Origin of the sequence: Alitabrizicola rongguiensis, from assembly GCF_021491355.1 — a bacterium.
Taxonomy (GTDB): Bacteria; Pseudomonadota; Alphaproteobacteria; order Rhodobacterales; family Rhodobacteraceae; genus Aliitabrizicola; species Aliitabrizicola rongguiensis.
This window is the reverse complement of sequence record NZ_JAKENF010000003.1, coordinates 1-57,671: the sequence shown is the minus strand read 5'-3', so window position 1 is coordinate 57,671 and position 57,671 is coordinate 1. Positions and strand designations below refer to the sequence as shown.

The window sequence follows — 57,671 nt, the reverse complement described above, 5'->3', positions numbered from 1 at the left end:
CTCCTGCGGCTCTATCTCGCCGCAACCCATGCGCTCGGCCTGCGCGCCTGGAAGCATATCGAGAGCCGCCGCAAGCGCGGCAAGGAACACGCCGACCGCTGGCGCGAGAAAGGTGCCAATCAGATGGCGCCTCGTCCCGAAGGTCCGCTGATCTGGATGCACGCGGTCGGCCTCGGCGAGGTACTGGCGCTGCGGGGCCTGATCGAGGCTTTGGCCGAGGCGCGCCCGGACCTCCATTTCCTCGTGACATCCTCTGCGCGTGCTTCCGGAGAGGTCTTCGACCGCAACCGACCTCCGCGGACCATCCACCAGTACCTTCCGCTCGACGTGCCGGTGTTCCGCAAGCGGTTCCTGGATCACTGGCGGCCCGATCTGGCCGTCTGGGCCGAACAGGACCTGTGGCCCGGCTTCGTGGTCGAAACGGCGCGGCGCGGCATCCCTCTGGCGATGATCAACGCCCGCATGAACGCCCGTTCCTACGCCTCGCGCCGAAAGGCCCGCCCGCTTTACGCCGATCTCTACCGCCGCTTTGCCTATATTGCCGCGCAGGATGACGCCACCGCCGACCACCTGCGCGCACTCGCCCCGGGCCTTGTGGTTGCCGTGACCAGATCGCTCAAGGCCGCCTGCGCCCCTCTCGCCGATAGTCCGGACCGCCCGGTGGTCGAGGCCCAACTGACCGGCCGCCGCCCGTGGTGCGCCGCCTCGACCCATGCCGAGGACGAGCGCGTCGCCCTGGCCGTTCAGGCCCGCCGCTTCGCGGCCGATCCGGCCAGTCTGCTGATCCTCGCACCCCGCCTGCCCACCCGCGCCCGCGAAATCGCCCTTGATTGCGAGGCGCATGGCCTGACCTACGCCTTCCGCTCCGAGGGGCAGCTTCCCGCGCCCGCCACCGCCGTCTGGATCGCCGATACCTTCGGCGAGATGGGCCTGTGGTACCGGCTCTGCCCGGTTTCGCTGATCGGCGGCAGCTTCGGCCCGGTGCAGGGCCACAACCCGTGGGAAGCGGTGCGCCTTGGCTCCGCCGTCCTCCATGGCCCTGAGACTGCGAATTTCGCCGCCGATTATGCGCAGCTGGAAAGTGCCGGGGCGACGCGGCTGGTCACCGACGCCGCCACGCTCGAGACGGCGCTCGATGCTGCCGACCTGCGCGACATCGCGGCGCGGGCCTCGGCCTTGCAGGAAAGTGCCGCCGGGGGGATCATCACCCTCAGCGACCGCCTGCTGGACCTGATGCCGCGATGACCAAGGCCCCCTACCCGACCCTGCGCATTCGACTGTTCCTGCTGGGCTATGCGCTCCTGTGGGTCCTCGCCCTGCCCGCGATCCTGCTCTATATCCGCCGCCGCGCCCGCAAGGATGCCGACTATGGCACGCATCTTGGCGAACGCTTCGGCCGGTCCCACGGCCGCCTGCCGGACTCGGTCTGGATCCATGCCGTCTCGCTTGGCGAAATGCGCTCGGCCACGCCATTGATCCGGGCGCTGCTCGACCGCGGCGAGCGGGTCGTCACCACCCATTTCACCCCCGCCGGTCGGCGCGAGGCGGCGGCGGTCTTTGCGCGCGAGATCGCCGAGGGGCGGCTTGTCCCGGTCTGGGTGCCGTTCGAGTTTGACTTCGCCTACCGTCGCTTCTTCAACGCCTACCGCCCGCGTTACGGACTGGTCATGGAAATCGAGATCTGGCCGCGCATGATCGCCTCGGCCCATCGCCATGGCGTGCCGCTGTTCATGTGCAACGCGCAGTACCCGTCGAAAAGCCTCGCCCGCGACGCCCGCCATTTGCCGATCCGCGCGGCGATGATGACGGGCTTTGCCGGGGCGCTGGTGAAATCCGACCTCCAGCGCGCGCGGTTCGAAAGCGTCGGCGTCACCAACATCGCTGTCACCGGAGAACTACGCTTTGAACAGCCGGTGCCGCAGGCGCTGGTCGAGAAGGGCCTCGCGCTTCGCCGCTGGTTCCGGGCCGAGCATCGTCCGGTCTTCGCCTTCGCCAGCGTGGTCGAGGGCGAAGATGCGATCTTCCTCGCTGCGATCCACGCCGCCCGGGCAGAGCACCATGCTGCCGGTCTTCCGGCCCCTCTGGTCCTCTACATCCCTCGCGCGCCCGAACGCTTCGGCGCCGTGGCGGATCTGATCCGCGCCGACGGGCTGGCCTTTGCCCGACGCTCCGAGATCCTTGGCCCCGACCTGTCGGCCGAGGGCGTGCCGCCGACCATCGACGTGCTGCTCTGCGACTCGCTTGGCGAGATGTATGCATGGCTTGCCATGGCGGACCGGGTGTCGGTCGGCGGAGGCTTCACGCCCAAGGGCTCGCACAACATCTCCGAGCCGCTGACCTTGCGAAAACCGGTCATGGTCGGCCCCGACATCCACACCATCGAATACCCGGCCAAGGAGGCGATTGCAGCCGGCGTCTGCCGCCACCTCGCCTCGCCGGGCGAACTGTGCGAGGCGCTAGGCCCCCACGCCCCCCTGCCGAGCCGCGCCCAGATCGACCGCTTCCTGTCCGAGCACGGCGGTGGGGTGGACAAGACGCTGGCCGCCCTGCCAGAGCTTCTGGCGGCCGCGCGCTAACGGACCACCCCGATTCTTCTGCGAAGAATCGCACACTTGGCCCTGATTTTTCGCAGAGAAATCGCGCGGGGCCCGTCGATTACCAGGCGCTGAACCCGCCATCGACATTGACGAGTTGCCCGGTCATGTAGCCCGCCTGCGCAGAGCAGAGGAACAGCATGGCATCCGCGATCTCGTCGGGCTGCGCCATCCGTCCCGCCATGATGAGCTCGCTGACCCGGCGTTGGAACTCCTCCGAATGGCCATTGAACACCGCCCCCGGCGCGATGGTGTTGACGGTTGCCTTGCGCGGCGCCCAGTAGCCGGCGAGCCAGACGGTCAGCCCGTGGATGCCCGCCTTGGTCACGCCATAGGCCGAGAAGTTCTTGAACGGCATGCCCTCATAGATCGGATGATGCGCCCCGTTGAGCGCATACATTGAGGCCACATTGACCAGCGTCGCCGGCCATTTGCCGACGATGTCACGGTCCATCTGTCGGGCGATCATGAAGGCGCCGGTCAGGTTCGTGCGCAAGGTGCGCTCGAAATCGGCAACCGTCGTGTCGGCGAAATCCGGAAAGGGCTTGCCCGCCCCCATCAGCATCTCGCCCGTGATCGCGGCGTTGTTCAGAACCACATTCGGCTCCCAGCCGTCCTTGAGGATGCGCTGGAAGATTTCCACCACTTGCTCCTCGACGCCCACATCGAGATCGTAGAAGCGGAAGTCGGGATTGCCTGCGTGCCTTTCCTTCAGCGCCTCGGCCCGGTGGCCCGGCAGGTCGGAGGCCACGACCCGCGCCCCCTGCTCGAGCATCCGCCGCACATAGGTCGATCCCAGTACCCCACCCGATCCGGTGATGAAGATGGTTCGGCCCTTCAGTTGATCAGCCATGTGCGGCTCCTTCGATCCGTTCGCGCAAGAGAAACTCCACCCATTTGAAATCGAAGGGGGAATCGATGTCGACACAGCGCTCGGGCGGCATGAGATAAGGGATCACCCGCCCCTCCCACAGCCCCCTGGAGCGCTTGAGATAGTCCGGCGCGACCACATAGGTCGAGGCGGCGTGCTCGTAGACGACCGGCGCCTGCTGACGCGCCACGACCCCGCCCGGCAAGGGCTTCGACACATGGAGAGCGCCGGTGGCATCCGGCTCAACCAAGTTGAAATACGGGTTCTTCCGCGCTTCGCAGCAGGACATCACCATGTCCGGCCGCTCCTCGGCAAAGAGGACCAGTGCATTCTCGATATCCTCGGGCAGTCGCAGGGGCGAAGTGCAGTCAAGGTCGAGAAAGGCCGTCGCCGGCCCGGTGATCTTCTCACTCTCGTCCAGCGCGTGTTGCCAGACGCCCCATTTGCCGGCGGAGTCGGTCGCCAGATGGGCGGGCCGCAGGCCGATCTCCAGCGCGCCACGCCGCACCGCATGTTCGTAGATGCGCTCGTCGTCGGTCGAGACGACGACGGCATCCACGGTCGGGCTGTCGAAGAGCTGGTCCAGCGACCAGTCAATCAGCGGCTTGCCGCAGATCGGGCGGAAATTCTTGCCCGGCACGCCCTTGGATCCCTTCCGGGCCCCGATATGACCGATGATCATGTGTACTCCCCCGTGACTTGCCCGGTAAAGCGCCGCTCCCCCCAGGCCTTCGCGATGGCGCGGCAAGTCCCGGCGGCAAGGTCGAGGCGCGGCAGGTGTTCGACATCCGAGACCGGCTCTTCACGCACCAGATGAAGGAAATCTCGCAAAGCCGCAAGAAACATGTCATTTCTCTCGAACGGAAGATCGATTTCGCGTGCATTCCCAGCTTCATCCAGCCGATAGCGCCCCGCGATCAGGTCGAAATCCGCCACCAGTCCTGGCCCGCGCAACACGATCCGCCGAAAACTCACCGGCGACAGGTAGTCCATCGCCACGGCCCCGAGCAGCCCCGCACCTTCCAACCCGATCCTCGAGGCGAAATCCACCCCCGGGAACCGCGCATGGCCAAGACTCGCAACCCCGCCGATCCGCGCCTGCGGCAGAAGCGTCAGCGCCATGTCGAGCTCGTGGCAGAGGTCGAGCAGCACCCCGCCCCCTTCCGGCAGCGCCGCATAGCTCGCGGCGAAGGACCAGTTCTTGCGCCAGAGCCGCACGTCGTGGCCGATGCCGAAGGACGCATCGTAGACGCCCGACAGGTCGAGCCGTGCGAGCAACCGGAACGCCGGATGGTAGCGCATCATGAAGCCGACCATCGACCGGCGCGCCAACTGCCCCGCCTCGGCGAGGATCGCCTCGACCGTCGCCACATCATGCGAAAGTGGCTTTTCCACGTAGAAGGGCAGATCGCGCTCTGCCGCGAGCCGCACGAGTTCCAATCGCACCTGCGTCGCCGTGGCGATGACCACTGCATCGGCGCCATCAAGCTGCGCAGGGATAAAGGCCCGCCAGGGAAGCAGCGCCGTCCGCACTCCGAGCGCGGAGAGATTGTCATGGTGGCGCCGCCCGATCGACCCCGCCCCGATCACCGGTATGAACATCTACCCTCCAAGTGCGATGGTCACGACCACAAGGATGCTGCCAAGGATGGGGACGATCCAGACAAGATGCCGTATGTCACCCATAAGCCGGTCAAGCCGCCATCCGATGAGCGCGAGCATGAATAGCGCAACGCCATTCGAGATCCGCATCGCAAGGGGCAGATCATCGAATAGCAGGAATGGCAAGGTCGGCGGCAAGGTCGCAAGCGTGACAAGCACGAATACGGCAAGTGCTGCGCGCAAATCGTCTCCGGTGAGCTCGCGTTGGGGCGCCTGGCGCGGATGAGCGCGCATCATGGCCGCCATCTGGTCGATCTCCTCGGCGCTGAGCACGTTTCCAACCCCGTCAGGCAGCGCCTCGCGCAGCATTTCCCGCGCTTGCGCAGGCGAGGCGCTCCGGATCGCATCGCCCGTGGCACGCCGGCGGCCGCGGTCGGTATAGGAGGTCAGCACATAGACCATTGCATCGACGATGCCCCAGGCCAGATTGCACCCCAGGGCCGCGAGCAGCACATCGCGTACCTCGCCGCCCTCTCCCAGAGTCACACTCATCGTCCCGGTGAAGGTCAGCGCCATCAGCAGACCGAACCCGATCTCGGACAGCCGGTCTATCGGATCGAGCACCTCACGCTCGCCCCGCATCTCGGTCGGTGCCTGCGACATGCTCCATTCCCTTCCGAACCGGCCAGCGCGACCATGTCGTCCGGTTTAGCCTATTGGCGCCCGCAGGCAAGCGGTGCCACGTAGCTTGTTTGGCGCGCAGGTCTGCCCTTGCACCCCGCCGCAATTCCCGGCTACACAGCCGCACAAGGACAGATGGCCGAGTGGTCGAAGGCGCACGCCTGGAAAGTGTGTAGGCGGGGAACCGTCTCGAGGGTTCGAATCCCTCTCTGTCCGCCAGCAACCCCCGTCTCCTTCCATTATCTTGGTTTCGCCCGGTTTTTGTCTGGCGTTTCCGGGCGTTAGTGGAGGCTTTCCTTTGCGGAGACGCCTCGATCTGCTTCACATCCCGGCGCTTCGGCTCCGCGTCTCCGCGGCCTTTGGCGGCCGTTCGGTTTGCCTTGCTCGGGCCGGGATACAGGGAAATATCTGGGAATTTTCTGATTTTCGGGCTTTCAAGGGCGTTTCCGCCTTCGAATCCGCGGGCGATTTCCGTGCTTTACGGACAATTTCCCTGCTCGACGGGAACAGGGAATGTAATCCCGCGTATCAGGGTAAGAAATTCCGTCGAACAGGGAAGCCGCTGGGAATAACAGGGCGCGCGCCGTTTCGGGTCGTTCAGGGCGACATGTGGTCGCGCGACCTGGACGATAACGATCACCGAGGCGCGTCAGGCCAGCCCGAACATCCTTGCCTGCGCGTCCCAGTCCATCGGGATCCCGTCGCGCAGGAGCCGGGCGACGGAGAGCTCGACCGGTTGCCTGCCGTCGAGGAGGACAGCTTGCAGCCCGGGCGCAAGGAAGGCCAGGGGGATGCGGGTCCGGATATAGGGTTCGGAATGTCCGGTGGCCGCCGCGATCTCGCTAAGCGCTCGGCCTGCGCGCAGCGCTGCGGCCCAAGCATGTGCCTCGACCAGGGTGCGCTGCAAGACCGGGTCGGGGACGGGCACGCGATCGCCGGCGACAATCCGGGTTTCGACGCCGCGTCGGCGGAGCGCGAATGGGTGCGTGACGGCCAGCAGGCTGGACGAGAGCGTCGCGACCGGGGCGTTGATTGCGGCAGCCAATGTCGCCGGGGCGAGCTGCAGGCGCAGCTGACCAGGAGACACGACACCGGACGCGAGGATCCGCCCCAGAAGTGCCGGATCCGTCTCGACTTCATCTGCGTACGCCATGGCCCGTCCGGCGAGGTCTGCCGCCGTGCCGGCCTCTGGGTTGGACTGCACAGCATGGGCGGCCGCGGCTTTGCGCAGATGCCCGACGATGACCTGACGCAGGCACGTCTCCAGCGCGTCGGCCGGGAGACGCCATCCCGCAGGATCGACGCCCCCGGCGATCAGGCGATGCGAGACGTAATAGCTGAAGCGGCGTCCACGCCGTTGGGTATGGGTCGGGGTCAGAAGATCGCCGGTCTCGTCGTGGAGCTTGCCCGTCAGGAGGCGCGCGTCGATCGCCGCGACGGTGCGGCCACGGGGGCGCGCCTTGGCCGCGATCAGCCCGGCCTGGACCTTGCCCCAGAGATCGGGGGCGATGATCGCCGGATGCTGGCCGGGATAGGTCTGGTCCTTGTGGCGGATGCGTCCGATGTAGACCGGGTTGGTCAGCAGATAGTGCAGCTGCCCCCGGGTGAAGGGGTTAGCCCCCCGGATTTGGCCCGTGGGCGTGATCCCCGGTTTGGGCCGCAGGCCCAACCTGGCGGCTTCGCGCTCGACGAGGCGGAGATTGCCCAGGTTGGCGTAAATGTCGAAGAGCCGCTTGACGGTCTCGGCCTCGGTTGGGTTGACCACCAGCTCCCGGCGCTGCGGGTCGGATTGGCGATCATAGCCGAGCGGCACCATGCCGCCCATCCAGAGCCCCTTCTTCTTCGACGCCGCGATCTTGTCGCGGATCCGCTCGGCGGTCACTTCCCGCTCGAACTGGGCAAAGGACAGGAGCACGTTGAGGGTCAGGCGTCCCATCGACGTGGCGGTGTTGAAGGCCTGTGTCACCGAGACAAAAGAACACCCCCTGGCGTCGAGGCGTTCGACCAGCCGGCCAAAATCCGCGAGCGAGCGGGTCAGGCGGTCGATCTTGTAGACGACGACCATGCCAATGCGGCCGGCCTCGATCTCGGCCAGCAGGCGCTGCAGGGCCGGACGGTCGAGGGTGCCGCCGGACAGACCGCCATCATCGAAGCGGTCGGGCACCAGCTTCCAGCCTTCATGACGCTGGCTCGCAATGTATGCCGCGCAGGCCTCGTGCTGCGCGTCGAGGGAGTTGAAGGCCTGATCCAGGCCCTCGTCGCTCGACTTGCGGGTGTAGATCGCGCAGCGGATCGTGGGCTTTTGGGTCATGCGACCCGTTCCCGCTTGGATACGCGACGGGCAGGTGCGGTGCCGCGATCTTTCCGTGTGCGTCGCTCGCCGCCGGTCTTGCCCCGGTCGGCGACGGGCCCCGTCCCGGCTGAGGCAATCAGCCCGAAGAAGCGCGGCCCTGACCACCGGGCCCCGGTGATGGCGCGGGCGATGGCGGAGAGGGAACGGTAGCGTGTCCCGTTCCAAAGATAGCCGTCCGGCCGGACATCGACGACATGGGTGGTGCCGCACCACTCGCGGAGGAGACGCGCGCCGGGCTCAAGGCCGGGCGTGGGCGTGCGCGCCTTACCTTCGGCGAACCGCGCGAGCCGTGCCAGAAGCACCGGCGGCAAGCCTCCCCGATCGCGGACCTGCAGCTCGAAGGCCAGGAACCGGCGCTGCATGGGCTGGCTCATCTTCGGCGGAACAGAGGTACCGAACAGGTCGGACCAGAGAGCGGCCAGACCTGCCCGATCCATCGCGTCGAGATCGGCAAGAGAGATCATGTGTCCCTCCCGATCCGGGCGACATCGAGCGGCACGGATGCGGCCTCAGGATCGTTCGCCCGATCGACCGGCGCGGCAGCAGCGGTCTCGACAGCGACGGATGCCTCTCCGGAGGGCATTGGCAGCACTCGGTAAACCGCCTCGCCGTCGATCGTGTCGCGACGGAGGGTGAGCCCGCGCTTGCGCAGCCCACTGATCGCGGCGCGCATGGTATGGGCCTGCCAGCCCGTGGCGACCAGGAGCCGGGAGAGGCGGGCGCCGCCCGGAGCCTCCAGCATCGCACGCACCAGATCTGCCTTGGTTTGACGAGGGTCCGTCTGGACCGCCGTTACGGCGTCACCCGTTGCAGATTGGATGGCCTTCGGGTCCGACGCCGCGACTGAAGCGGCGGACAGAATCTCTATCCGGGGGGTGGGTCTTCTGGTCATGGTGCGTCTCCGGTTCCTAGAGGCGGGCCAAACGCCCGCCGCCGTACCGAGGCAAGCCCGGGCATCCCCGGGCGTGGAGAGAGCAACGCTCTGCTGCGAACAGAAGTCCAGTGGTTTGATCGGCGGTCCTGGAAACACCCGCGCCGCGCCAAAACACCACCTCGATCAGCTAGATGAAGCTGCATGCTGTGGCGGAACAGCAACATCTTGCGGCCCGCGTCTGGCCGAACGCGGACAAGCAGAGCGCGCTCGGATTGACATGTTCGCTCTTTGTTCCATTCTGGTATCGCGCGTGTGGGGACGCGCGACACGACCCAATCCGAGGCCGAACTGGCCCGACCATGAGGCTGCCAAGACAATGCAACAGATCGAACAGATTGCCCCGGCTGCGTTGCGGCCCTGGGCCCGCAATGCCCGCACCCATTCAAAGAAACAGCTGCGCCAAATCGCGGAGTCGATCCGGACCTTCGGCTTCACCAATCCGGTGCTGATCGACCAGACAGGGACGATCCTCGCGGGACACGGCCGGGTCGAGGCTGCCAAGTCGCTCGGGCTGGATACGGTCCCCTGCCTGCGCATCGAGCACATGACCGAGGCCGAGAAGCGCGCCTATGTGATCGCCGACAACAAGCTGGCCCTGAATGCCGGCTGGGACGAAGACCTCCTGGCGCAGGAACTGCAGGGCCTGCTCGCCACCGAGGATCTCGGCTTCGACATCGGCGTGATCGGCTTCGATGTGGCCGAGATCGACAGTCTCGTCGAGAGTCTGCAGCCAGAGGAGCCCGGCGATCCGGAGGAGGATGTGATCCCCGAGACCGCGCCGCGTCGGGTCCATCCGGGGGACGTGTGGCAACTCGGGTCGCACCGGCTTGCCTGCGGCGATGCCCTTGACGGCAAGGTGGTGACGCAGGTCATGGCGGACGAGCGCGCCCGGATGGTCTTCTCGGACCCACCTTACAACGTGAAGATCGACGGCCATGTGGGCGGCTCGGGCAAGGTGAAGCATCGCGAGTTTGCCATGGCGGCCGGCGAGATGACCGTGTCCGAGTTCACGACCTTCCTGACGCAGGCCTTCCGCAACATGGCCGACCACAGCCTCGACGGCTCGATCCACTTCCTCTGCATGGACTGGCGCCATATGGGCGAGATGCTGGCGGCCGGCGAGGCGGTCTATGACGAGATGAAGAACCTGATTGTCTGGGCGAAGGACAATGGCGGGATGGGGACCTTCTACCGCTCGCGCCATGAGTTGATCTTCGTGTTCAAGAAGGGCACGGCCCCTCACGTGAACAGCTTCGAACTGGGACAGCACGGGCGCTATCGCACCAATGTCTGGAACTACCGCGGCGTGAACACGATGCGGGCGGGCCGGATGGACGAGCTGCGGCTGCATCCGACGGTCAAGCCAGTGCAGATGATCGCGGATGCGATCAAGGATGTGTCGGCGCGCGGCGAGATCGTGCTCGACCTCTTTGGTGGGTCAGGCTCAACGCTGATCGCGGCCGAAAAGACCGGTCGCCGGGCGCGTCTCGTCGAGCTTGACCCGATCTACTGCGACCGCATCCTCGCCCGTTGGGAAGTCCAGGCAAAGGACCAGGCTGAGCAGCTCGTCTGCGGCTGGCCGCGCGCGGCAGAGGGGTCAGCGACGGGGATCCTGGAGGCTGCGGAATGACGGCGCCGCGCAAGCCCGGACCCGGCATGCCCGCCTCTGGCGCCGACGGTCTCGAGGCCATCCAGGCCAAGGCAACCAAACCCGGCAGGTCGAAGGCGCTGATTGCAGCCACGGATTACGAGGTGGGCTATGCCAGGCCGCCTCGGAACACCCAGTTCCAGAAGGGCAAGTCGGGCAATCCCCGCGGCCGGCCGAAGGGCGCAAGGAACCGGCTTCCGGCCTTGAACGAAGAGCGCATGAAGGCGATCATCCTCGAAGAGGCCTACCGGACCATCACCGTGCGGGACGGCCTGCGGAACGTGACTGTCCCCATAGCGCGCGCCGTGCTGCGCTCGCTGGCGGTCAACGCGGTCAAGGGGCAGCACCGGGCGCAGCGGCTCTTTGCCGAACTGCTTTCCGGGGTCGAGACTTCCAACAAGGCGCTGCACGATGCCTGGTTCTCAAGTGCGCTTGACTACAAGATCGCCTGGGAAGCGGAACTCGCACGGCGCGATCGCCGCGGCATCACCGATCTCGCGCCGCCCCTGCCCCACCCCGATCACATGGTCATCGATATGAACCGGGGCACCATCGTGATCTACGGGCCCAAGACGCGCGAAGAGAAAGAGCACTATGACCGCGCCTTTGCCGAATTGCGCCGACAGGTGATCCTCCGCGAGATCTGCCGTGAGGCGATGATGAGCGAGGACGATGCCGAGGAATGCGCCGATCTCGCGCGCCACATCGAGATTGCGAATGCGACCATCGCCAAATTCCGGACCGTCCTGCCGGAAGACCTCTACCCCGTGAAGATCGACCGATCGCTCAGGGCCGAAATGCGCGCCCTGCAGAAGAAATGGACGCCGCTGATCGCGGCGGAGATCATCGCAGAGGGCGGATTGGATGAGGACGAAGAAGAGGACGTGGAAAGTGGTCGAGATGATGGGGAGGGTGGGAGTGGCGAGAAAAACGCTGAGGGATAAAGCGATCGCCCATGGTGTTTTCAACCAGCCCAACCAGTTGTCATCATCAGCCAAGACTGAAGACTGAGCTTTGCTTAGGATCAGAACTCGTTCTTGTTTCATTGCCAGAACATGACGGTTGTGGCGAGAGCGACGGCGGAGAGGAAGACTTTGGGGCATCTGTCGTATCGGGTTGCGACGCGTCTCCAGTCCTTCAATCGTCCGAACATGATCTCGATCCTATTGCGGCGTTTGTAGCGCTTGATGGGCTTGCCGCGCGACTTCCGGCCCGGGATGCATGGCTTTATCCCCTTCTCTTTCAACGCATCTCGGAACCAGTCGGCGTCATAGCTCCAGTCTGCCAGCAGCCACTTCGCCCTTGGGAAGCTGCCCAGCAGAGCCGCTGCGCCCGTGTAATCGCCCACCTGGCCTGCGGTAATGTAGAAGCGGATGGGGCGACCCTCCGCGTCGGTGACGGCGTGCAACTTGGTGTTCATTCCGCCTTTGGTTCGGCCGATCAGACGGCCCCGTTAGTCGTCTGATCCCCCTTTTTCGACCGCAGGCTGCTCGCCGTGCGATGCGCCTTCAAGTAGGTCGCGTCGATCATCACTGTCTTCGGAACGGCCGCCTCGGAGGCCAGCCCCTCCATGATCCGAGCGAACACCCCCATGTCCCCCCACCACTTCCAGCGATTGCACAGGGTCTTCGACGGGCCATACTCCCTCGGTGCATCGCACTACCGCAAACTATTGCGATTTATGAAGATAATGCCGCTCAGAACAAGCCGGTCATCGACGCGCGGTCTGCCATGGCTTTTGGGAAAGAACGGTTCCAGCCGCGCCATCTGCGCGTCCGTCGGCCAAATGAAGTTGCTCATTGATCGGTCTCCTTGCGGAGGCTGAATCATTCTGCAAGCGCAAGTTCAATGGGTCCTGAGCCTAGGCACAGCGATGAAGCGCCCGGCAGATTGACGTTCTTGGCTTTGCGGTATTCTTCCTGGTGCCCGATGAATAAAACGGTGATCTGCAAATGATCCACCGCCAGATCCCTTGTCGCGCAGGAGTGTCAGAGTAGCGAGGAAGGCGTTCGGGTTCATTGCGTCGCCTGGATACTGGTCGCCAACGACCAGGTTAAGCCAACTGGCTCACCGTCTCCCAGGACGCATAGGTCAGGAATTACCCCTATTTCGGAAACAGATACGTGACGGCCAATCGCGCTCCCCAACCGTCAGGCCCGCCTTCGGCGGAATCAGCCCAATATCGTACTCCGCCAACCAATTGCACCGGCCTGCCGCCGATCTTTACAACCTGCGCCACCATCATATTGATCGGCACAGACCACTCCTCCGACTCCCAGTCATAGGTCGACTCGGTGTTGAGTGAAAAAGTCGTTGCCTTGGGTGTCGTGTAGGCGAGGAAGGGCTGAAGGAACGTCTTCGACGAGTTGCCGTACTGATCTGTCTTGCCGATGGACCAGATATGGTTGGCGAGCATTCCGACCGTCCATCCATTTTTTTGCTCCAATGCGACACCGGTGATCCCCGCGCCCCATTGGTTCGGTGCGATGCCATCCGTCGCTGTCGGGATCTGAAAAACAGGGCCTACGCCCCAAATCAGCCCACCTTGCGTCGGTTCCTTGGGCGAGAAGAAGAGACTTTGTGTGATATTGCCTAGGCCGGATCTCGAACCGAAGTCATCCGTGAAGTCGCTCTGATCCACCACGGGCAGGATGGTGCGCGAGATTACATTCCAGTTCTCGCTGATCGAGAACGGGATCACCGGTTGGATGTTGATGTAGGTCTGCTGGCCATCGCCATCGCCGATGCCATGATCGTAGTTCAGCTGAAACGGCACACTGACGAGGCTCGAGATTGGATTGGCGGTTTGCTTGGCAAGCTCCTCGGCAGACTGCGCGGTTGCCGTCTGCGGCAGCTCGGCAAGAGCCATCAGGAAGATGAATTTCCAATTCATTTGCTGTCCTCTCCTATGTGTGCCGCTGAGTTCTGGATAGATGGCCTGATATCTGTCACTCCGCTGCCCGGCACAGCGGTGAAGCATCAGGCAGAATAACCTTGTTTGCTTGAGCGTATTCGTTCCAATGCGCGATCATTTGCGCTGTGATTTCCGGCTGCTCTGCAGCAAGGTCCCGTGTCTCGGCAGGGTCTGCTTGAAGATTGTAGAGTTGCCAGTCTCCTGTGCCAAACGGCGTGCAGAGGGAAAGCAGCTTCCAGTCGCCCATGCGCACTGCCCTGTTCCCGAAGAGTTCCCAACCAATCCAGTCCGCTGGCGTCCGCACGGCTTCGCTCGTGTTGCTCAGCACCGGGGCAAGCGACTTGCCCTGGAGCGGTGCGATCGGGTGGCCGTCGAAGGTCTCGGGATAGGGAACACCGGCTGCGTCGAGAATGGTCGCCGGCACATCGGTGATGTGGCTGAAAGCCGCCGAAATGCGCCCGCTGCCCTCGACACCGCGGCCTGAGACGATCATCGGCACACGGATGCCGCCCTCGGACATGAAGCCCTTGAACATGCGGAAGGGTCCGGCGCTTACTTGCGCCCAGGCCGGGCCATACTGGATGAAGGTTCCCGCCTTGCCCCAGTCCTCGAGCCGGCTGTTGTCCCAGGGCGGACCCATGGTGGCAATGTTACCCTCGGGGCCGTTGTCCGAGAGGAAGATGATGAGGGTGTTGTCGTAGATCCCGGCCGTCTTCAGGTAGCCGATCAGGCGGCCGATATTCGCGTCCATGTGCTCGACCATCGCCGCGTAGAGCTCCATCCGCCGTGCCGACTCCTTGCGCTCCGCCTCGGTCAGGTCGGTCCAGGCGGCCACACTGCGCAGGCGGGGGAAGACGGTGGCCTCTGGTTCAAGGATGCCGAGAGCTTGCATCCTTTCGATCCGCTTAGCGCGGATAGCGTCGTAGCCCTGATCGTAGCGACCGCGGTAGCGGTCCCGCCAGTCGGCGGGAAGCTGGAACGGGTCGTGCGGGGCCTGGAGCGCGAGATAGGCGAAGAAAGGTTTCCCGTCGTTCCGGAACTCGGCGATGTTGTCGATGATGGCCGCTGTGTAGTCGACACTGGAATGGAAGCCCGGCCGCAGCGCCTTGATGGGCTCGCCATTGTAGGTGTAGAGCTGCCGCTCGCCCTTTGCTCCCCACATGTCGTCGAAATGGCTGCCCCCACCGGGGATCAGCGTCAGGTCTCGGAGGAAGCCGCGGGCGGCGGGAAACTGGTCGGGCTCTTCGCCCATGTGCCACTTGCCCGCCATGAAGGTGTCATAGCCCGCATCCTTCAGCAGCGCGGCGACCGGGGCGACCCGGTCGGTCAGATAGCCTTCATATCCTGGCTTGCCAGCCTGGTTGGAGGCCGTGAACTCGGCCATCGCGCCAAGTCCCGCGGAATGGTTGTCTGCCCCGCTGAGCAGCATCGACCGGGAGGGGGAACAGGTGGCGCCGGCGGTGAATTGCGTGAACCGCACACCGACCGCAGCAAGGGCATCGAGGTTCGGCGTTTCGATCTCGCCGCCGAAACTGCCAAGGTCTGCGTAGCCCGCATCGTCAGCCACGATCAGCAGGATGTTCGGCCGCGTGTCCTGCGCGCTTGCGACGCTTGCAAGGCCGAACACTATGCAGACTGCAGACTGCCCAGCCTTTCGCCACACCTTGTTGAATATCAAGGTAATCTCCTCGTTCACTTAGTGGCGGTCGCAAGCCTAGTCAGAAGCGGTAGCTGACCCCGAGGATCGGTCCCGAGAACTCCAGCGATGACTGGCCCTGGTCCGTATCCCATTCGGCTTTCATGTAGCGGTATCCACCCTGGAAGGCCCAGTTCTCGTTCAGCAAGTATCCCACGGTCGCAAGCGCCTGCCAGGTGTCGCTGTCGCCGGTTCCTCCCGCATCCACCATCGCCGTGCCGAACCACTTGTCGTTGAACGCCACCCGGACACGCGCGGCGACGATGGGGTCGACCCAGTCTCTCGTCTGGCCAAACGTCTCTGTTGGCGCGGCAGCACCGACAAACGTGGTGTCGACATCGGTCCAGAAGGCACGAAAGCCCGCTCCGAGATCGACCGCGACAGTCGCGTCTTCATGCACGCGGTAGGCGACGACCCCGCTCAGGACCGTGATCTGGCTTCCTGCAGCCACTTCCGAAAAGAGCCGGCCGTTCGGAGTGGGGCCATCGGCGGTCAGGTTGAAATAAAGCAAGTCTCCGATGATGCCCCATGGCCCGTTGCGGGCCTCGGCTGTCCCCATGAATGCGAAGTCCAGATCCTTTATCGCGTCGCTGAAGCTGAGTTCGGCCTGCACCTCGCCGCGCGGCGTGTCGGTCGTGACCGTCGTGTTGTTGAACCACAGGTTCATCGAGAGGTCATAGGTCCACTTGCTGTCCTGCGCGAGAGCCGGAAGCGTGGTGAAGGCTAGAAGACCGGCGAAGCCTGCCATGAAGCTGCGGGAATTTTTCAACAAGTTCATGTTCTTTCCCTTCAAGTCTGCGCCATCCGTCTGTAGGCGCGAGCAGCACTCGCACAACAATGCGCCGGCTGACCCTCGCGCCGAGAAATGACGATTGTTCCTTAAGTCGGTCATGCGAGCCGCAGCTACAACCGAAACCGTCAAGTTCTGTGGACAACGGAGTAGATTGTGTCGCCAAATGGCAAATCTCGCCATCTCGATCCCGTGCCGCCCATCACTTCCGGGCGCGTCGCGAGACCTCTTTGGGAGGAGCTCCGGTCCAGCGACGAACCGCGCGAGTAAACGACGACGGTTGTGTGTAGCCAAGGCGGATCGCCACCTCTGCAGCCAAAACCCCGTCCTCTGCGAGACTTGCAAGCGCGAGGTCGCGGCGCAAGGACTCCAATAAATCTGAGAACGTGCGCCCTTCCGCATGCAGTCTGCGCTGAATTGTGCGGATGCCCATCCCAGATGCGGCGGAAAGTCGTTCGATCGTCGGAACCCCGCTGGTCAACATGCCCGCGATGACAATCCTTGCCGAGTGGGTCAGCGTTCCGTCTCCTATAAGGGTGGGGCCTGTCGGAAGAAGTATGGATCCAGCCCCTTCCGTCTCATTGTGTGGAAGGCTCATATTCGCCACGCGCGCCGATACGAAGAGCTCGAGCGACTTGTCGGTCGAGGCCTTGACCGTCTCGCCTAACCAGGCACGAAGATGGGATATCCCGTATATCGGATGCGGTGTCAGCGCGAGCCGGTCGAACACCGGAGGGGGCGCACCGCCAATCGTGCAGAGGGAGTAGATTAGCGCGGCAAAGCATTGGTGCATGCAGTGCCGAGTCTCGTCGTCCAGCCGAAGGCCCGACCCCCGGCGCAGAAGCAGGCCACCCGCAGCCGGGAAGACCGAAATGGCCGTATGCGTAGCGTTGTAAGGTAGCACCGCCGCGGCGCGCGACAGAGCCTCGCCGATCGTGCGTGAGGCAAGCGCGACCTTTCCAATCATCCCCAGATCTTGAACACTGCACTGACCCATGACCCGAAAGGGGAGATCGGGGCCCTCGACGCGGCTCAGAGCACTCAAGAAGGCCAGTGCCGAGCCAAAGGGTATCGGCAGGTCGGGACCATTCTCCAGCACGTAACCGAGATCAACGTCGCGCAACCGGTCCTCGAAGGGCCGGCCGTTATCCTGCATCCAAGAGATCATGGGGAAGATCACCCCGGCACGTATCAATGGGATCATGGCGTGGACAAACTCGTCGTTTCCCGGACATGCACGCCAGCCTTAGCAAATCCGGGCGGAAAGAAAATCGGGCGGGGCGGCGCAGCCGGCAGCGTCGTAAACCGCTCACGCAGGAGCTGGATCGGGCTATTCTGATCTGCAAACAATCGACAGCAACCAGAAGATGTAGCGAGGCCCAAGTCCGCCTTCACCAGTGAACGAAGCCAAGTTAAGCGCACCGACTCCCTATCCAAAGCTACTCGCTTGTTACCACGAGGGGGAATTTTCCTGTCAAGATAATCGACCCAACCTGGAAGTTGCGGCAAGACCTCAAGCTTTCACATGGGAGGTGTCAGACGTCTTTGTTGCCCAAATCTACTGATGCCCGGAGTTCCCCTTTCCCTGGACAGAGTAATCCCGCGCGCTGCGTGAGTGGCGTCCCAAGGGCGGTAAAGCGGTTCAGGATTGCGGCTCTTATCTTAAGCGCAGCCACCCGGCGGTCGAAGTCGCGGGACATGACGCGCTCGCCCAGAAGCTTTAAGCAGCGCATCTTGGCCTCGGCAAGGCTTCGTCGGTGGTAGCCTGTCCAGCGGTTCCAGATGGCTCGACCGAGGCGACGGCAACTGCGAAGGGCATCGTTGCGCACGGCCGCCCCTGCGGTGTGCTCCTTCCATGGTTTGCCGTTCTTGCGGGGTGGAATGGCGGCCGCCGCCCCTTGCGCCGCGATGGCGGCATGACAGGCGCGGGTATTGTTGGCCCCGTCGGCGGTGACGATCCCCAAGGGCAGATCGGCAGGGATCTGATCCAGCAGGTCAGGCAGCACGGGCGCGTCGCCGATTCGGCTCCCTATGATCTCGACGGCCCGGATTTCGAGCGTCCCCGCATCGAACCCTGGGTGAACCTTGCGCCAATCGCGTGGTTTGGATGACCGGTGCTTCTTGGCCAGCCATTCGCCATCGCCCTCGGCCTTCACGCCCGGGCTGTCGATCAGCAGGTGCAGGGCGCTAGTGCTGGGGCGGCAGGGGATATGGGCCGTCATGGTCTTCTGGCGGCGGCATAGGGTGCTGAAGTCAGGCACCGGCCAGTCCAGCCCTGCCAACTCCAGCAGGCTAGCCATCATCCCGGTCGTTTGCCGAAGCGGCGGCCCGAAAAGCGCCTTCAGCGTCAGGCATCGCTGTATCGCGGCGTCGGTGAAGACAGGCTGACGCCCGCGCCTGTCGGTTGGTGGGTCCAGCCACTGCGTCTCCGGATCGAACCAGGTCGACAAGGAACCGCTCTTGGCTAGCGCCGCATTGTACTCATGCCTGTTCGTGGTCTGGTAGGTCGGGGGCTGCGGTCTGCTAATCCAGCCTGACTAACAGACTGGATTCGTGAGGTGAATCCTTCACGCCATTTGCGCAACAAAGCCCCATCAACCCCAAGTTAGTTCCCGACAATCCGGATCGGCACATTCACCAGCAATTCGGCCAGCCCCGGCGCCCGACCTCCGCCGATGTTGGGCGAAGCGTCCAACCCTCTCGAGATCAGCTGCACCACCTCGGGCGAACCGGAGAACTTGCCATGGCTACCCGCGGCGGAATCCTCAATCTGCGACAAGTCGATGACGGTGATCCCGAGACCGTACAGCGCTTCCGCATCCGTTGCGCCCACGCGCGGCACGCCGCCGGCGACGATCCGCGACGCGCGCAGTGCATAGTCGTCCTGCGACACCAGCACGTAGATCTTATCGCGGACGGCTCGCGGCAGAAGCTCGACCTGCGTGCGGAACAGGTCAATATCGATGTCGGGCGAGGCCAGGATCACGGTGTCGATCTTTCCGCGCGCTCTCAGCCGACCCGACAATTCCATATCCACCAGCCCTTCCATGGTCAGGAAGGTGCCCATCGAATGCGCCAGGATGTTCACCCGGTCGACCCTGGTCCGCAACAGGATGTCGTCCATTACTTTCAGCTTGGACCGCGCCACCAGCGCCGAGTTCAGGTCATAGACATAGCGCGAGGTCCTCGCCGCCGAAGCCCAGGTGAAGAGCACCGGTACACCAGTGAACCCGGTGTCCTTCACGAACTGCCCGAGCCGCAGGATCGCATCGCTGGTCGTCGTGTTATAGCCGTGAACGAACAGCAAAATCTCACGCTGTCCCGCTGGCCGCTTAAGCAGCTCAACATTCAGCTGCGAAATGAACGCCGCATCGTCCCGATAGATCAAGGGATCGACCACGGCGAACTCGGTCCGCGGATCGGGCGGCAGGCGCTTCGGCCGTTCGATCTTTCCGCTCACGTGGTTCGGCGGGATGCTCACCTCCACGGAGGCCAGCCCCAGTTCGGGCGCACGTTCGGCAGAAAACAGCGCACCGACAACCTCGGACGCCTCGCGCGTTGTCATGATGAATATCTTCTCGTGCGACGCCCCCTGCACCGAGGCAACGGGCACCTTCGCATTGTCCACGCCAACCAAGTCCGGAGGCCGCGAACAGCCTGTAGCGGCCAGCCCAAACACCACAATCGCGACGAGAAGCGGCATATGCATCTTCAGCTCCCGGAACACACGGCGACGTATCGGCACAGCAGACCGACACGATTCCTGAGTACATTCTCGACGATCGCGCGACTGAAGCGCAAGATGACCAATCAGCGCTGTCATGCATGGGCGACTCCGTTTGCGCAAGTGATGACCTGAAATCATGGTGATCCGTGCGGGGTGCAGTCATGCATCGGCTTTCTTAGGTCAGTCGGAAGATCCGGCAGATCGCAGGGCGCACGAAGCTTGTTGCGAAAATCCAACTCTGCAAACTGCAGCGATTTCAGATACAAGGTAATCGAAATGTCCGGCCGGACGTCGCGCACGATGCGCGCCCATTGGGCGGCGGCTTCGGTCCGGCTGTCAAGCTGCCAGAAAGCAACTGCTGCCGTCACCACGGGCCAATGGCTGGTCGCTGTGTGTGCCACTGGTCTTGACCCCATCTCTGGTCCGGGCTTTATGCGACCTTCCGGGATGGTTTCAGTTGCGCCGCATAGGTGCTCGGCGTCAAGTTCCCGAGCGCCGAATGCGGCCGTTCCTCGTTGTATTCGATCCTCCATTCGTCAATCCGGTGACGTGCGTCGGCCATCGACAGGAACCAGGAGGCGTTCAGGCATTCCTGACGTAGCCGGCTGTTGAACGCCTCGAAAAAGGCGTTATCGGTGGGCTTTCCGGGGCGGAGAAGTTGAGCTCGACCTTGTTGAGGTAGGCCACTGGTCGAGTAGCCGTCCCGCGAACTCAGGTCCGTTGTCGACCCGGATGCTGTGCGGTTTGCCCCTGGCCCTTGCGATCCGGTCAAGTTCTTCGACGACCTGATAGGCACGGAAGCTTGTCCTCGCAATGGTCGCGAAAGCCTCTCTCGTATGGCAGTCCACGATCGTCAGGATCCGGAATGGCCGACCGTCGAACAGCTTGTCCGACATGTTCGTCGGGAAAACGATCCACTGGATCGTTTTCTGATCCTCCTCACTCCATCGCCCAGACGTCGTTCATCCCTGTGGCGTCCGCCCGGCCGGATCGGTAGCGGCACGCGCGCCGACGCCTGGGGCTCCGGGTCCGGATCGACAGGCCTGCCTCGCTGTAGAGCCGGTAGGTCCGCTTGTGGTTCACATGCCAGCCCTCCCGCTGGAGCAGGACATGCAGGCGCCGATAGCCATAGCGGACCCGTCCTTCCGCCAGTTCCTTGATCCGCATTCGTAGCTCCAAGGCCGGATCGCGACGCGACCGGTATCTGTGGGAAGCCCGTCCGAAGACCAAGGCCCGGCACGCCCGACGTTCCGACAACGCGAAGACCTCCTGGTAATGGCGGATGACTTCGCGGCGACAGACGAGCTTCACCATTTTTTTCTCAGAGCGTCCTGCAACATGGTTTTGTCCGGCGTGAAGTCCGTGACGAGCCGCTTCAGCTGCGTGTTCTCCTCCTCAAGCTGCTTCAACCGCCGGATCTCGGACACGCCCATCCCGGCGTAGACCCTCTTCCAGCGGTAGAACGTGGCTTCCGCCACGCCCAACCACTTAAACAAGCAGCGATCCCCCGCGAGCCATATAACTTTCAAGGCCAACCGCACCGCCGGTATCGCCGAGTGGCGCGGTCTCTCCGCCACCTGACGCCTTGGCTGGGCAGGGGAACCGGAGACGGGTTCGCATTGGTCTGACAACACCTTCCCAGTAGCTCGGAGCTTTCGCAGACAGTGAAGACAATGTAAGGCGACATCTGGTCCAGGTAGTGGTGACCCCAGATGGCCGACCACCCCGGTGACGGCCCATAACTCCTCGAGGAGGTCTCCCAGATGTTCAACGGCGCGAGACACCAGACGCCGGCACCGAGCCGGGCGACAAACCTTGATCTGTGGGACAAATCGGACGACCTTCATGTCGGGATGTTGTTCTTGATTGCACGCAGAACAAGCAGTGTTCGTCGTCCTCGTGCGGGCGCAATCATCCCTGCTTTGCAGAGTGCGCCAATGTCTGGGGTTCGGGCTTGCCTCTTTCGTCAAGCGACCGCGGTCGTTCCAATTCTCGTTGCGATACTGATCCTCCTTGGCAGTATCGCTGTCACTCAGACCGCAGTAGCGCAGGAAGAGCCGAACTTCGTGTCGCTCTTGGAGGGGCCCGACAGATCTACCCCTCAAGCTTGGATTGCGTCTTTCATTTCAGAAGCGGCGAGTCTGGAAGAGCTGCTGGCCGCTTACTCAGCCAACAAAACATGGACCAAACTTCAAGCCTACTCCAGCCAGCTGGAAAAGCTCCGCGGCTTCTTTGATCTGGATGCGGTTTCCGCTTCCTACCGGAGGACCGTTGGCACCGAAGCCGTCGTGCAAATGATCGACATCCTCAACCGGCTGCCGGCCAGTCAGGTGCTGGCGAACGATGCGCAAGACGCCGTGGGCGTGTCGGCCAATGGGGTATGGACTCTCCCGGGAACGGGCCTGGTGCTGATCCGCCGCCAGGAAGGCGGAGACGCAGGCAAGTACGTCATGCCACGCGAAGTGGTCGAGCAGTTGCCGTCCTTGCGCGAGAAGGTCATGTCGCTACCGCTGGTCCGCGAAACCGCGTTCCGGGACATGCGCTCGGCGCAAGCAAATCAGACGGGACCACACTTTCCACGGCGGGTCGCCACGGCGTTCTCCGGCTGGCTGGATGCGCCTCACCTCGGTGTGCCATCGTGGAAGCTTCTTGTGGCGTTCGTGGCTCTGATCGCGACCATCGCGGCAAACATCATAGTGTACTGTTTCGTCAGGGCCACTTCGCAATTTAGATCGAGGGACGTCGTGGCTTGGCTTGGGCTCTTGGGCCCCATCACGCTTGCCGCGAGCTTCGTGGCCTTCGGCGCTTTTTGCCAGACTGAGCTCATACTTCAAGGTGACGCAGAACTCCTCGCGGTTGGGTTGCGCGACTTCATTTTGCTGGTCTCGGCGGCTTGGGCCATCTTGTCGTTTGCAGACATTGTGAGCGAGATGTTGATTGGCCGAGAACTCGGTCCCGACAAGCAGATGGACGCTGACCTCACGCGGTTTATTGGAAGGATCTTGGGTACCGCTGGGGCGCTTGCCGTCTTCCTCTACGGCCTTGGAACACTGGGCGTACCGACGGCGGGGATAATCACCAGCCTTGGCGTCGGTGGTATCAGCATCGCATTGGCGGTCCGCGTGACCATGGAGAACCTGTTCGGCGGGCTTGTTCTGCTCTTGGATCGCACTTTCCGGATAGGCGATCACATCAAGACCAAGGATGGTGAAGGGACCGTAACAAGCATCGGCGTGCGTTCCTGCCGTATAAAAACCTTTGATGGAAACACGCTGACCATCCCGAATGGTGCGCTTTCTGCATCTGCCATCACAAAGGTTCAGCCTCACGACGCTGTGCATCCAGATATACTTCCCGAATAGCCGACACAGAATCTGTCGAGGAACTCGGGGCGTCGGACCGACTGATCTACGCGTCGGCCGCCCCTTGGCCAGATCCATCCGCTACCAGATGACCGTCGCCAAGCTGCCGCTGGCCAAGGACATCGAAGAGTTCGACTTCACCGACACGCCGATCAACGAGGGGCTGGTTCGGGAACTGGCCAATGGCAGCTTCGTCGCCGACCAGCGCAACGTGGTCCTCGTCGGCGGCACCGGCAACGGCAAGACCCACCTCGCCATCGCCATCGCCATCGCCCGTGCGCTCATCCGCAATGGCACTCGCGGTCGCTTCTACAACGTCGTCGATCTGGTGAACCGGCTCGAGACCGAGACCCGTGGCGGCAAGCAGGGGCGGATGGCCGATTACATGACCCGCCTCGACTTCGTCATCCTCGATGAACTCGGCTATCTGCCCTTCGCGCAGTCAGGCGGACAGCTGCTCTTCCACCTTATCAGCCGCCTCCACGAACGCACCTCAATCATAGTCACCACGAACCTCGCCCTCGGCGAATGGCCGACCGTCTTCGGCGACGCCAAGATGACCACGGCGCTCCTCGACCGCCTGACCCATCACAGCGAGATCGTCGAAACCGGCAACGAATCCTGGCGCTTCAAAAACCGCGCCTGACCCCGATCAGGGCCTGACCCGCCTCCACTCTTTGATCAGTTCCGTCGGCTCAGGCCCTGATCTTGACGTCGTAAGAGGGGTCAATTTTGGAGGCCGATAGGGGGGCAGTTTTGCGTGCCTATTGACACAATACTCGCACAACGCGCCGGCAACGGCGCCCGACTGCCCGAAAAGGAGCCAGCCGGGGTCCGTTGCGACTCGTTACTTTGCCGAAGCATTGCCGCCAGTCAGCCCTACCGCCTCTGGCACACGACATTCAGAGTCGCCTGCCGTCCCTGCGCGACCTGTTCGAGGGCGCGGCCGATGGCCCCCTTGAGCTTGGCTGGGTCGTCCACCTTCTCGCCGTAGCCGCCGAAGGCCTCTGCAATCTTGTGGTAGTCGGGCGAGGGCGCAAGGTCGACGATCGGCAGGCTGTTGGCCTTGGCTGCGAGACCGTCCGGGTACATGGACACGACAGCGTCGCGCACGGCGTGCCACTCGTGATTGTTCATGATCATGGTGAGGACGGGCAGTTTTTCCGCCTGGCTGACGAAATGGGCCGCAGTCGGGCAGCCGAACATGTAACCGCCGTCGCCCACGGTCGTGATCACCGTGCGGTCCGGGGCGGCGAACTTGGCGCCCAGCCCCATGCCAAGCCCCATGCCGAGCGACCCCGACCCCAAGGACGTTGCCATGAACTCGCGATCGTCCTCTATGTCGAGGAAGTCAAAGGGCACGCCAATCTCCTCGGCGATCGTGGTGTTGGCGCCCTTGACCTCGTTCACGCAATGGGCGGCCCAGACATAGCTGATCGGGCGCTGGGTGGACGCGGCCTCAATGGCGGCCCTGCGGCTATCGAGCAGCGCCTGGCGCTTTTCGCCGTTGAGCTTGCGGCGGCGGTCGGTGGCCGCCTCCCTGCCCTTCAGCTTTATGTTGAGCATGTCACCCAGAATCGTGAGCGACGCTGCCGGATCGCCGGCGATGGCGAGGTCCATCTCGAAGCCGCGGAAGGGATAGGTGGCGAAAAGCGGGTCCGGGGCGATGTGGATAAGCCGGGCATCCTTGTTGGGCTGCATCTGTTTAGGCACCCACGGAACCGGCGAGTTCAGCACGAGGATGAGGTCGGCGGCCTTGAGCGCGGGGCCGTTCACCCGACCCAGGTTCATCGGGTTCGACGAGGAAAGCGCGGCGTGCGGGCCGGTGTGCACCGCGATTGCGTGGGCCTCCGCCAAAGCCCCGAGCGCCTTGAACGTCGCGGCGTTCGCCGGGGTGGTCATGATGATGATCGGGTTCTCCGCCGCCGCGATCATGTCGGCGGCGCGCTCGATCGCATGGATGTCAGCGACCGCCGGGACGGTGCCGAAGTCGCGCCCGCGCGGAAGGGGGCCGGGGTTGGTTGAGGGACTGCCCAGCAATTCGCGCGGCAGCTGAAGGTAGACCGGACCTTTGGGCTCACTCATGGCGATGTCGATGGCGCGGGCGACGACCGTGTTGATCGGCTGGCCGTGGCGCAACTCGTATTCCCACTTCACGTGTTCACGCACCATGGCGGCCTGGTCGAAATTCTCCTGAGCCCAATGGATCCAGAAGTCGCGGGACCCTGCGTCGCCGGTCTCGGTGCTCGGTGAGCGGCCGGAGGCCAGAAACATCGGCGTATTGTTACGCGCGGCGTTCATGACCGCGCAGATCGTGTTCGCGGTGCCCACGTTGACGTGCACCATGGCACCCGCCATTTTGCCGCTCACCTGGTAATAGCCCTGCGCCATGGCGACGGCGACGTGCTCGTGCGGCACGGTGACGAATTCGGGCATGTCGCCGCCGTCCTGCCGGTTCTGCAGGATGCCCTCGATGATCGGCGCGAAATCGGTGCCGCCGTTGGAGAATACGTGGCGGATGCCGCAGGCCTTGAGCGCCGCCATGTAGGACTGGGCGACCGTGGTCCCCTTGGATGTCTCGACGTTCATTGATATCCTCCTGAAGCCCTTGGGCCTCTGTTATTTCCTGCTCGGAGGAGTCACGCTTGGAAGTATCTGCGCAAGGCCAAACATTCCTTGGTCTGCATGAGTCTGCAGATTATGGCGCGAAATGACAAGATTCTGAGGTCATCGCCGGACGTCACCTGCGTCGACCTCCAGCCAGGGCCCTGTCAGAGGAACCTGGCTGGCGCTGTCAGAAGAACCTTGCTTGAGGCAGGGATGAGTGCGGACTAGCGTCTGGCCATGCCCAAGCCATCTCCCTTCCGCTACTTCAAGACCAGCCCTGAGATCATCCGTCTGGCCGTGATGCTATACGTCCGCTTCCCACTGTCCCTGCGCAACGTCGAGGATCTGCTGCATGAGCGTGGCATCGACATCAGCCACGAGACCGTGCGCTTCTGGTGGAACAGGTTCGGACCGTTGTTTGCCGCCGAAGTGCGGAGAAGGCGTGTCGATCGCATGCGGCCCTGCCGCCAGTGGCGCTGGCACCTCGACGAGATGTTCGTGAAGATCAACGGCGAGACGCACTATCTCTGGCGCGCCGTCGACCATGAGGGCGAGGTGCTGGAGAGTTACGTCACAAAATCACGCGATCGCAGAGCCGCGCTGAGTTTCCTGAAGAGGGCGATGAAGCGGCACGGCCGACCAAACGAACTCGTCAGTGACCGTCTGCGCTCTTACGGAGCGGCACTGAAGGACCTTGGTCGAGGTGACGATCGTGAGGTCGGCCGCTGGGCCAACAACAGGGCAGAGAACTCCCACCTTCCCTTCCGACGACGGGAGCGGGCGATGCAAAGGTTCCGGCGCATGCGAAGTCTGCAGAAGTTCGCCTCGGTCCATGCCTCGGTTTGCAACCACTTCAACCAGGAGCGAACACTCTCTTCACGCGATCACTACAAGGCCGCCCGCGCCGCCGCTCTCGCAGAGTGGCGTGGACTTCTTGTCGGCTGAGGGCGGCTTGGGTAGGGCAAACGGAGACCAGTTCGCATTAGTCTGACAGCACCGCCATTCCCGAACAAAAGTGAGAACTGCCGGAGGAGAGTCTCCCGGCTGTTGCGACACGGCTTTTGCCAGGATGTCCCTTGAGCCTCTGATCTGGATCTCTTTCTCGGTCACGCTGACCTCAGACATGACCAATCGAGCGTAGGCCTGTCGGAACTCGGGTGTGCCGTGCAGCAACTGCTCTCGCAGCAGGTGCGCGAACCGCTCGATGCGTTCAGGCGTGATCTCCGGTTCGTTGGATGCGAGGCGCTTCTGGAGATCCGCGATGTCCACGGCCAGCTCGTCGCGTTGGAGCTTCAGCCCGGACAGTCGTTCACGAAGACTGGGGTCTTCGGCCTCCATCACTCCCTGCTCAACCAGCGTCAGAAGTCTTGCGAGGGATGTCTGGACATCGCGGTGCTTCTGGCGGAGCAAGTCGATCCGGTCGCGGTTGCGATCTGCGCGATCAACTGCTGCGAGGAGATACTGCTCGAGCACCTTTTTCAGGCGGTCGGGATCGAGAACCTGCTCGATGACCTGTCCGATCACGATGCCGTCCAACCTGTCCATCGGGAGGCGGATGCCGCGACATGAATGACGCCCTTCCTTCAGTTTCCGAGAGCAGCAGTAGTAACGATAGGCTCCGCCCTTGCCTGTGTTCTGGATCAGGGCCGACCCGCAGTATCCACATCGGGCCACGCCGGCCAGCAGTGTTGGACCATTGACCACGCGGGGAGGCGTATTCTTTGGGTTGCGGCTGCGGAGAAGTCCCTGGACTGCATTGAATGGCGTCTCCTCGATTATTGCGGGCACGGCAAACTCCACCCATTGCGACGGTGGACGGGCCCGGCCTGAGCGGCTGTCCTTCCGGTTGAAGTAGTGGCGGCCAACATAGGTGGTCGAGGTCAGTATCTCGTGGATGCTTCCGGTCGAGAACCGCTGACCCCGTCGCGTGATTGCCCTGTCGTTAAGGTGGGAGGCGATTGCCTTGACGCCGAGCGGTCGACCCAGCGCTCCGAGGGCCAAGTCGAAGATGCGTTGGACCACGGTCGCCTCCTCGTCTTTGACGACGAGAACCTTCTTTTCCTTGATCCCGCGCACCTCCTTGACGGACACATCGTAACCGAAGGGTGGACGCGCCCCATTCCAGAAGCCTTGCCGTGCATTCTCGAGCATGGCCCGATGCACGTGCTTGGCGTTCTCTCGGGACTGGTGCTCGTCAAAGATGTTCAGGACCTTGCGGATGAACTCGCCGTTGACGTCCTGGCCAACATCCTGGGTGATCGAGACCAGTTCGACGCCTGCCTTGCGGAGTTGCCGGACATAAAGCTCGGAATGCAACGCATCTCGCGAGAAGCGGCTCAGCGAATGGACGACCACGTAGTCATAGGGTCTCTCCGGACGAGTGGCCTTGTAGATCATGTCCTGGAACATTGGTCGGTCATCATCCAGAGCCGAGGCGCCCGGCTCTGTGAAGATGTCGACGACCGTCCATCCCAACCGGTCGCAATAGGCACCGCATTGCTTGATCTGATCCGGGATGGAGAGATCCGAGGCGGCCTGCTTGGAGGTGGAGACGCGAACGTAGAGGGCAGCAGTCAGTCCCACGACAGCCCCTCCCATCGACTAGTCCCTTTCAAACAGCCCCTTGATCTCAGCATCGAGGAAGGCACGAAGAAGAGAGACTTCGTCCGGAACAGATGGGCATAGGCTCCTCGGGGAACAGATGATCCTGTAAGAGCTATTTCCACGGTCGTTTTCAGCGTCGGTAGCAGAGACTTGCTCAGAAGACCTGAGGTTCTCCTGCCACTCTGCCGTCGATCTGCCACCATCATGCGCCATCTCCAAGTTTCTACGCGTGAAGGGCGCTTGCAACCAGACATCTTGGCGCCGGGTGGTCTCAGGTCGAAGCCACTGCACAGTTCAAGCAGGTGGAAAGTATCTCCAAAACAGCGAGTTACCCCGAGCGTCAGTGTCGAATTGCGCAGGCGGTGCGGGGTGGGATGCGGTGCAATCGTCACGGTTCTACTACGAGCCTCAGTTCGCGGGATTGTCCACATATTCAGAACTGATTGTGCAATTGATTGCATCAATCTCCTCCCTTCCCTGTATCTCCGCGACGGTTGGCAGCAGCGGACCGGGTTTTCCGACGCAAACGCGCAAGAGCGTCGGAACGTGCGGTCAGCACCGTTGACTGGACCTCCTTGTGCGCCATCGATCCCCGCGCGAGGACATAGTGGCGCTCGGTTGTCTGGATGGTTGCATGGCCAAGGACTTCCGCGGCGAGCGAGATTGAGTCGGGAGCATCGTCGACAAGGCCGGTGGCGGACGCCTTTCGGAACAGATGTGGCCAGACATGCCTCCCGAATGCCGACTTGGTTCGGCGCTTGATCTGCTCGCGGATTGCACTCGCGTCGAGGGCATCGCCGTCCCTGTTCACCCAGAGCCTGTCCGTCTTCGGCCCGGTTCCGCGGGCCAGAAGCCGTTCACGATGAACCGACAGATACCAGTCCAGCCATTCCGCCAGATTGGGTGGAAGCTCTCCAACCTGAGCTGAACCGGTCTTCGTCTCCTCGGCCGAGTATTTCAAGACATTGCACCCGTCGCGCGAGAGCAGGTGCTGGCCGATCCGGGTCTCGGTGAAGTTCCTGATGCGGACCGGAAACGAGATCAACACCGCCAGCATCAGACCGTCGCGCGCCTGCGTGCTGACATACGGGTGCTGGCTCGCCTCCAGGTCGCGAGCCTCCTGCATCAGGTCGAGCCCCAGCTGGAAGAGTTCCCCGGGTGAGACGAGATGTGCAAACGCGTTCCGGGACGGTTCGGCGCGCTCTTTCAGGCTCTGACAGGCCGGCTTGATCCAGTTGAAGTCCCGATCCGGCGACATGACCTCAAAGCCCCGAACCAGGGCTCCGAGCATCATTGCGACCGACCAGGGGGCGACCCGGTCTGCCAACTCGGCGACAAAAGCCTCGATGCGGTCGCGCGTCACCCGGTCCGCCGGTGCGCAGTCCGGATCGAGAAGCCCGTTCCGCAGAAGCCAGGCGAGCCATTGCCCGACCGATTGCTCGACGATACGTCGCCTGCTGGGACTCCAGGAGCTTGCAGGATTGGCCGGTTGCAGGAAGGCGGCGGGCCTCAAGGCCCGCTGCAAAAGGACGCGATCATCATGCGGCCAGTCTTCCACCTTCAACGACAGGACATCGTTCACAGCAGGTCTCCATCATCGGGTGCCCTGCGTTTCAGTTTTCGACGCAGGGATTTGGTGGGACTCCGCTCGAGTGCCCTTTTGCGATCAAGGCCGAGTTTTTCCTGATACAAGCGCGTCGCATTCCGCTGTTGGTTGCGGACATAAAATCGACGCGTCGTGTCGACCGATTTGTGGCCCAAGTGATCCGAGGCAACGCCGATCTTTTCCGGGTTCTCCATGACGAACATTGAGGCCGCCAAATGGCGAAATTGATGTGCAGTGATCGGCACTCCCAATTCCGCCTTTGCCTTTGTGGCAATGGAGCTTGAGATCAGCTTCATATCCATTGGCCCTCCGGCAGAATTCGGGAAGAGCCACGAATTTGGTGTCGACGTGATCAATGGGCGCCAGTCCCGCAGATATTCCTTGAGGAGATCACCACTTTCGGGTGGAAGCTCATATCGCAGGTCAATCTTGTTCTTGACGTGGTGGCTCCCGAACTCGATTACCCAGACATCTCCATTCTGGTTTCGGATGCGCTTGATATTCTCATCGAGTTTCAGGGTTGCAAGGTTGCCGCGCCGCATGCTGCAGGTCAAAAGGAGCTCGATCACAACGGCGCAGCGTGCGTCGCACAGTGCCAATCGAGCACTCTTGTTGGATCTCGCCTTTGCCATGAGCCGCAATGGCAGCGTGACAAGGAGATCGCGGAACCTTTGCTCATCAAGTCGGTCCAGGAGCCTGGCGTTCTTGGGAGTCATCGTCGGTAGCTCCTCGGTATGCATGGTGATGCTGCCAAGCAGCGCATCGAAAGCAGCCAGCTCCGACGTGGTTGCACCACACCAGTCGGCGGCCTTCTGGCACCGAGCGGCGATGGTCGAGAAGTCCCGCGTGACCCGGTTGCCCCGCCGCTCATGTAGGAACTCGAGCGCGCGACGCGTGTTCTCTGCAGTGGCCAGCGCCTTCAGTGAAGTGAAGGACGCGATAGGCGCACCTTGTGCAACCCGGGCTGAAAGAACTGTCGTCAGGCTTACGCGATACTGAGCCACTGTCGATGCCGACAGTGCTGGTTGCTTGGCTTTCGCGAAGATCGGTGGCTCGGCCAGATAGACAAGGAATGCGTCGATGTCCTTGACCAGCTGCTCCGGCCAAAGCGATTGCGCAGCCCAGTAGGGTTTTCTCTTTCCGGCGGGAGCGGAGAGTTCGCGAAGGCCGAGGCACGGAAACTTCGTGGCGACCCGGTTCCAGTTGCGGACCAGGTCGAGCAACATTGCTCGGGGTTTGGTCACCAAGCCGGCCTCGGCCAGATAGTCTTGGAACTGGTCTGCAAGCGTGTCGTCAACGTTGACAGGTTGGCACTGCTTGAGAGTGGCGAACCGGGCGAAGCGCGTGAGCCCGAGGCGGAGCTTCGGTCCGACTGTGTCGAGCAACAAGCGCCACTCGGACGAAGGTGCAATGCGGCGGACCGAAAACACCCGGTCGTTGAAGCAGCGAAATGCCCGCCGCACGCGCGACCGCAAGTTAGCAAGAGACCCCGGCGTCATGCCCGCCGTTGCAGGTGTAACCTGGTTGAGCCGTGCCATCAGCAGTGGAAGGTCGGCCGGGAGATCCATCAACCCGTGACCGACAAGATGGTCGAGACGTCGTATTGCGGACCGAAGCTCCGCCCTTTGCGATGACGGCAGGCCCACCTTGCCCAGTGCGTCGTAGAGATCGCGCAACGTCGCAATGTATTGCCCGCCATCGGCCTTCTGGTTATTTTCAGACTTAGTCATTGTTATTCACCATTTGTCAGGGGCGCCAACTTGTTAATACCCTCCTATCATATTCCCTGGCTTTAGGCCGGGAGGGTATTAACAATGGCCAGATGTGATTAGTTCTGACGAAGGAAATTCAGCAGATCGACCTTTGCGATCAGGATCTTTTTCCCGGATCTGAACTTCCTAAAAACTCCCCGGCGTTCCCAACGACGGACACTGCTTTCGGAAGCTCGCGAGAGCTCGGCCGCTTCTGCAATGGTCAAGAACTCGTCGGGAAGAGGCTGCGAAGGCGCAGGCGCCGCGGGCGGCTGTGCTGGATATTTAGTGATTGGTCTGGTCTTGAAGGTGATTGCCATGTTTGTCTCCATGAAATTGCCACGCATCTCGTGGCCGGCATGGAGATCGTCGAATGGCTGTTGCGATCACCGGTGCCGACTCAGGTCGTGGTGATCGCCTATAGTTTTCAAGAACACGCCGATTGGAACAAGGAAGTTCAGGGGTGGTATCAATCTGAGCCCACTGCGCATATGCGCCCTGCTTCGCATGCCTGAGAAACAGGGCGCATGTCAGGTCGTTCCGTCAGTGACCAGCGAGCGTCACAAGACGCATGAGTGCTTCTTCGGCGTCGGTTACACCTTCTGCGCCAGACGGCGTCGCTCCATGCGCCAGCAGGGCTTTCCGCAGTCGGAGAAAGTCATCGACATGCAGATAAGTGACGAAGATCCTGTCATCCGAGATCGGTTCCCTGCCGCGCAGCTTGAGTTCAAGGTCGTGCGCCGTGTTCGACTCTGCCCAGCCGAGAAGTTCCTCGAAGTTATCGTCTGACACATAGCGCGAGACGAGCCCCAGCTTGGTCCAGCCAATCCGGTTGAGGCGCGCTTCGTCGACACTGTAGGCGTCGAAGATGCGGGCCAGACGGGAGAGTTGATAGCCTTTCCGGCGGCCGATCTGCAGATGGTCGACCACGCGCAGGAATAGCTTCTCGCCCTCCTTTCGATCCTTGTCGCCATCTTGCAACTCGCGCAGCCGGCGCGCCAAGCGATAGAAGTCGATGCCCATCAGGTCGGCGATGACCGCAACGCGGTCTTCAAAACTGATCGTCATTTGATGCTCCATGAGTGGTTACATGGAGTGATGATCCATACAAAACATAGCAAAAACAATATTTTAAAGAGGGATAACCGACGCGCCCGTTCCTCCGTTGACCTCGCCGGGACTGGGGCCGTGTCTGAATGGGTGCGAATGGCTCACCCATCCACCCCGGTGAAATCGTCGCCGACGAGATGCATTACATCGGCGTAACGTCGACAGACCTCGCGCGGCAGATCAATGTATCGATCTGATCATACTCAGGCGTTGAACCGTCCGGCAAAATTGGCGCGCTTCACAGCGCCTGTTTCAATCCGGCTTCTGAGGCTGCTCATCCTTCTACGGATGCGAGGCTGATGTGTTCGCCAAAACGTCTGTAGAACAAAAAGGAAGCAATGAATAACTGGCGTTTGCCCTTTGTCTTGTTTTTCGTTGTTTGCGCCGGGTCGGGATCAAACTGAATGCTGAGTGGGTGGCTTGCTGTGCTGCTTGCAACCAACGGCTCCGATGAATCGCATCGTTCGACTTGAGACCTTCCACAGCGAGTTCGTCTGCTTTGTGCGTGTCACGGCGGAAGATGGAGCTTTCGGTTGGGGCCAAACTTCGACATACAACGCAGACATCACGGCGCAGGTCTTTCACCGTCAGGTGGTTCCCTGGGCTCTGGGTGCCGACAGCAGTGACATTGGCGGGCTCGTTCATCTGATTGAGCGGCGAGAGCACAAGTACCCCGGAAGCTACCGGGCCCGCGCACTTGCCGGTCTGGATACCGCGCTGTGGGACCTAGCGGGGAGACGCGCGGGCAAGCCGGTTGCGAGTCTCATTGGCGGGGCCGCAGGGCGCGTGCGGGCCTATGCCAGTTCGATGAAACGAGACATCTCGCCAAAGGATGAGGCCGAACGCCTGACGCGCCTGTGTGCCGAGAAGGGTTTCACGGCAGCTAAGTGGCGCATCGGTTCGGAATGCGGCGAAGATGTAGACGAATGGCCAGGGCGGACCGAGGCGATCATCCCCGCGGTCGCGAAGGCGCTTGGCGATGGGATTGACAAGCTCGTCGACGCAAATTCGGGCTTCTCGGTTTCCCGCGCAATCACCGTGGGCGACCTGCTCGCCGATCATGGCGTCGGCCATTACGAAGAACCTGTGCCCTATTGGGACCTCGCCGCAACAAAAGTGGTGACCGAAGCCGTTTCGATCGACGTGACTGGAGGCGAGCAGGATTGGGACATGGAGACCTGGAAGCGCATGATCGACATGCGCGCGGTCGATGTGGTCCAGCCGGACGTCATGTACATGGGCGGGCTGTCGCGGACGCTGGAAGTAGCGCGCATGGCCGCAGCCGCTGGGCTGCCCTGCACACCGCATGCGGCCAACCTTTCGCTGGTCACGATCTGCACCATGCATCTGATGGCGGCCATTCCCAATGCGGGGAGTTATCTCGAACTGTCCATCGAGGGGGATGACTACTACCCGTGGCAACGTGATCTTTTCCTTGGCCGCCCGTTCGATGTTGAAGACGGACATGTGACCGTAACTGACGCGCCGGGCTGGGGCGTGGAGGTCAGCCCCGCTTGGCTTGACCGGTCGAGTTATGCCGAAGCCGCACTCGAGACATTCAAACCAAGCGCCTATGGAGCGCTCTATCACAAGGGAGGAAAACTATGACGAACGCGATGTTTCCGCGCGGGATGACCCGCCGCGGCGTGCTGAAAGGTGGGATGGCGTTGACCGCCGCCGGGCTGATCCTGCCAGCGGGCATGGCAATGGCGCAGGCGGAACCGAAGAAGGGTGGCGTGTTCCGGGTCGGGATCGGGCATGGCTCCACGACCGATGGCTATGATCCCGGCCTGTGGGACCAGCTTTATGTGCAGACCTTTGCCGCCGCCCGCCACAACCAGCTGATCGAGATCGCGGCGGATGGCAGCCTTGTAGGCGAGATCGCCGAAAGCTGGTCTTCTTCGGATGGCGCGAACTGGGTGTTCAAGATCCGCGACGGCGTAACCTTCCATTCCGGCAAGCCGGTGACGGTCGATGATGTGATCGCCTCGCTGAACCATCACCGGGGCGAGGCCTCGACCTCGGCGGTGAAGCCCTACTTCGACGCAGTGACGGATATCAAGGCCGATGGCACGAATCTGGTCGTCACACTGAACGCGCCGAACGCTGACTTCCCCTACCTGATGTCGGACTATCACCTCCCGGTCATGCCGGGCACCGATGGCAAGATCGACCCGACCTCGCCCGACGGCTGCGGCGGCTACATCGTGGAAAGCTACGAGCCGGGTGTGCAGGCGACGCTGAAGCGCAATCCGGACTACTGGAAGTCCGACCGGGCGCATTTCGACCAGATCGTCCTGCTGACGATCCTCGATCCGGCGGCGCGCCTGAACGCGCTGATGACCAACGAAGTCGACGTGATCGACCAGGTAGACCCGGCCTCGATCGGGCTTCTGGAAAGCCGGGGCGTCGCCAACATCCTGTCGATCTCGGGCAACGCGCACTACGTCTTCCCGATGGACGCTCGTGCGGCGCCCTTCACCGACAACAACGTGCGCCTCGCGCTCAAATACGCGTTCGACCGTCAGGAACTGGTGGACAAGATCCTTGCCGGCCACGGTTCTGTGTCGAACGACAACCCGATCGGCCCGGCGAACCGCTACTTCTTCGCGGATATGGAAGCCAAGACCTACGACCCGGACAAAGCGAAGTCATATCTGAAGAAAGCAGGCATGGACAAGCTTGAGGTCACGCTTTCGGCCGCCAACGCTGCCTTCGCGGGCGCGGTGGATGCCGCCGTCCTGATGAGCGAGAAGGCCGCTCCGGCCGGGATCACCATCACCGTCGACCGTGTGCCAGATGACGGCTACTGGGACAACGTCTGGATGAAGAAGCCGTTCTGCGCCAGCTACTGGGGCGGGCGGCCGGTCGAAGACCAGATGTTTACCACCGCGTACCAAACCGGCGCGGCCTGGAACGAGAGCTTCTGGTCGAACGCCGAGTTCGACAAGCTGCTTGTCGCGGCGCGCTCGGAGCTCGACGAGGCCAAGCGCAAGGACATGTACCAGGAGATGCAGCGGCTCGTGTCGTTCGAGGGGTCAACCATCATCCCGATGTACAACAACTACGTGATGGCCCTGTCGAAGGCCCTCGCGACACCGGAAAAGGTTGCAAATAACTGGAATCTCGACGGCTTCCGCTGCGTCGAACGCTGGTGGTTCGCCTGATCTGTCCGAACTGAGAACCGGGCTCCGGCAGGGTCATCCTGCCGGAGCCTGACGGCACGTCCGGCCCAGGCGGCAGCAAGACCGCCAGGCCCATACACAGGGGGGAAACATGAACGAGATCTGGCGCATGATCGGGCGAAGGCTGCTGCTCGGCCTTCTGACGCTATTTGTGATTTCAGTGGTGATCTTCGGCGCAACCGAGCTCCTCCCGGGCGATCTTGCCCGCGAGCTGTTGGGCCAGTCGGCGACCCCCGAAACCCTCGCCGCCCTGCGCGAGCAACTGGGGCTGAACGACCCGGCGCCGATCCGCTACCTGAACTGGCTGTGGGGCGTGCTGCACGGCGACTTCGGCGTTTCGATGGCCACCAAGAAACCGATCGCCGAACTGGTCGGTGGTCGACTTGGCAACACGCTGTTCCTGGCGCTTTATGCGGCCGCCCTGTCCGTGCCGCTCTCGCTTATGCTCGGGGTTCTGGCGGCGCTATGGCGCAACTCTGTCTTCGACCGGATGTCGAACGCGCTGGCGCTGACCTCGATTTCCTTCCCCGAGTTCTTTGTGGCCTACATCCTGATCCTGTGGCTGGCGCAGACGGGGCTCTTCCCCTCGATGGTCCGCATTACCGCCAGCACGACTTTCAGCGAGCGGATCTACATGGGCTTCCTTCCGGCGCTGACCCTGACGCTGGTGGTCACCGCCCACATGATGCGGATGACCCGGGCCGCGATCATCAACCTGCTCGCCTCACCCTATATCGAGATGGCGCGGCTCAAGGGGATGTCCCCCCTGCGCGTGGTGCTGCGCCATGCCGTCCCGAACGCGCTGGCCCCGATCATCAACGTGGTGGCACTGAACCTCGCCTACCTCATCACCGGCGTCGTCGTGGTCGAGGTGGTCTTTGTCTATCCGGGACTTGGCCAGTTGATGGTGGACGCGGTGACCAACCGCGACATCCCCGTGGTGCAGGCCATCGCCCTGATCTTCGCCTCGGCCTACGTGCTCTTGAATCTTGTCGCGGATGTGCTCTCGACGATCACCAACCCGCGCCTGATGCATCGGAGGTAAGGCCATGCAGGTTCTGGTTGTCCTTGCCGTCGCTCTAGTCGCCTTCTTCGGGGTCGCGCTGGTCTCCCGTGCCGCCCTGCGCACGTTTGCCCCGGCGCATCAGAAGCCGACCTTCCGCGACATGCCGCTGACAGCGTCGTTCGGAATTGCCGTGATCCTGATCTATGTCCTTGTCGCGGTCTTTGCGCCGCTGCTGGCACCCTTTAAGGAAAGCGAGGTCGTGGGCGCCCAATACCTGCCCTGGGCCGCCCCCTATTACCTCGGGACCGACAAGCTTGGCCGTGACATGCTGACCCGCTTGATCTATGGCGCGCGCAATACTGTGGGCATCGCCTTTGCCACGACGGCGCTTGCCTTTACGGTCGGTTCGATCCTCGGCATCTGGGCGGCGCTGGTCGGCGGCTGGCTTGACCAGTGGCTGTCGCGCTTCGTCGATGCGCTGATGGCCATTCCGGCCCTTATCTTCTCCCTCTTGCTGCTCACCATCTTCGGTACCTCGGTCCTCAGCCTGATCCTTGTGATCGCGTCGGTCGACGCGACGCGCGTCTACCGGCTGGCGCGGTCGGTGGCGCAGGGCATCGTGGTGATGGACTACATCGAGGCTGCCCGGTTGCGCGGCGAGGGCAAGTGGCGGCTCATCCGGCGTGAAATCCTGCCCAATGCAATGGCGCCACTGGTGGCTGAATTCGGGCTACGCTTCTGCTTCGTTTTCCTCTCGATATCGGCATTGTCCTTCCTTGGCCTCGGGATCAAGCCGCCGACCGCCGACTGGGGGAGCATGGTGCGCGAGAACGCGACGCTCATCACCTTCGGCGACATCACCCCGCTTCTGCCTGCCGGAGCGATCGCGCTCCTGACGGTCGCGGTGAACTTCGTGGTGGACTGGCAGCTACACCGCGCCAGCGGATTGAAGGAGTAGGTCCAATGGAAAAGCAAGTGCTTCTGACCATCCGGGATCTGAAGATCGAGGGCCGCTCGGGCGATGCCTGGCACCAGATCGTCAAGGGCGTGGACCTGACCCTGCATAAGGGCGAGGTTCTCGGGCTGATCGGGGAATCCGGCGCAGGCAAGTCAACACTCGGTCTGGCCGCGATGGGCTATGCCCGTGACGGCTGCCGCATCTCGGGCGGGTCGATCGATTTCGACGGGATCGACCTGCGCGCTGCACCGGAAGCGGACCGGCGAGCCTTGCGCGGCAAACGCATCGCCTATGTGGCCCAATCGGCGGCGGCGAGCTTCAATCCTGCTCACAAATTGATCGACCAGTATTGCGAAGGCCCTGTCGTCCACGGCGTCATGCCGCGCGAAAAGGCCGAAGCCGATGCGGTCGAGCTTTACCGCCGCATGCGCCTGCCGAACCCTGACGAGATCGGCTTCCGCTATCCGCATCAGGTTTCGGGTGGGCAGTTGCAGCGCGCAATGACGGCGATGGCCATGTCCTGCCGGCCGGACCTCATCATCTTCGACGAACCGACCACAGCGTTGGATGTGACGACGCAGATCGAGGTTCTGGCCGCGATCCGCGACATCGTGCGTCAGTTCGGAACGGCGGCGATCTACATCACGCACGACCTAGCCGTGGTCGCGCAGATGGCCGACCGCATCAAGGTGCTTTTGCGCGGTGATGAGGTGGAGGAATCCGACACCCGCAGTATGCTGGCCGCCCCGCGCGAGGACTACACTCGCAGCCTCTGGGCCGTGCGCAGTTTCGCCCGTCCCGCACTGCCTGCAGCAACCGGGACCCCTGTGGTTTCCGTGCGAAACGTGACGGCGGGCTATGGCGCAGTTGACGTTCTGAAGGATGTCAGCTTCGACATCCACGCCCGCCGGACAGTGGCGGTGGTGGGCGAAAGCGGGTCGGGCAAATCGACGACCGCCCGGGTCATCACTGGCCTTTTGCCGCCCAGAAAGGGCGAGATCCTATTCAACGGCAAGCCCCTGCCGCCCAGCTTCAAGGCGCGCTCCCGCGAGGAACTGCGCCAGTGCCAGATGATCTACCAGATGGCCGACACCGCGTTGAACCCCAAGCTCCGCCTCCGCGAGTTGATCGGGCGTCCGGCCGAGATGTATCTGGGGTTGAAGGGACGCGCGCTGGAGACCCGCATCCGCGACCTTCTGGCGCTGATCGAGTTGGAGCCCGACAAGTATATCGACCGCCTGCCTTCCGAACTGTCAGGCGGTCAGAAGCAGCGCATCGGCATCGCCCGCGCCCTGGCCGCCGAGCCGCAGATGATCATCTGCGACGAGGTGACGAGTGCTTTGGACCAAATCGTGCAGGAAGGCATCCTGAAGCTGCTCGACCGGTTGCAGGGCGAATTGAACCTCGCCTACATGTTCATCACTCATGATCTTGCCACGGTGAAGTCCATCGCGGATGAGGTCGTGGTGATGCAGCACGGGCAGGTTGTGGAGCGCGGGCCCAAGGCGGAACTCTTTGCGGCGCCGAAAGAGGATTACACCAACCTCCTCTTGTCCTCGGTGCCCGAGATGGACCTGGATTGGCTGAACCGACTTCTGGCGGCGCGAGGCGAGCATGCGTGATCTTGCCGGAGTTGCGGCGCTTGTGACGGGTGGGGCGTCCGGCTTGGGCCTTGCCACGGCGCAGGCCCTGGCTGCGGCAGGGGCCCGGGTGGCGGCGCTGGACCTGCGGCCGGGCGAGGCTGCCCCGGGCATCCTGCCCCTTGCCTGCAATGTGGCCGAGGAGGCATCGGTCGCCGCGGCCCTCGATGCCGCCGAGGCCGCGCATGGCGTGGCGCGTATCGTGGTCAACTGCGCAGGGATACCGGGTTCCATGCGGCTGGTCGGACGCGAGGGTCCCGTGGACATGACCCGCTTCGCGCAGGTGATCAATGTGAACCTGCTCGGCACGGTCAGCGTGATGACGAAGGCGGCGGCCCGGATGATGGCGCTTGACCCTCTTGCACCCGATGATGAGCGGGGGGTGATCGTCAACACCGCCTCGATCACCGCCTTTGAGGGGCAGATCGGCCAAGGAGCCTATGTCGCCTCGAAGGGTGCGATCGCCGCCATGACGATCCAGGCCGCGCGGGAGTTCGCTGCCAAGGGGATTCGGGTTCTGGCCATCGCGCCTGGCCTGTTCCACACGCCGATGGCCGCAGAAGTTCCGCCTGAGGTGGTCGAGGCGATCACCTCAGACGCCATCTTCCCCCGCCGCTTCGGCGCGCCCGAGGACTTCGCCGACCTTTGCCTGTCGATGACCCGCAACCCGATGCTGAACGGCGAGGTCGTCCGGCTGGATGCGGGTGTCAGGCTGCGGGCGCGGTAGTCAGCGCCCGGCCGCGGCGTGGGCCTCTGACAAAAGCCAGTCACGGAACACGGCCGCGTCTGGGTGGGCCAGACCTTCTTCAGGAGTCAGGATGTAGAACGCCTCCTCGACCGGAACCGATAGCGAAAAGGGCTGGACCAGCCGTCCTGATCGCAGCTCGGTCGTGGACATTGAGGTACGTCCTAGCGCCACGCCGCCGCCATGGGCAGCGACTTCGAATGCCATGAGGGACGAGTCAAAATGCGCCCCGGAGCCCGCGTTGATGGAGGCAACACCGGCCGCAGCAAGCCATGTTGCCCAGCCTTCCTGATAGCCAAGGACATGCAGCAGACGTTCACCTTTAAGATCCTCGGGCGAGGCAAGCCGCTTGGCAATTTCCGGGGTACAAAGCGGCTCGATCCGTTCCCAGCTGACACGGTCCGCCCGAATACCTGGCCATTTCCCGGTACCATAACGGATGTCGAGATCGTAGCGTTCGGTTTCCGCCTCTTCCGACCAGACCGATGACACGATCCGGACCGGGATCTGAGGGTAGCCGTCCATGAAGGCGGGTAGCCTTTCGGCAATCCAGTTGACGGCCCAGCCCACCGGCGCGCGCACGGTCAGAATGCCTTTGCGGCGGCCCCCGAACACTTCGATCGTGCCGGCAGACAGCCGCTCGAAGGCGTCGTTTACCTTTGGCAGATAGGCCGCCCCGGCCTTGGTAAGGATCAGGCTGCGCGGCAGCCGTTCGAACAAGGGTTCGCGCAGGTAGTGTTCAAGTAGCTTGACCTGTTTTGAGATGGCCGCCTGCGTCAGGTTCAGTTCGGACGCTGCGTTCGTGAAACTCAGATGGCGCGCGGACGCCTCGAAGGCGCGCAGCCATGGCAAGGGCGGCATCTGATGTCCCATTGTAATGATCTCCCTGATTTTGGGATCAGATAGCTTGTTTCCGCCTGCGCCGCTGGCCGAAACCGACGCAGCTATCGTCCTGCGCGAAGCTTAGCCCCTTTTTTCGTCATGTGTAAGTTGGTCATGGGGACGCTATGCTGAATCAACGGTTCAAAGAGCAGCCCATGGATCCGCATTTCGCCCTGAACATCCGTCAGATTCTCCTTGCCCCGGCGGGGCGCAATCCGGATCAGCTCATCATTGATGGCAGTGGCCAGGCGCGCAGCTATGCTGCGTTCCACGACCGGATCGCCCGGCTTGGGGCGGCGCTGACGGCGCAGGGGCTGTGCAGGGGCAAAACCATTGCCGTAATGGACTGGGACAGCCCGCGCTATCTCGAATGCTTCTTCGCCATCCCGATGATGGGAGCGACGCTACATACCGTCAACATACGCCTGTCGCCGGAACAAATCCTCTACACGATCAACCACGCCGAGGATGATGCGATCCTGTGCCACGAGGATTTTCTGCCCGTCCTGATGCCGCTTCTCCCCCGCATTGTGCGGCCGGTCCGACTGATCCTCTTGGTCGACCGGAAGGGTGCCGTGCTGCCGGATGGGTTCGTGGGCGAGTATGAAAGCCTGCTGGCGGCACAGCCGGCAGGGTTCGATTTCCCACTGCTGCCCGAGGACACGCGCGCGACGCTCTTCTACACCACCGGCACGGCGGGCGATCCCAAAGGCGTCAGCTACTCGCACCGCCAGCTGGTCCTGCACACGCTTGCGGTTGCGGCTGATCTTGGCACAGTTCCGGGCACAGGCGGTCTGAAGCGCAATGATGTCTACATGCCGATCACGCCCCTGTTCCACGTACACGGCTGGGGATTTCCCTATATCGCCACCTTCCTGGGTCTGAAGCAGGTCTACCCGGGCCGGTATGAGCCCGCACGGCTTCTGGCACTGATCGCAGAACACGGTGTCACCTTCTCGCATTGCGTGCCGACGATCCTCTCGATGGTCCTGTCCGCGCCAGAGGCGGCACAGACCGACCTGTCGCGCTGGCGGGTGCTGATCGGCGGTTCGGCCCTGCCTGAGGGCTTGGCGCGCGAGGCGCGAACGAAGGGCATCGACATCCATGCCGCCTACGGCATGTCGGAAACCTGCCCATTCGTGACCCATGCCGACATGGTGGCCAGCCAGCATAGCGACGATGTGACGATCCGCGCCGCTATCGGCAAGCCAGCAGCGATGGTCGAATTGCGTGTAGTTGACCCCGAGATGCGCGACGTTCCCGCCGATGGCCGCACGACCGGCGAGGTGATCGCCCGCGCGCCCTGGCTGACCATGGGCTATCTGGGCAATCCTGTGGCCAGCGGTGAGTTGTGGCAGGGCGGTTGGCTGCATACCGGCGATGTCGGGCATATCTCACCTGACGGGACGCTGCGGATCACTGACCGGCTGAAGGATGTGATCAAGTCGGGCGGTGAGTGGGTGTCGTCTTTGGCACTGGAGAACCTCGCCTCAGTTGTGCCGGGTGTGCGCGAGGTGGCGGCCGTAGGTATGCCCGATGCACGCTGGGGCGAAAGGCCGGTCATGGTGGTGGTCGCGGATGGGGCGGTTGATGCCGCAATCTGCGAAAGGCTGGGGGCAGCCGTGGCTGCTGGCGATCTGCCGAAATGGGCCATGCCCGACAGGATCATCTCGGTTCTGTCCATCCCGCGCACCTCTGTTGGCAAGATCGACAAGAAGCGCATTCGCCAGATGCTTGAGTCCGGAGAGATTGCCTGATGCGCGAAGCTGTCATCGTATCCTACGCCCGCACGCCTGTCGGCCTTGCTTTCAAGGGCAGCCTGAACAACATCAAATCTCCAACGCTTGCGGCCCATGCAATTCGGGCGGCGGTCACCCGCGCGCGCGTCGATCCGGGCGAGGTTGAGGATCTGGTCATCGGGTCGGTCCTGACGGCGGGGACGGCGGCGATGAACCTCGGCCGTCTGGCCGCTCTTGCTGCCGGTCTGCCGGTCACGGTCGCGGGACAGACGGTGGATCGGCAATGCGCCTCAGGTCTGCAGGCTATTGCGATGGCCGCGCAGTCGATCGTCCTGGGCGGAGTGGAGGTTGCGATCGCGGCAGGGCAGGAAAACATTTCGGCTGTGCAGGGCCCCTACTTCGACTGGGCTGCGCGCGAGATGGACGAAGGGGTGACCGCGGCGCAGCCCCATGCCTACATGCCGATGCTGGACACCGCCGAGCGGGTGGCGCGCGACTGGGGCATCAGCCGCGACGCACAGGACGCCTTTGCGCTGCAGTCACAAGCCCGGACGGCGGCGGCGCAGGTCGCGGGGCGGTTCGATGCGGAAATCGTGCCGATCAGTGCCACGCGGCTGGTCAAGGACAAGGCCACAGGCGAGGTCCGTGCCGAAGCGGTGACGCTGGCACAGGACGAGGGCAACCGTCCGGGGACCACCGCCGAGGGACTGGCCGGCCTGAAACCCGTGCGCGAGGGTGGATTGGTCACGGCCGGCAACGCCAGCCAGTTGTCGGATGGTGCCGCGGCGATGGTGCTGATGGAGCGCCGCGCCGCCGAACGCCGGGGCCTGCCGATCCTTGGAGCCTTTCGCCTGATGGCCGTGGCAGGATGTCCGCCCGAGCACATGGGCATCGGCCCCATCCATGCCGTACCGCGCCTTCTGACCCGTGCGGGGCTTCGTATCGGCGATATCGGTCTGTGGGAGCTGAACGAAGCTTTTGCCGCGCAGGCCCTGCCTTGCATCGCTGAACTGGGACTTGATCCGGATCTGGTGAACGTGAATGGCGGAGCGATTTCGGTCGGCCACCCTTATGGAATGACGGGCCTGCGTCTGGCTGGACATGCCCTGATCGAGGGCAAACGTCGCGGAGTTGCGCGGGCAGTCGTCACGATGTGCGTCGGCGGTGGGATGGGGGCGGCGGGACTGTTCGAGGTCGCCTGATGTGCATGACGGAAACGGGGGCATTGCCGCAACAGCCGTCATTTGCAGGACAGACAGTAAGCCAGTCACACTATGGGCAGTAGCCGGGAAACCGGAGGCTCTCCCTGTCGAGAAATCGGCAGACTCTCCCGCAGGCGGGCTGAAATGCTCGTCTGCGGGTCCTTTGCAAAAAGACTTCGAGAGGACGGGAATGCACACCAAGACAATGACGGCCGCTCTGATGGCCGCGCTGGCCTTGCCGGCCCTCGCAGAGACCCCAAGTGCCGGTTGCGGGACGGCCTCGCCCTCGAGCGGAACCTTCACGCTGGCGAGTGACGGCCTGACGCGGACTTATCGACTGCATGTGCCGGTCGCCCTTGATGCTGCAAAGCCCGCGCCCCTCGCGCTGATTTTCCACGGCTGGGGCGGAGATGAAAACGAGTTCCTCGCCGATCCGGTCGTCACGTCCGAGGCCGACAAGCGTGGCTTCGTCTTGGCGGCGGCGCGCGGCGTTGGGTCGGGTGCTCCGGACGACAACTACAACTCCTGGACCTTCCGTGGTTCGGCGACCGGCATCGGCGGCGACGGTCAACCTATTTGCGATGGCGCAGCAGGCGAGGCCAAGACGAACTACGCCTATGCCTCCTGCGGGCCGGTGGGCGAGGGTGTGGCGCAGAACGGATGTTCCTGGACCCAGTGCCAGGCGGATGACGCTGCCTTTGTCGGCTCCCTGATTGACGAGATCGGCAAGACCGCCTGCATCGACCTCGACCGGGTCTTCATGGCAGGCGGGTCGAACGGCGGCATGTTCACCTGGGACATGGGCCAGACCCCAGAAGTCGCCAGCCGCTTGCGCGCCATCGCGCCGCTGATCGGCCTGCCGCACAATGGCTTTCTTGACGGACCCGCGCGACCGGACGGTCTGCCGGTCCTCGTGATCACCGGGATGCAGGACCCGACCGTGCCGCCAGGCAACTGGGGCGACATGGGCCCGACGACGACGGCGGACGCTGATCTTTACCACTACACCGGCGCCTCGGCGATCACCGGGGTCTGGGCCAAGGCGCAGGCTTGTGAAGGCGAGCCGGTGAAGGTCGACTTCGGCGCAGACGGGATTGAATGCCGATCCTCTTGCGATGCCGATGCCTCGGGCCTGCCTCCCGTCCTCGATTGCCGGGCGCAGATGGCGCATGACTACGACTTCGCGAAGACGTGGCCGATGATCCTCGACTTCTTCGCACGCCAACCACAGCGCTGACCCCAAACGGAGACGATCTTGTACGGCATCACCCCTTCGGCGCGCCTGCGCCCGTCACCGTTCTACGAGGCGACGGTCAAGGAAGGCGTTACCAACTTCACCACCTACAACCACATGCTGATGCCTACTGCATTTGGCGACCCCGAGGCCGAATACTGGCGGCTGATCAACGGGGTCAGCCAGTGGGATGTCGCGGTGGAGCGGCAGGTCCAGCTGAAGGGGCCCGATGCAGGGCGGCTGGCGCAAATGCTTTCCCCGCGCGATCTTTCAAAGCAGAAGGTCGGGCAAGGGAAGTATGTCCCGCTCTGCAACCATCAGGGTATCCTGATCAACGATCCGATCTGTCTGAAACTGGCCGATGACCTCTACTGGCTGTCGATCGCTGACAGCAACATCTGGTTCTGGGCTGCCGCGATTGCCGCCGAGCGTGGCTTGCGGGTCGACGTGAGCGAGCCCGATGTCTCGCCCATGGCCATCCAGGGGCCGAAGGCCGAGGACGTGGTTGCCCATGTCTGCGGCGACTGGGTGCGCGAGATCAGGTATTTCTGGTTCAAGGAAGCCACGATCAACGGCATCCCGGTCGTCGTTCAGCGGTCCGGCTGGTCGAAACAGGGCGGGTTCGAGATCTACCTGCGCGATGGGACGCGCGGCACGGAACTGTGGAACATCTTCCGCGAGGCGGGCGCGCCTTGGGGTATCGGCCCCGGCGGGCCGAACTGGTGCGAGCGGGTTGAGTCGGGCCTGATTTCCTATGGCGGGGATACCGACGGCACGACCAACCCCTACGAGGTGCGGATGGGCAAGTATGTCGACCTGCACGTGCCCGATGACACGATCGGGATCGATGCTCTCCGCCGCGTGGCGTCCGAGGGCCCCAAGCGCCAGTCGCTGGGGATCATTCTGGATGCTGGCGATCCGGTGAAGCCAGGTTTCCTGTGGAATCCAATCTTCAGGGACGGCGTGAAGGTAGGCGATCTGACCAATTGCATCTTCTCGTACCGGCTGAAGAAAAACATCGGTTTCGCGTTGATCGAAGCCGCCTGTTCCATCGGCGACCGCGTCGACGCCCGGGTCGGCGGCGCGATCCAGCCCGGAATCCTGACCGACCTTCCTTTCCTGTGAGACCATGAAAGACTTCATCCTAGAGCCCGCCCGCCACGTTCCCGTCATCTGCCGCACAGAGGTGCTGGTCGTGGGCTCCGGCCCCGGTGGACTTGCCGCAGCGCTTGCCGCCGCCCGGGCGGGCGTCGAGGTCACGATGGTCGAACGCTTCGGCTGCTATGGCGGCAACATCACCGTGGTGGGGGTCGAAGGTCTGGCTTGGTATCGCCACGAGGCGACTGTCGAGGCGAATGGCATCGGCCGCGAGTTCGAGGAGCGGGCCAAAGCGATGGGTGCGGCCGTCCCCGAAAGCCAGTCGCTCAGCTATGAGCTGGACAGCGAAGGCTTCAAGCTGGTGGCCGATCGTTTGGTGGAAGAGGCGGGAATCCATGGCATGATGCACCGCACCTTTGTCGCGCCAGTCATGGATGGCGACCGCGTCGCCGGGATCATTGTTGAATCCAAGGCGGGCCGTGAGGCGATCTTGGCCAAGGTGGTCATTGATGCCACGGGCGATGCGGATGTGGCTGTACGCTGCGGTGCGCCCGCGCCGAAGACACCTACCGAGCATATGCAAGCGGCCAGCGTGATGTTCCATCTGGCCGGAGTCAACAAGGCCGAGTTCATGGCCGAGGTGAAGGCCGATCCACAGACCTACAAGGACTGGTCCACCGGCGAATGGACGGTCGAGACCGACGGAAAGGAAGACGGCATGTTCTCGCCCTTCCTGAAGAAGCCTTTCGCCAAGGCGATCGAAGAAGGGATCATCCCCAAGCACCTGAACACCATCGCAGGAACCTGGGGCGCGATGCATGACACGGGTGAATTGACCTATATGAACCTTGTCCATCTTGCGGGGATAGACGGCACCGATCCAGACAGCATGACAAGGGGAGAGGTCGAGGGACGCAAGCAGGCGATGCTGGCGATCGACGCGCTGCGCCGCTTCATGCCCGGCTGCAAGGGCGTGCGCCTGCGCAACTTCGGCATGACAATCGGTATCCGGGACACCCGCAAGATCGACGCGGTCTACAACATGACCGAGGCGGATGTACGCTACGAAGGGCGGTTCGAGGATACAATCGGCATCTACCCCGAATTCATCGACGGCTATGGCATCCTGATCATCCCGACCACCGGGCGGTATATGCATATTCCCTATCGCTCCATGTTGCCCAAGGGGGTCAAGGGCCTGCTGGTCGCGGGCCGGGCGATTGGCGGCGACATGGTGGCCCATGCCGCGACGCGCAACATGGCCTGCTGCGCGGTGGCCGGGCAAGGTGCGGGCGTGGCAGCGGCGCAGGCGGTGAAGTCCAACCGGGAGGTGGACACCGTCGACATGGACGCCGTCCAGCGAGAGCTGATTCGGCAAGGGGTGCGCATTCAATGACAGCATCGGCACGCAGCTTCGCTTCATTCGAGGCCGCCTTCGCGAAGGCCTTCGAGGAGGAAATCTCGGGCGAGACCTTCTTTGCCGCCCTGGCTGAGACCGAGCCCGCGCCGCGCCGCGCCGCGCTCTGGCACAAGCTTGCGGTGATCGAGAACCGGACCGATGCCGCCCTGCGTGGCTTTGCCACGGAATTCGGCGTGTCGCCTGCCGATGAGACGGCCGTGCAGCTTTCGGGCAGAGCGGAAGCGGCGGATTGGCAAGCGCTTCCCTTCCTGGAAGTCATGGCAATCATGGATCGCGACTATCCGGCCTATGTGGTTGAGTTCACGAACCTGCTCGACCGCGCACCCGAGGCGGCCAAGCCTGCGGCGCAGTTGCTGATCGACCACGAAATCGCGATCATCGCCATGGCACGGGCCGAGTTGTCGGGCAAGGAAGACCCCGCCGCCCCGCTTGACGCCTACCTCGCCCGCCTTGCCGGAGCGGCCGATGGCCTCTGACCTTGCCGATCCGGTTCCTGGCATCAACTTGGGGCGGCTTCAGGCCCTCTTTCAGGCCGAGACCGAAAGTTTCCTTCGCGCCCGGCCGAAGTCTGCCGCGCTGTTGCAGCGGGCGGCGAAGGTCATGCCGGATGGCGTGCCTATGCCCTGGATGGGCTGGCTTTACGACCATGCTCCGCCCTTTGTGGCCGGCGGGCAGGGCTGCCGGTTCACCGACGCAGATGGCTTCGAATATGTCGACTTCAACCTGGCTGACCTGTCCAACACCTTGGGCTATGGCGATACCCCCGTTGCCCGAGCCGTAGCCCGGCAGGCCGGGATCGGGCTGCAGTCTCTTCTGCCTTCGGAAAACGCCATTGCTCTGTCCGAAGCCCTGTCCGGGCGGACAGGGATGCCTTTCTGGCAATACACGCTTTCAGCTTCGGCGGCGAATACCGAGGTGTTCCGCATCGCCCGCGCCCTGACGGGCCAGCGCAAGGTGGTCGCCTTCAGCGGCGCCTATCACGGCCATATCGACGCAACACTGGTCGAACGCGGTCCGGAAGGACAGATGCAGCCCGCGGCGCTGGGGCTTTCGCCGGATGTGGCGCGCGAGACAGTCAGCGTGCCCTTCAACGACCTGGGCGCGCTTCGCGCGGCACTGGCGCCGGGCGATGTTGCTGCCGTCCTGACCGAGCCGGCGCTGACCAACAGCACCCTGGTCCTGCCCGACCCTGGGTTCCTGGCCGAGGCCTGCCGCCTTACCCGCGCGGCGGGCGCGTTGTTCGTGCTGGACGAAACCCATACCTGGCAACTGGCCTATGGCGGGATGAAGCGCCCGATGCAGCTGGCATGCGATTTGCTGGTCCTGGGCAAGGGCCTTGGCAGCGGTGTGGCGCTGGGGATCTACGGGATGACCGCCCCCTTGGCCGAAGGGCTGCGGGCCGGGCGCGACGGGCGGCGGGATGGGCAGAAAGGAATTGCCACGGGCGGGACGATCCACGGCAACCCGCTGTCAACCGCTGCGGCACTGGCCATGCTGGAGGAGGTGCAGACGGAAGCCGGCTACGTCCGGATTTCCGCTCTTGGCGCGCGGCTTTCGGACGGTATCGATGCGCTGACCCGGAGTTACAGCCTGCCCTGGCGCGCCTTTCGATATGGGCCGCGTTCGGGCTTTTGCCTGACACCCCACCTTCCCCGATCCTACGACGAAACCCTGCTGTCGATGCACCGGGGCTTTAATGCCGCCCGCAGGGTGTTCATGGCCAATCGCGGCATCTGGGACGCTATCTGGTCGGCGGGACCCCAGGTCGGGTTTTCGCATGGGGCCGAGGAAATCGACCTCTACCTTGATGTTGCAGCCGACTTCCTGGACCGAGTGATGTGATGCACGGCCTCGCGAAGCGGACGCGCAGCCTGAACCCTGCCGGAGTCGTGTGGCTTGCCTTCTTTGCGTCGGTCGTTGCCGCTTGGGCGGGACTGTTCGCCATGGTCGCCACATCGCCGTTTGTCGACGTGCCGTCTGGCCTGTGGGGGGCGCTCTGCATCGGTGCGGCATCGGCCGATCTGGCAAGCCTGTTCGCCATGTGGCTGTTAATGGCGGCCGCGATGATGCTGCCGACCTTCGTCCCCGCCTTGCGCACGTTCCTGAACCTTGGCACGGCGGGGGCGACGCAGGCGGTCGATGCCGTTGCGCTTGTCGCGGGATATGCGCTGGTCTGGATCGCGGGGGCGCCGATCGGTGCGCTTGGCCAGCTGGCGCTGACGCAGGCGGGACTTGTGGCGCCAGACGGGTCCAGCCTTTCATTCTTGCTCTCCTCCGCCCTGCTTCTGATGGCGGGGGCCTACCAGTTGACCCATCTGAAGGCCGCCTGCCTTGCGCGGTGCCGGATGCCCCTGACCTTCTTCATGGAACGTTGGGCTCCGGGTTCTGCCCGTGCCTTCCGCATGGGGCTGGAACTTGGCGTCCTGTGCTTCGGCTGCTGCTCGGCGCTGATGGCGCTGGCCTTCGTCGGCGGCACGATGAACCTGCTTTGGATGGGTGCAGCTACGCTCTTCATGGTGATGGAGAAACTGCCTGACCTTGGCCGCATCCTGACGCGGCCTGCCGGATACCTTCTTGTCACTGCTGCGGGGGCAACCGCGCTCGCGGCACCCTTCTTCTGAAAGGAACTATCATGGCCGCAACTTTGCCCGAATGGGCGATCAAGGGCGAGCTGATCCTGAACTGCAACTGCACTGTCTTTTGCCCCTGCGTCGTCTCCCTCGGCAAGCACCCGCCGACGGAAGGCTACTGTCAGGCCTGGGTGGGCGTGCGGATCGACGAGGGGCATTTCGACGACGAAAGCCTGTCGGGGCTGAATGTCGGTCTCTTGATGGACATTCCCGGAAACATGGGGCGCGGCAACTGGAAGGCCGCCGCCTATATCGACGAACGCGCCAGCGAAGCCGCCTATGACGGGCTGATCCGCATCTTCTCGGGCAAGGTGCGCGGCACCACGGGACTCTTCTCGATCATGGTGTCGGAGTTTCTTGGCGCGGAGCGCGCGCCGGTCGAATACACGACAGAGGGCAAGACTCGCCGCCTGACGGTCGGAAAGAAGATTCAGGGTGAAGTGACACCGATCACCGGCGCCAATCCCGATCAGGAGGTCGTCGTATCGAACACCGGCTACTGGATGGGCCCCGACATCACCGTCGCCCAGGCCGGCAAGGGCCGCGTGCGCGCCTTCGGCCGCGTCTGGGATTTCGAAGGCCGCTCGGCCGAGATCTGCCAGATCGACTGGCACGGTCCGAATTGACAGGAAGGAAAGACACCATGTTTCGCGCCCTCGTGCTTGAAAAGGATGCCGAAGGTCAGGCCAAGGCCACGATCAAGGAGCTTGAGACGGACGCCTTGCCGCAGGGCGATGTCAGCGTGGCGGTCGAATACACGACGCTGAACTACAAAGACGGTCTGTGCCTCTCGCCCACCGGCGGCGGGCTGGTGCGCAACTGGCCCCATGTCGCGGGCATCGACTTCGCCGGCACGGTCGAGGCGAGCGACGACCCCCGTTACAAGCCCGGTGACAAGGTGGTGCTGACTGGCTGGAGGGTGGGCGAGGTGCACTGGGGCGGTTATGCCCAGAAGGCGCGCGTCAGGGCGGATTGGCTGGTGACGCTGCCGGACGGTCTGACCGCGCGGCAGGCAATGGCCGTGGGCACGGCCGGCCTGACGGCGATGCTGGCCATACAGGCGCTGGAGGATCATGGACTGACCCCTGCCAACGGCGAAGTGCTCGTGACAGGCGCGGCGGGCGGTGTAGGTTCAGTCGCGGTTGCCATTCTGGCGGCTCTGGGATACACGGTCGCCGCCGTCACCGGACGCCCCGAGACGGAAGCCTATCTGTGCTATCTGGGTGCAAGCCGCATCATCCCCCGCGCCGACCTTGCCGAAACCGTCAAGCGCCCGCTCGAGTCCGAAACATGGGCCGGATGCATCGATGCCGTCGGTGGTGCGATGCTGGCGCGCGTGCTGGGACAGATGAAATACGGCGCCTCGGTTGCCGCAGTCGGGCTTGCGGGCGGAACGGGCCTGCCGGCAAGCGTCATACCGTTCCTACTCAGGGGTGTGAACCTTCTGGGAATCGACAGCGTCATGAAACCCTATCCCGACCGCCTTCGCGGCTGGGAAAGGATTGCCGACCATCTGCCGAAGGACCGGCTGGACGCGATGACCCGCCCCGCCACCCTGACTGATCTGCCAGCCCTCGGCGCGGCCATCCTGCAAGGCCGGGTGCAGGGACGGGTGGTCGTGGATGTGAACGGATAGGCCGATGGACTATCGCAACTTGCTCGTGGACCGTCAGCCCGATGGCGTCTGGATCGTCACCCTGAACCGACCCGAAAAACGCAACGCGCTGAACGCGGAAACAATCGAAGAGCTGGTCGGTCTTTTTTCGTGTGCCATGAAGGATGGTGCCCGGGCGATCGTGCTGGCAGGGGCAGGCCCGCATTTCTGTGCGGGTCTTGATCTGGTGGAACACCACAAGGCCGACCGGTCGCCTGCCGAGTTCTGGCAGCTTTGCCTGCGTTGGCACGAGGCCTTCAACAAGATGGAGTATGGCGGAGTTCCGGTCATTGCCGCGCTGAAGGGCGCGGTGGTGGGGGGGGGGCTGGAATTGGCCTCTGCCGCCCATATCCGCGTTGCCGATCCCTCGACCTACTTTGCCCTTCCCGAAGGCCAGCGCGGCCTGTTTACTGGCGGCGGTGCGACGATCCGCGTGACCAACCTGATCGGCAAAGCGCGGATGGTAGACATGATGTTGACCGGGCGGGTCTATCAGGGCCAAGAGGCGATAGAGCTTGGCCTTGCGCAGTACCTAGTCGAGGCCTCGCTTGCGCATGCCGTTGTACTTGCCCGCCGCTGTGCTGAGAACCTGCCGCTAACCAACTTTGCCATTTGTTCCGCGATTAGTCATATTCAAAACATGTCGGCACTGGATGCCGCCTATGCCGAAGCCTGCGTTGCCGGAGTGGTCAACACACAACCCGAAGCTCGGGTGCGACTAGAAGATTTCGCGAACAAGTCTGGGCCGAGAATACGCCCCAACTCATGACTCTTTGGTCCGGCACACGCCAGCAGAGTAGGGATCAGTCCTACCTGGGCCCTGGAACTTGCTTCGGGGCTTTGTGGACAGTTTCTGCCAACCAGCGCTAGCGCCAGAGAAGTCTGCTCAACCTCATCGACGAGTTCTCCCGGGAGTGCCTAGTGATCCGGGTCGACCGGAGGCTCCGATCGACCGACGTCATCGACGTGCTGTCTGATCTGTTCATCCTGCGCGGCGTGCCGGTGAGAACGGCGGTGAGAAAGTCGGCCAGGGAAGCGGCGGGATGAGCCTGCTGCGGGCGGCGCAATAGTCGTCCACCTATGTCCTTTCTGCAGGCTGCAGGGAGGGTGGGAGGATTTTCACCGTGGACATGTATCGGAAGGTTCGACTGGCCTGTGCGGAGGGCATGAGCCAGCGCGAGGCGGCGCGGCATTTCAACATCTCGCGCGACAGCGTAGCCAAGATGATGGTGTTCTCGGTTCCGCCGGGCTACCGGCGGAAGGCGGCGGTGAAGCGGCCGAAGCTGGGTGCCTTCACCGGGATCATCGACGGCTGGCTGGAGGTCGATCGCGAGGTCCACCGCAAGCAGCACCACACGGCGAAGCGGGTGTTCGAGCGGCTCAAGGCCGAGCATGGTTTCACCGGCGGCTACACGATCGTGAAGGATTACATGCGGGAGCGCGAACGGCATGGCCGCGAGATGTTCGTGCCGCTGGCGCATCCGCCCGGTCATGCCCAGGCCGATTTCGGCGAAGCGACAGTTATCATCGGCGGTGTCGAGCAGAAGGCGCATTTCTTCGTCATGGACCTGCCGCACAGCGATGCCTGCTACGTGCGGGCCTATCCGGCGGCGACGGCGGAGGCCTGGGTCGATGGCTACGTCCACGCCTTTGCGTTCTTCGGCAAGGTGCCGGCCTCGATCCTTTACGACAACGATCGGTGCCTGGTGGCGAAGATCCTGCCCGACGGCACGCGGCAACGAGCCACGCTCTTCAGCGGCTTCCTGTCGCATTACCTATTCCGCGACCGCTATGGACGGCCGGGCAAGGGGAACGACAAGGGAAACGCGGAGGGCTTGGTCGGCCTCTCCCGTCGCAACTTCATGGTGCCAATCCCCAGGTTCGCAACCTGGGAGGCATTCAACGCCTACCTGGAGGATCAGTGCCGCAAGCGTCAGGCTGACGTGCTCCGCGGCCAGTCGGAGACCATCGCAGAACGGCTCGCGCGGGATATGACGGCCATGGTCGACCTGCCCGCCGCGCCGTTCGACGCCTGTGATCAGACCACGGGTCGGGTCAGTTCTCAGTCGCTGGTGCGTTACAAAACCAACGATTACTCGGTCCCGGTCGCCTATGGCCACCGCGATGTCTGGGTCCGCGGCTATGTCGGCGCAGTCGTGATCGGCTGCGGCAGCGAGGTCATCGCCAAGCACCCGCGCTGCTACGACCGTGAGGACATGGTGTTCGATCCGATCCATTATCTTCCGCTGATCGAGAGGAAGATCAACGCCTTGGATCAAGCCGCGCCCCTGGCGGAATGGGACCTGCCGCCCGAGTTCGCGACCCTGCGCCGCCTCATGGAAGCGCGCATGCTGAAGACGGGGCGGCGCGAATACGTGCAGGTCCTGCGTCTGCTGGAGAACTTCGGCATCGATGATCTTCATGCCGCGGTGAAGAAGGCGCTGCAGCTCGGCGCGGTTGGCTTCGATGCCGTGAAGCACCTTGTCCTCTGCCAGGTCGAGAAGCGGCCGCCAAAGCTGGACCTCGACGTCTACCCCTACCTGCCGCGCGCAGAGGTCGGGACCACGTCGGCTGCCGCCTACATGTGCCTGATGTCGGGCGATTTGGCATGACCGAGACCCCCAAGATCCTGCTCGCGCATCATCTGAAGACGCTGAAGCTGCCGACTTTCCTGCGGGAATACGACAAACTCGCCCGGCAATGCGCGGCCGAGGGTCAGGACCACGTCCAGTTCCTGGCGCGCCTGGTCGAACTGGAACTGATCGACCGCGAGCGGCGCATGGTCGAGCGCCGTATCAAGGCCGCGAAGTTCCCCGTCACCAAGAGTCTCGACAGCTTCGACTTCAAGGCGATCCCCAGGCTCAACAAGATGCAGGTGCTGGAACTGGCCCGCTGCGAGTGGATCGAACGCCAAGAGAACGTCATCGCCCTCGGGCCAAGTGGCACCGGGAAATCCCACATCGCCTTGGCTCTCGGCGTGGCCGCCTGCCAGAAGGGCCTCTCCGTCGGCTTCACCACCGCCGCGACGCTGGTCAATGAACTGATGGAGGCGCGAGACGAACGCCGACTACTGCGGTTGCAGAAGCAGATCGTCAGCCACAAGCTCCTCATCATTGACGAATTGGGCTTCGTGCCCCTGAGCAAGACCGGCGCTGAGCTGTTGTTCGAGCTGATCTCGCAACGCTACGAACGCGGCGCCACGCTGATCACCAGCAACCTGCCGTTCGACGAATGGACCGAAACCTTCGGCTCCGAACGCCTGACCGGCGCCTTACTCGACCGGCTGACCCACCATGTCCACATCCTCGAAATGAACGGCGACAGCTACCGGCTCGGCCAGAGCCGCGCCCAAAAAGCCGCGCCCGGCACCTGATCACCCGTTGCAGAATTGGCCCTGCGGGCCAATGCGCCATGGCCCGCACCAGCTATGTGGTGAGCGCGCGCGCCATGGCGCTCGGCCCCCAACCACTGGCCTGGTTTTACGCCGCCCCGTGGCCGGTTTTGTCTCCGCCGTTGACAGCCGGATCACATACGGTCGGACAATGGCCCGGAGTTCATCGCCAAGGCAGTGCGGGAGTGGATCGCCGCCGTCGGAGCACGAACCGCTTACATCGAGCCAGGGTCACCGCGGGAGAACGGCTACTGCGAGAGCTTCAACTCGAAACTCCGGGACGAGCTGCTCAACGGGGAGATCTTCTACAGCCTCTCCGAGGCAAAGATCATCATCGAACGCTGGCGCCGCCACTACAACACCAAGCGCCCGCATTCATCGTTAGGCTATCGCCCCCCGGCCTCCGAGGTGGTGCAGGGGCCGCTTCGCCACCCGCACCCGCTTCGCCGGCCACCCCAGTCGTAGCGCAAAGGCCTGTCATGCACTAAGACCGAAACCGATCCACCCGATCGGGGCAGGCCAACGAGGTGCGCGCACCGCTCGAATACATATGCACCTCTGCGAAGGTTCAGAATCAATGGCTTCCTCTTTTTCTGTCAAGCTTGCAGACGGTGACATCAAGGCAGCTGTAAATGCGCTTGATGTGACTAATGCCGTCTATCGATTGTCAAAGGAGAATGCCCTGGAACGCCTTCGCGGGCAGTGATCGGCATTCGAACGACCTGGCGGGACGATCATTGAAGTGGTCGCAAACCTGCAAGCGGGCCGCCTGGACGATCTGCGTCAGAGGTTCAACGACTTCCAAACTGTGCGCGGTATTCGTGGCCTGCCGGATGACTTTGAACTAACACAGCCACTTTTTGATCTTCTTCGAGATATCTATCGGGATGCGAACGGCAACGCGAATGTTCGTAGCGGTGTATACAGCGCTGCGGCCCGCCCAGATGAGATCGAAAGGGCGGGATATTTTGAAATAATAAGTAATATATATCATATACTTACGGAAATATGAAAGTTCTCATCTTCGGTCTTCCCGGCCCGCCACCTGCCCTCGCGAACGCGTTCTCCTGATCCAGCTCCGGCCGGATTTTTTCGTTGTTTTCGAGGGTTATGCGGGAGGGGCTGAACACCACCCCTGGGCCGGGAGGCCAGAAAGCGGTCTCTCGGGGCTAATATTCTCCGGACCTCATGACTGCCCAATTTCGGTGCTTGGCTTGCAAACCAATGAAACGAAGGTGTTTTTCTTCGGCGCTCCTGAACACTTCGAAGTCAGGGGCGTATTAAGCGACGGAACGGAAATCGAACATTTCGCCTAGACGGCGCGGGCCACGAGCTAGGGCATAAATGTCGGTAGAGGGCGGAAAGCGGTCTTTCGCTGTGCTTGGCACCGGTGTCCGCTTTGCGAGACATTACCACTGGTCGCTATGCCGCGTTTGCAAACTTCGTTCGCAGTTGATCGACATTAATCATTAGGACCGCGACCGCGTATCACAAAGTAGGATGCTGCATCGGTATCAGGAAGGACGCTTGGTTTCGCATTCACTCTCTTACCACGTCCGGGAACTTGTAGCTGCCGTCCTGAATTGCCTTTCCTGGTACATAAGCCCGGATGATCAGTGCGAACTGCCCGTCAGGTGCAGGCAGCCAGTTTGCCCGCGCGGCATCGCCACTCGGTTCATCATGCGACAGGGTAAGGGTAAGACTGCCGTCCTGCGCAAAAACCAGCTGGTTCGCATCGAGATTGACTGTGCCAACATTGGTCCGCCCGTCCGGCGCGTCGGCCAGCATGAAATAGTCCTTGTCATACATGGTCAGAGACCAGAACCCGCCCTTGCTGCGGTCTACAGGCGGCAGCGCGTTTTTGGCGAAGGTCATCGTGTAGGCATGCTTGCCGTCCAGTAGTTGACCTTCAGCATCTGTCCCGCGGATGAGGTAGATTGGCCTGCCCCGATCGAGTGGTCCGGGTTCAGTCTTAGTGCATGACGGGTCTTGGCGCTACGGTTGGGTTGGCCGGCGAAGCGGGTCCGGGTGGCGAAG

48 protein-coding genes, 1 tRNA gene and 5 pseudogenes (1 of these 54 running past the window's edge) are annotated in these 57,671 nt (G+C 63.1%); 30 read left to right on the top strand and 24 right to left on the bottom strand.

The features are described from left to right. Together L0V05_RS11710 and L0V05_RS11705 are read left to right on the top strand one after the other, a co-directional pair. Window positions 1-1,245, top strand: the 3' portion of a protein-coding gene (locus tag L0V05_RS11710; RefSeq protein WP_234870709.1) for a 3-deoxy-D-manno-octulosonic acid transferase. The gene continues 24 nt to the left of window position 1, outside the view; the window shows 1,245 of its 1,269 coding nt (coding positions 25-1,269); the start codon falls outside the window, past its left edge; it ends in the stop codon at window positions 1,243-1,245. After that, window positions 1,242-2,576, top strand: a complete 1,335-nt coding sequence (locus tag L0V05_RS11705; RefSeq protein WP_234870707.1) for a 3-deoxy-D-manno-octulosonic acid transferase — start codon at window positions 1,242-1,244, stop codon at window positions 2,574-2,576. Before L0V05_RS11710 ends, L0V05_RS11705 begins: the two co-directional genes overlap by 4 nt. A 79-nt stretch (window positions 2,577-2,655) precedes the next feature. Here L0V05_RS11705 and L0V05_RS11700 read toward each other — a convergent pair whose 3' ends face one another. Genes L0V05_RS11700 through L0V05_RS11685 form a run of 4 tightly spaced genes read right to left on the bottom strand, consistent with a single transcriptional unit; the run spans window position 2,656 to window position 5,730 of the window. Next, a complete protein-coding gene (locus tag L0V05_RS11700; protein ID WP_234870705.1) occupies window positions 2,656-3,447 on the bottom strand; it encodes an SDR family NAD(P)-dependent oxidoreductase in 792 nt (263 codons plus the stop codon). Continuing rightward, complete coding sequence (locus L0V05_RS11695; RefSeq protein WP_234870704.1) at window positions 3,440-4,147, bottom strand: acylneuraminate cytidylyltransferase family protein; 708 nt, start codon at window positions 4,145-4,147, stop codon at window positions 3,440-3,442. The genes L0V05_RS11700 and L0V05_RS11695 overlap by 8 nt, the downstream gene beginning before the upstream one ends. Then, on the bottom strand, window positions 4,144-5,067 hold the full coding sequence (locus L0V05_RS11690; RefSeq protein WP_234870703.1) for a Gfo/Idh/MocA family protein: 924 nt from the start codon (window positions 5,065-5,067) through the stop codon (window positions 4,144-4,146). Before L0V05_RS11690 ends, L0V05_RS11695 begins: the two co-directional genes overlap by 4 nt. Next, window positions 5,068-5,730 (bottom strand): VIT1/CCC1 transporter family protein, encoded by a 663-nt coding sequence (locus L0V05_RS11685; RefSeq protein WP_234870701.1) that lies wholly within the window; start codon window positions 5,728-5,730, stop codon window positions 5,068-5,070. Between the two features lie 147 nt (window positions 5,731-5,877). Here L0V05_RS11685 and L0V05_RS11680 point away from each other — a divergent pair. After that, window positions 5,878-5,967: transfer RNA gene (locus L0V05_RS11680), tRNA-Ser, on the top strand. Between the two features lie 430 nt (window positions 5,968-6,397). Here the strand turns inward: L0V05_RS11680 and L0V05_RS11675 are convergent. The 3 genes from L0V05_RS11675 to L0V05_RS11665 are packed head-to-tail and all read right to left on the bottom strand — an operon-like array spanning window position 6,398 to window position 8,993. Beyond that, window positions 6,398-8,059, bottom strand: coding sequence for a recombinase family protein (locus L0V05_RS11675; protein ID WP_234870700.1), 1,662 nt, complete (start codon window positions 8,057-8,059; stop codon window positions 6,398-6,400). Continuing rightward, on the bottom strand, window positions 8,056-8,565 hold the full coding sequence (locus tag L0V05_RS11670; RefSeq protein WP_234870698.1) for a DUF2924 domain-containing protein: 510 nt from the start codon (window positions 8,563-8,565) through the stop codon (window positions 8,056-8,058). Before L0V05_RS11670 ends, L0V05_RS11675 begins: the two co-directional genes overlap by 4 nt. Then, a complete protein-coding gene (locus L0V05_RS11665; protein ID WP_234870696.1) occupies window positions 8,562-8,993 on the bottom strand; it encodes a DUF3489 domain-containing protein in 432 nt (143 codons plus the stop codon). Before L0V05_RS11665 ends, L0V05_RS11670 begins: the two co-directional genes overlap by 4 nt. A gap of 358 nt (window positions 8,994-9,351) precedes the next feature. Here L0V05_RS11665 and L0V05_RS11660 point away from each other — a divergent pair, with 358 nt between their 5' ends. Beyond that, window positions 9,352-10,665 (top strand): site-specific DNA-methyltransferase, encoded by a 1,314-nt coding sequence (locus L0V05_RS11660; RefSeq protein WP_234870694.1) that lies wholly within the window; start codon window positions 9,352-9,354, stop codon window positions 10,663-10,665. Further along, a complete protein-coding gene (locus tag L0V05_RS11655; RefSeq protein WP_234870692.1) occupies window positions 10,662-11,627 on the top strand; it encodes a DUF5681 domain-containing protein in 966 nt (321 codons plus the stop codon). Before L0V05_RS11660 ends, L0V05_RS11655 begins: the two co-directional genes overlap by 4 nt. 98 nt (window positions 11,628-11,725) lie before the next feature. Here the strand turns inward: L0V05_RS11655 and L0V05_RS11650 are convergent. The 9 genes and pseudogenes from L0V05_RS11650 to L0V05_RS11610 all read right to left on the bottom strand — a co-directional run. After that, window positions 11,726-12,483 (bottom strand): annotated as a pseudogene (locus L0V05_RS11650) (IS5 family transposase). 304 nt (window positions 12,484-12,787) lie between these two features. Then, window positions 12,788-13,576 (bottom strand): transporter, encoded by a 789-nt coding sequence (locus L0V05_RS11645; RefSeq protein WP_234870690.1) that lies wholly within the window; start codon window positions 13,574-13,576, stop codon window positions 12,788-12,790. A 55-nt stretch (window positions 13,577-13,631) separates the two neighbouring features. Continuing rightward, window positions 13,632-15,275, bottom strand: coding sequence for an arylsulfatase (locus L0V05_RS11640; RefSeq protein WP_234870688.1), 1,644 nt, complete (start codon window positions 15,273-15,275; stop codon window positions 13,632-13,634). Between the two features lie 40 nt (window positions 15,276-15,315). Further along, window positions 15,316-16,071 carry a porin family protein gene (locus L0V05_RS11635; protein WP_234870687.1) on the bottom strand — a complete coding sequence of 252 codons (756 nt, stop codon included), beginning with the start codon at window positions 16,069-16,071 and terminating at the stop codon, window positions 15,316-15,318. A gap of 214 nt (window positions 16,072-16,285) precedes the next feature. Beyond that, entirely contained in the window at window positions 16,286-17,287 is a 1,002-nt protein-coding gene (locus L0V05_RS11630) for a helix-turn-helix transcriptional regulator (protein WP_234870685.1), read from the bottom strand. A 331-nt stretch (window positions 17,288-17,618) separates the two neighbouring features. Beyond that, window positions 17,619-18,611: an IS5 family transposase gene (locus L0V05_RS11625; RefSeq protein ID WP_234872169.1), complete on the bottom strand. Its 993-nt coding sequence runs from the start codon at window positions 18,609-18,611 to the stop codon at window positions 17,619-17,621. Between the two features lie 77 nt (window positions 18,612-18,688). Beyond that, window positions 18,689-19,906: an alpha/beta hydrolase gene (locus tag L0V05_RS11620; RefSeq protein WP_234870683.1), complete on the bottom strand. Its 1,218-nt coding sequence runs from the start codon at window positions 19,904-19,906 to the stop codon at window positions 18,689-18,691. Between the two features lie 38 nt (window positions 19,907-19,944). Next, entirely contained in the window at window positions 19,945-20,181 is a 237-nt protein-coding gene (locus tag L0V05_RS11615; protein WP_234870681.1) for a hypothetical protein, read from the bottom strand. A gap of 59 nt (window positions 20,182-20,240) precedes the next feature. Next, window positions 20,241-21,294, bottom strand: a pseudogene (locus L0V05_RS11610) (IS3 family transposase); the annotation flags it as partial. Between the two features lie 279 nt (window positions 21,295-21,573). Between L0V05_RS11610 and L0V05_RS11605 the strand changes: the two are divergent. Next, a complete protein-coding gene (locus tag L0V05_RS11605) occupies window positions 21,574-23,172 on the top strand; it encodes a mechanosensitive ion channel family protein (RefSeq protein WP_234870679.1) in 1,599 nt (532 codons plus the stop codon). Between the two features lie 67 nt (window positions 23,173-23,239). Further along, window positions 23,240-23,818 (top strand): annotated as a pseudogene (gene istB / locus L0V05_RS11600) (IS21-like element helper ATPase IstB); the annotation flags it as partial. A gap of 233 nt (window positions 23,819-24,051) precedes the next feature. On the opposite strand, the gene L0V05_RS11595 reads toward istB (L0V05_RS11600), so the two are convergent. Continuing rightward, complete coding sequence (locus L0V05_RS11595; protein ID WP_234870677.1) at window positions 24,052-25,761, bottom strand: thiamine pyrophosphate-requiring protein; 1,710 nt, start codon at window positions 25,759-25,761, stop codon at window positions 24,052-24,054. Window positions 25,762-26,016: 255 nt separating this feature from the next. Here L0V05_RS11595 and L0V05_RS11590 point away from each other — a divergent pair, with 255 nt between their 5' ends. Further along, entirely contained in the window at window positions 26,017-26,724 is a 708-nt protein-coding gene (locus L0V05_RS11590) for an IS6 family transposase (RefSeq protein WP_234870675.1), read from the top strand. Here the strand turns inward: L0V05_RS11590 and L0V05_RS11585 are convergent. From L0V05_RS11585 to L0V05_RS11570, 4 genes are all read right to left on the bottom strand, one after another. Further along, window positions 26,656-28,362 (bottom strand): recombinase family protein, encoded by a 1,707-nt coding sequence (locus L0V05_RS11585; RefSeq protein ID WP_234870673.1) that lies wholly within the window; start codon window positions 28,360-28,362, stop codon window positions 26,656-26,658. The genes L0V05_RS11590 and L0V05_RS11585 overlap by 69 nt on opposite strands. 481 nt (window positions 28,363-28,843) lie before the next feature. Beyond that, entirely contained in the window at window positions 28,844-29,965 is a 1,122-nt protein-coding gene (locus L0V05_RS20665; RefSeq protein ID WP_234870672.1) for a tyrosine-type recombinase/integrase, read from the bottom strand. Further along, window positions 29,962-31,719, bottom strand: coding sequence for a site-specific integrase (locus L0V05_RS11575; RefSeq protein WP_234870670.1), 1,758 nt, complete (start codon window positions 31,717-31,719; stop codon window positions 29,962-29,964). The genes L0V05_RS20665 and L0V05_RS11575 overlap by 4 nt, the downstream gene beginning before the upstream one ends. 98 nt (window positions 31,720-31,817) lie before the next feature. After that, complete coding sequence (locus L0V05_RS11570; protein WP_234870669.1) at window positions 31,818-32,060, bottom strand: helix-turn-helix domain-containing protein; 243 nt, start codon at window positions 32,058-32,060, stop codon at window positions 31,818-31,820. A gap of 39 nt (window positions 32,061-32,099) precedes the next feature. On the opposite strand from L0V05_RS11570, the gene L0V05_RS11565 reads away from it, so the two are divergent. Continuing rightward, the gene (locus L0V05_RS11565) at window positions 32,100-32,255 is read left to right on the top strand and encodes a hypothetical protein (RefSeq protein WP_234870667.1); all 156 of its coding nucleotides are present in this window, start codon (window positions 32,100-32,102) and stop codon (window positions 32,253-32,255) included. A 28-nt stretch (window positions 32,256-32,283) separates the two neighbouring features. Here the strand turns inward: L0V05_RS11565 and L0V05_RS11560 are convergent, their stop codons facing one another. Beyond that, on the bottom strand, window positions 32,284-32,808 hold the full coding sequence (locus L0V05_RS11560; RefSeq protein WP_234870665.1) for a hypothetical protein: 525 nt from the start codon (window positions 32,806-32,808) through the stop codon (window positions 32,284-32,286). A gap of 492 nt (window positions 32,809-33,300) precedes the next feature. Between L0V05_RS11560 and L0V05_RS11555 the strand changes: the two genes are divergently transcribed. The 6 genes from L0V05_RS11555 (at window position 33,301) to L0V05_RS11530 (ending at window position 40,366) form a co-directional block, all read left to right on the top strand. Continuing rightward, window positions 33,301-34,458 carry a mandelate racemase/muconate lactonizing enzyme family protein gene (locus L0V05_RS11555; protein WP_234870663.1) on the top strand — a complete coding sequence of 386 codons (1,158 nt, stop codon included), beginning with the start codon at window positions 33,301-33,303 and terminating at the stop codon, window positions 34,456-34,458. After that, a complete protein-coding gene (locus L0V05_RS11550; RefSeq protein WP_234870661.1) occupies window positions 34,455-36,017 on the top strand; it encodes an ABC transporter substrate-binding protein in 1,563 nt (520 codons plus the stop codon). Before L0V05_RS11555 ends, L0V05_RS11550 begins: the two co-directional genes overlap by 4 nt. Before the next feature lie 109 nt (window positions 36,018-36,126). Further along, a complete protein-coding gene (locus tag L0V05_RS11545) occupies window positions 36,127-37,080 on the top strand; it encodes an ABC transporter permease (protein ID WP_234870659.1) in 954 nt (317 codons plus the stop codon). Window positions 37,081-37,084: 4 nt separating this feature from the next. Further along, a complete protein-coding gene (locus L0V05_RS11540; protein ID WP_234870657.1) occupies window positions 37,085-37,999 on the top strand; it encodes an ABC transporter permease in 915 nt (304 codons plus the stop codon). 5 nt (window positions 38,000-38,004) lie between these two features. Further along, window positions 38,005-39,621, top strand: coding sequence for an ABC transporter ATP-binding protein (locus L0V05_RS11535; protein ID WP_234870655.1), 1,617 nt, complete (start codon window positions 38,005-38,007; stop codon window positions 39,619-39,621). Continuing rightward, window positions 39,614-40,366: an SDR family NAD(P)-dependent oxidoreductase gene (locus L0V05_RS11530; protein WP_234870653.1), complete on the top strand. Its 753-nt coding sequence runs from the start codon at window positions 39,614-39,616 to the stop codon at window positions 40,364-40,366. Before L0V05_RS11535 ends, L0V05_RS11530 begins: the two co-directional genes overlap by 8 nt. Here L0V05_RS11530 and L0V05_RS11525 read toward each other — a convergent pair whose 3' ends face one another. Then, on the bottom strand, window positions 40,367-41,257 hold the full coding sequence (locus tag L0V05_RS11525) for a LysR substrate-binding domain-containing protein (RefSeq protein ID WP_234870651.1): 891 nt from the start codon (window positions 41,255-41,257) through the stop codon (window positions 40,367-40,369). It abuts the gene before it with no gap. Window positions 41,258-41,421: 164 nt separating this feature from the next. Here L0V05_RS11525 and L0V05_RS11520 point away from each other — a divergent pair, with 164 nt between their 5' ends. The 15 genes and pseudogenes from L0V05_RS11520 to L0V05_RS11450 form a co-directional block, all read left to right on the top strand. Further along, on the top strand, window positions 41,422-43,023 hold the full coding sequence (locus L0V05_RS11520; protein ID WP_234870649.1) for a fatty acid--CoA ligase: 1,602 nt from the start codon (window positions 41,422-41,424) through the stop codon (window positions 43,021-43,023). Next, window positions 43,023-44,207 (top strand): thiolase family protein, encoded by a 1,185-nt coding sequence (locus L0V05_RS11515; protein WP_234870647.1) that lies wholly within the window; start codon window positions 43,023-43,025, stop codon window positions 44,205-44,207. Before L0V05_RS11520 ends, L0V05_RS11515 begins: the two co-directional genes overlap by 1 nt. A gap of 190 nt (window positions 44,208-44,397) precedes the next feature. Then, the gene (locus L0V05_RS11510) at window positions 44,398-45,444 is read left to right on the top strand and encodes a CE1 family esterase (RefSeq protein WP_234870644.1); all 1,047 of its coding nucleotides are present in this window, start codon (window positions 44,398-44,400) and stop codon (window positions 45,442-45,444) included. Between the two features lie 18 nt (window positions 45,445-45,462). Then, entirely contained in the window at window positions 45,463-46,566 is a 1,104-nt protein-coding gene (locus L0V05_RS11505) for a glycine cleavage T C-terminal barrel domain-containing protein (RefSeq protein ID WP_234870641.1), read from the top strand. A 4-nt stretch (window positions 46,567-46,570) separates the two neighbouring features. Then, window positions 46,571-47,935: an FAD-dependent oxidoreductase gene (locus tag L0V05_RS11500; RefSeq protein WP_234870639.1), complete on the top strand. Its 1,365-nt coding sequence runs from the start codon at window positions 46,571-46,573 to the stop codon at window positions 47,933-47,935. After that, window positions 47,932-48,435, top strand: coding sequence for a hypothetical protein (locus L0V05_RS11495; protein WP_234870637.1), 504 nt, complete (start codon window positions 47,932-47,934; stop codon window positions 48,433-48,435). Before L0V05_RS11500 ends, L0V05_RS11495 begins: the two co-directional genes overlap by 4 nt. Continuing rightward, the gene (locus L0V05_RS11490; RefSeq protein WP_234870635.1) at window positions 48,425-49,801 is read left to right on the top strand and encodes an aminotransferase class III-fold pyridoxal phosphate-dependent enzyme; all 1,377 of its coding nucleotides are present in this window, start codon (window positions 48,425-48,427) and stop codon (window positions 49,799-49,801) included. The genes L0V05_RS11495 and L0V05_RS11490 overlap by 11 nt, the downstream gene beginning before the upstream one ends. After that, window positions 49,801-50,580 (top strand): DUF2182 domain-containing protein, encoded by a 780-nt coding sequence (locus L0V05_RS11485; protein ID WP_234870633.1) that lies wholly within the window; start codon window positions 49,801-49,803, stop codon window positions 50,578-50,580. The genes L0V05_RS11490 and L0V05_RS11485 overlap by 1 nt, the downstream gene beginning before the upstream one ends. A gap of 11 nt (window positions 50,581-50,591) precedes the next feature. Continuing rightward, window positions 50,592-51,215, top strand: a complete 624-nt coding sequence (locus L0V05_RS11480; protein ID WP_234870631.1) for a DUF1326 domain-containing protein — start codon at window positions 50,592-50,594, stop codon at window positions 51,213-51,215. Between the two features lie 17 nt (window positions 51,216-51,232). Next, a complete protein-coding gene (locus L0V05_RS11475; protein WP_234870629.1) occupies window positions 51,233-52,225 on the top strand; it encodes an MDR family oxidoreductase in 993 nt (330 codons plus the stop codon). 4 nt (window positions 52,226-52,229) lie between these two features. Beyond that, a complete protein-coding gene (locus L0V05_RS11470; RefSeq protein WP_234870627.1) occupies window positions 52,230-53,012 on the top strand; it encodes a crotonase/enoyl-CoA hydratase family protein in 783 nt (260 codons plus the stop codon). A 113-nt stretch (window positions 53,013-53,125) separates the two neighbouring features. Continuing rightward, window positions 53,126-53,245: pseudogene (locus L0V05_RS11465) on the top strand (IS3 family transposase); the annotation flags it as partial. A gap of 128 nt (window positions 53,246-53,373) precedes the next feature. Next, window positions 53,374-54,855, top strand: a complete 1,482-nt coding sequence (gene istA, locus L0V05_RS11460; protein WP_432759346.1) for an IS21 family transposase — start codon at window positions 53,374-53,376, stop codon at window positions 54,853-54,855. After that, a complete protein-coding gene (gene istB / locus L0V05_RS11455; RefSeq protein WP_234870625.1) occupies window positions 54,852-55,616 on the top strand; it encodes an IS21-like element helper ATPase IstB in 765 nt (254 codons plus the stop codon). The genes istA and istB (L0V05_RS11455) overlap by 4 nt, the downstream gene beginning before the upstream one ends. Before the next feature lie 147 nt (window positions 55,617-55,763). Further along, window positions 55,764-56,122 (top strand): annotated as a pseudogene (locus L0V05_RS11450) (integrase core domain-containing protein); the annotation flags it as partial. Window positions 56,123-57,173: 1,051 nt separating this feature from the next. Here L0V05_RS11450 and L0V05_RS11445 read toward each other — a convergent pair. Next, window positions 57,174-57,563: a DUF1214 domain-containing protein gene (locus L0V05_RS11445; RefSeq protein ID WP_319937903.1), complete on the bottom strand. Its 390-nt coding sequence runs from the start codon at window positions 57,561-57,563 to the stop codon at window positions 57,174-57,176. Between the last annotated feature and the right edge of the window lie 108 nt (window positions 57,564-57,671).

Bases quoted from the DNA above. Each gene is read 5' to 3' on its own strand.
- L0V05_RS11705 (WP_234870707.1), top strand. From the start codon at position 1,242: ATGACCAAGGCCCCCTACCCGACCCTGCGCATTCGACTGTTCCTGCTG.
- L0V05_RS11700 (WP_234870705.1), bottom strand. From the start codon at position 3,447: ATGGCTGATCAACTGAAGGGCCGAACCATCTTCATCACCGGATCGGGT.
- L0V05_RS11695 (WP_234870704.1), bottom strand. From the start codon at position 4,147: ATGATCATCGGTCATATCGGGGCCCGGAAGGGATCCAAGGGCGTGCCG.
- L0V05_RS11690 (WP_234870703.1), bottom strand. From the start codon at position 5,067: ATGTTCATACCGGTGATCGGGGCGGGGTCGATCGGGCGGCGCCACCAT.
- L0V05_RS11685 (WP_234870701.1), bottom strand. From the start codon at position 5,730: ATGTCGCAGGCACCGACCGAGATGCGGGGCGAGCGTGAGGTGCTCGAT.
- L0V05_RS11675 (WP_234870700.1), bottom strand. From the start codon at position 8,059: ATGACCCAAAAGCCCACGATCCGCTGCGCGATCTACACCCGCAAGTCG.
- L0V05_RS11670 (WP_234870698.1), bottom strand. From the start codon at position 8,565: ATGATCTCTCTTGCCGATCTCGACGCGATGGATCGGGCAGGTCTGGCC.
- L0V05_RS11665 (WP_234870696.1), bottom strand. From the start codon at position 8,993: ATGACCAGAAGACCCACCCCCCGGATAGAGATTCTGTCCGCCGCTTCA.
- L0V05_RS11660 (WP_234870694.1), top strand. From the start codon at position 9,352: ATGCAACAGATCGAACAGATTGCCCCGGCTGCGTTGCGGCCCTGGGCC.
- L0V05_RS11655 (WP_234870692.1), top strand. From the start codon at position 10,662: ATGACGGCGCCGCGCAAGCCCGGACCCGGCATGCCCGCCTCTGGCGCC.
- L0V05_RS11645 (WP_234870690.1), bottom strand. From the start codon at position 13,576: ATGAATTGGAAATTCATCTTCCTGATGGCTCTTGCCGAGCTGCCGCAG.
- L0V05_RS11635 (WP_234870687.1), bottom strand. From the start codon at position 16,071: ATGAACTTGTTGAAAAATTCCCGCAGCTTCATGGCAGGCTTCGCCGGT.
- L0V05_RS11630 (WP_234870685.1), bottom strand. From the start codon at position 17,287: ATGATCCCATTGATACGTGCCGGGGTGATCTTCCCCATGATCTCTTGG.
- L0V05_RS11620 (WP_234870683.1), bottom strand. From the start codon at position 19,906: ATGACAGCGCTGATTGGTCATCTTGCGCTTCAGTCGCGCGATCGTCGA.
- L0V05_RS11605 (WP_234870679.1), top strand. From the start codon at position 21,574: ATGTTCAACGGCGCGAGACACCAGACGCCGGCACCGAGCCGGGCGACA.
- L0V05_RS11595 (WP_234870677.1), bottom strand. From the start codon at position 25,761: ATGAACGTCGAGACATCCAAGGGGACCACGGTCGCCCAGTCCTACATG.
- L0V05_RS11590 (WP_234870675.1), top strand. From the start codon at position 26,017: ATGCCCAAGCCATCTCCCTTCCGCTACTTCAAGACCAGCCCTGAGATC.
- L0V05_RS11575 (WP_234870670.1), bottom strand. From the start codon at position 31,719: ATGACTAAGTCTGAAAATAACCAGAAGGCCGATGGCGGGCAATACATT.
- L0V05_RS11570 (WP_234870669.1), bottom strand. From the start codon at position 32,060: ATGGCAATCACCTTCAAGACCAGACCAATCACTAAATATCCAGCACAG.
- L0V05_RS11565 (WP_234870667.1), top strand. From the start codon at position 32,100: ATGGAGATCGTCGAATGGCTGTTGCGATCACCGGTGCCGACTCAGGTC.
- L0V05_RS11560 (WP_234870665.1), bottom strand. From the start codon at position 32,808: ATGACGATCAGTTTTGAAGACCGCGTTGCGGTCATCGCCGACCTGATG.
- L0V05_RS11555 (WP_234870663.1), top strand. From the start codon at position 33,301: ATGAATCGCATCGTTCGACTTGAGACCTTCCACAGCGAGTTCGTCTGC.
- L0V05_RS11550 (WP_234870661.1), top strand. From the start codon at position 34,455: ATGACGAACGCGATGTTTCCGCGCGGGATGACCCGCCGCGGCGTGCTG.
- L0V05_RS11545 (WP_234870659.1), top strand. From the start codon at position 36,127: ATGAACGAGATCTGGCGCATGATCGGGCGAAGGCTGCTGCTCGGCCTT.
- L0V05_RS11540 (WP_234870657.1), top strand. From the start codon at position 37,085: ATGCAGGTTCTGGTTGTCCTTGCCGTCGCTCTAGTCGCCTTCTTCGGG.
- L0V05_RS11535 (WP_234870655.1), top strand. From the start codon at position 38,005: ATGGAAAAGCAAGTGCTTCTGACCATCCGGGATCTGAAGATCGAGGGC.
- L0V05_RS11530 (WP_234870653.1), top strand. From the start codon at position 39,614: ATGCGTGATCTTGCCGGAGTTGCGGCGCTTGTGACGGGTGGGGCGTCC.
- L0V05_RS11525 (WP_234870651.1), bottom strand. From the start codon at position 41,257: ATGGGACATCAGATGCCGCCCTTGCCATGGCTGCGCGCCTTCGAGGCG.
- L0V05_RS11520 (WP_234870649.1), top strand. From the start codon at position 41,422: ATGGATCCGCATTTCGCCCTGAACATCCGTCAGATTCTCCTTGCCCCG.
- L0V05_RS11515 (WP_234870647.1), top strand. From the start codon at position 43,023: ATGCGCGAAGCTGTCATCGTATCCTACGCCCGCACGCCTGTCGGCCTT.
- L0V05_RS11510 (WP_234870644.1), top strand. From the start codon at position 44,398: ATGCACACCAAGACAATGACGGCCGCTCTGATGGCCGCGCTGGCCTTG.
- L0V05_RS11500 (WP_234870639.1), top strand. From the start codon at position 46,571: ATGAAAGACTTCATCCTAGAGCCCGCCCGCCACGTTCCCGTCATCTGC.
- L0V05_RS11495 (WP_234870637.1), top strand. From the start codon at position 47,932: ATGACAGCATCGGCACGCAGCTTCGCTTCATTCGAGGCCGCCTTCGCG.
- L0V05_RS11490 (WP_234870635.1), top strand. From the start codon at position 48,425: ATGGCCTCTGACCTTGCCGATCCGGTTCCTGGCATCAACTTGGGGCGG.
- L0V05_RS11485 (WP_234870633.1), top strand. From the start codon at position 49,801: ATGCACGGCCTCGCGAAGCGGACGCGCAGCCTGAACCCTGCCGGAGTC.
- L0V05_RS11480 (WP_234870631.1), top strand. From the start codon at position 50,592: ATGGCCGCAACTTTGCCCGAATGGGCGATCAAGGGCGAGCTGATCCTG.
- L0V05_RS11475 (WP_234870629.1), top strand. From the start codon at position 51,233: ATGTTTCGCGCCCTCGTGCTTGAAAAGGATGCCGAAGGTCAGGCCAAG.
- L0V05_RS11470 (WP_234870627.1), top strand. From the start codon at position 52,230: ATGGACTATCGCAACTTGCTCGTGGACCGTCAGCCCGATGGCGTCTGG.
- istA (WP_432759346.1), top strand. From the start codon at position 53,374: ATGTATCGGAAGGTTCGACTGGCCTGTGCGGAGGGCATGAGCCAGCGC.
- istB (WP_234870625.1), top strand. From the start codon at position 54,852: ATGACCGAGACCCCCAAGATCCTGCTCGCGCATCATCTGAAGACGCTG.